We start from the raw sequence: 57671 nt of genomic DNA, 5'->3' as shown, positions 1-57671 counted from the left end.
GAGAATATAAGGAGAATCGGGGAAGTCTCCAAAATTTTTGTGGATAGCGGAATCGTTGTGTTGGCCACTTTCATTTCGCCTTATGCCAGTGACAGGGAGGAAGTAAGAAAAAAGGTACAACAAGATGAGTTTATTGAAATTTATGTAAAGTGTCCCGTCGAGGCCTGCGAAAAACGGGATCCAAAAGGATTGTACAAGAAAGCTAGAAATGGGGAAATCACTCACTTCACAGGCGTTTCGGATCCTTATGAAGAACCTGGAAATCCAGAGATTCTTATAGAAACCAATCATTACACCATTGAAGAATGCGTGCAGCAGGTCATGAAATATTTAAAGGATAATGGTCTTTAACATGTACATGTCCGAATTTGAAAAGGAGAATATGAAACAAACCAAACCAAATCTAATGATTGAGGAGTTATAAATGCAGGCACAAAGGAACATTATCGATCCACATGGCGGGAAATTGATTCAACGTGAATTATCAGCAACTGACCGTCAAGAGTATTTGGAAAAGTGTAAATCTTTATCGTCCCTGACCATCTCGAAATGGAATGTTTCCGATCTGGAAATGATTTCAAACGGCGGGTTCAGCCCGCTTGTGGGATTCATGGGAAAAGTGGATTACCGGAGCGTCATCAAAGATATGCATCTGGCAAATGGTTTACCATGGACGATACCGATCACTCTTCCTGTCACGAAGGAGGAGGCAAGTCGGCTGAACATTGGGGACGAAGTCGCTTTATACAGTGATGAAGGGGAACTTATTGGTATCATTCAGGTGGAAGAGAAGTTTGAATACGATAAGCAGGAGGAAGCCGAACTCGTATATAAAACAGCAGATCCCAACCATCCTGGGGTTAAAAAGCTGTTTGGACAAGGGGATATATATGTCGCAGGACCTATTTATTTAATAAATGGGGCATCACATGAGCCATTCGAAAAATTTCATTTGAACCCTTCCGAAACGAGAAAGATGTTCAAGGATTTAGGTTGGAATACTGTTGTTGGGTTTCAAACGAGGAACCCTGTACACCGGGCCCATGAATACCTGCAAAAAACAGCATTGGAAACTGTTGATGGACTATTATTGCATCCTCTTGTCGGTGAAACGAAAAAAGATGATATACCTGCCGATGTTCGGATGGAAAGTTATCAAGCTTTACTAAAAGGATACTACCCATTGGATAGGGTATTGCTTGCCATATACCCAGCGGCAATGCGCTATGCAGGGCCAAGGGAAGCAGTATTTCATGCAATTGTTCGTAAGAATTATGGGTGCACACATTTTATTGTCGGCCGAGATCATGCAGGTGTAGGCGACTATTATGGCACATATGATGCCCAAGAAATCTTTAGCCAGTTTGACCCCCTGAAAATAGGCATAAAACCCCTGTTCTTTGAACATAGCTTTTTCTGCAAAAAATGCTTGAACATGGCTTCCATGAAAACCTGTCCCCATAAAGATGAAGACAGGTTTATATTAAGTGGGACCAAAGTCAGGGAAATGCTTCGAAAGGGACTTATCCCGCCACTTGAGTTTACGCGTCCTGAGGTGGCTGAGGTACTTATTAGAGGCATGAAGAGAAATGAAGCTGAGTAAGCTATTATAAACGCCTTTAGAGATTATACAATAGTTACTCGCTTCTTGGATAGGATCCGGAATAAGGCAATGAAAGTGCAAAGCATACCATTCCATTATTCCTGTTAACATCATTCCTATAAAAATGGCTCTCACTTCAGTTTGGATTGCCAAAATTTAGGGTTTGGGTTATTCTTTATTAAAATAACGGAGCAGGATGGTTTAAGAACAGTTTTTGACGATTCGTAGGTATTAAGTGAATATATCGAATTGGAGGAGGGTAAATGAAAGCAATTGTATACACAAAGTATGGTCCCCCCCACGTTCTTCAACTGAAAGAGGTAGAAAAACCTACTCCTAAAGATAATGAAATACTGGTAAAAGTAAAAGCGACAACGGTAACAATGGGGGATATTCGGTCACGTAGCTTTAAAGTTCCTCTCTCTGTTTGGCTACCTGCTCGGATCATAATTGGTTTAAGACGTCCAAAAAAATCCATATTAGGCTTGGAGTTATCTGGGGAAGTTGAGTCAGTAGGTAAGGATGTCAAGCTGTTTAAAGCAGGTGACCATGTATTTGCAGCTTCCCAAGTGGGTTTTGGTGCTTATGCCGAGTATAAGTGTCTGCCTGAAGACGGATCAGTAGCCATTAAGCCCAATAATTTATCATTTGAGGAAGCCGCAGCCATTCCAATAGGGGCACGTACAGCATTGTTTTATCTTAGAAAAGCTAACATAGAGAGTGGTCAAAAGGTTCTTGTTTATGGTGCTTCAGGAAGTGTCGGAAGTTATGCAGTTCAGATTGCCAAGTATCTCGGAGCAAGAGTTACAGGGGTTTGCAGTACCACAAATTTAGAATTGGTAAAATCTCTGGGAGCAGATAAAGTAATCGACTACACTAAAGAAGATTTATCCAGAATGGATGAGACCTATGATGTTATATTTGAAGCGGTAGATAAGAGTTCGTTTTCAGCTTGTATGAAATCGCTGAAAAAGGACGGAACTTATCTAAATGTCACTGTACCGTTACCAGGTGTTCGAATGCTATGGACTAAATTGACAAGCGGCAAGAAGCTAATATTGAGTCAGAATTCACCTGAAACCCCCGAAGCTCTAAACTTACTTAAAGAACTTGTTGAAGCGGGGAAGTTAAAAGTGGTCATTGACAGATATTATGCGTTTGAAGAGATAGTTGAAGCCCATAGATATGTCGAGAAAGGACACAAGAAGGGAAATGTCGTAATAACTGTGGAACATAACAGCAAATCCTAATTATGGCAGAGGATATTCAATTACTGTATTCATTGAATGTCTATATATCATGTAATCTGGATTGGGAAACTATGTCAAGCCCTCATAAAGCTAAAGGGTGCGTTCTTATTATAGGGTTAGCCGGTTTTTATACTGGATGACCTTTTTTTTGAATGGAAGTCTGATATTTCAGTAGCTAGGGTAGTACGTACGGGTGTTGTGCTACAAATTTATGGAGGCCTAAAGGTGGTTGATCGAAATTAATGGGCCATGAAAAAAATGGGGATGCACAAAAATTCATGCATATCTAAGTGAGGAAATGCGGAGGGACGTGTATAGAAAGTAATTTCAAGGGCCTGGGGCGGTTATTTATATAAATGTTCATAAACAAATAAAGATGGTTTTTCTCAAGGATTTATCCAAGTTTAAACTAATTTGAATGGCTAAGAGGAATCTAGTTTTAAGGAGTGGAGAAATGTTTCCTATATTAAGAACTGAACGGTTGGTCTTGAGAGAATTGGTTGAAGGTGATGCATGGGATATATTAAAATGTTTTTCCAATCAAGATGTACTACGGTATTATGGTCAAACTCCATTAACAAATACAGAACAGGTGAAGCAAATTATTAGGAATTTTTCAAAGAACTTCGATGAAAAACGTGGGATTAAATGGGGAATTGAATTGAAAGGGAAGGATGGCATTATTGGAACAATTGGATTTCAAGAGTGGTCTCATGAACATAAGAGAGCAGAACTGAGCTATGCACTTTTCCCAAGTGATTGGGGTAACGGTTATGCAACAGAAGCTGCCAGTGAGGTGATTTCTTATGGTTTTAAAGAGCTTGACCTAACGCGTATTGGAGCAATTGTTTTTATTGAAAATAAAGCATCCAATAAGTTGTTGGCAAATTTAGGTTTCAAAAAGGAAGGGATATTGAGAAATTATATGTACCAAAATGATGTTTCATTTGATACTAATCTATACTCTTTAATAACAGTAAAACCTTAATGAAATAACAAATTCCTATTAAACTAACGCATCCGTTAACTAAAAATCGGAGCTGTCTTAAGGCACCTTTTTCTTTATGGACAAACGGGACTGGCTAATTGAATATGACTAAAGATTCGTTTGCCTTAAATTAAAGAAAATGTTATTAAAGGGAAATGCACAAATTGTTCACGAATAATAAAGTTTTTTTAAAAATAATATAGTCATTTAAAAATAAAAAAGTCGTTTAAATAGATGGTATGAAATGAAAGTTTCATATGTCGTAAAGTATAATGAAAATAAGAATATTTTGATATTCATATAGTTAAGAAATGGGCAGAATAGGAGTGGATAAAGATATTGGATAAATTGAAAAATGCATTTCTATCTAAGGAATTAACTTGTACTAATTGTGGTAGAAAAATCAAAGAAGGTGAACGTTTTACTGCTATTGTAACAATGCCTTCTGAAAAAGATATGTTAGTATCACGATTAGATAATGCAATCGCAAGAACTGCTGATAGTGTATTGTGTGAAGAATGTAAATAAGGGCGCAATTTTAAAAGATTTGTTCTCCGAAAATTAAACAAGTTTATTATTTCTTAAAATCAAAGATCTATAGAAATATTCACTTTTTAAATAGCTTTAATAACTATCTATCAGCGTAATGGATAGATGGTTTTTGTATTTCTAAGAATAGAATTGAACAACTTTATTATCAATACACACAAATGTATATTTCTTGCAAAATAAAAATGGGGATTTTGCATTAATAGCAAAATCCCTTTCTTAATATAGGAATAGAATTTGTAGTTCAAGATTTTTACGCGTTAAACTGTTCCACAGATGTTTCTAAGTCATTAGCGAGCTTTACCATCGAAGAGGTTGAGAAGGAGATGTCCTCCATGGATTTTGCTTGTTGATCTGTTGATTGTGCCACTTGTTTTGAAGCCACTGCAGTTTCCCTTGTTAACTCTGCAAAATCTTCTATCGAAGCATTGATTTCTTGAGAACTTGCTGCCATTTGTTCTATAATGGCGGATATTTCCTGTATTTGATCACTTACATGCTCAAAAGAGCTCATCGTCTGTTTAAAAGTTTCTCTTGTATTCAGGACAAATCTTGTCCCTTCCTCTACCTCTTTAGTTCCAGTTTCCATCATTTTCACTGATTCATTTATGATGGATTTAAAATTAAGTAGGGACTCTTGTATATTGATAGCAGATTCCTTGGTGCCTACTGCCAATTTCCGTACCTCGTTCGATACGACCGCAAACCCTTTACCCTGTTCACCGGCTCTAGCAGCTTCAATAGCCGCATTTAGTGATAGCAGGTTTGTTTGCTCTGCTATTCCAGTAATTAAATGTACAATATTCACAATCTCGTTTGCTTGTTCGTCCAACTTTTTTATTTCTGAACTTGTTTGCAGCATCACATCTTTTACTAGTAGAATTTGATTTGAAAGTTCATTTATATCTTTATTTCCAATGGACATTCTAGTCGAAACATGATTTGTTTGTTCGCTGACTTCTGACGAAGCTTCGGCAATTCTTTGTATTCCTATGGTCATTTCCTCGATGATTCTTCACTTCTGTGCAATTGTACTTCTGCAGCTCCTGCAACTTGTTGAATGCCTTTAACGATATTTTGTGTGGAAGTATCCATTTCTTTGATTTTGTGTTCGATATCACTTGATGACTCCAATAGCTGGAATGATGAGCTTTTCATGGAGTTGACGATCATACATGTATTGGTAATCATTTCTTCAAAGCATTTCACTAAAATCTTGATTTCGTCGTTTCCCTTTACCCTAGTGTTGCTAATCAGTGTATTGGCTGTTAATAAATTTCCTTTGCAGCCATACTGACTTTGAGAAGGGGGCTTAACTTTCTATTCAAGAACCATATTAAGGCACCCACTACGATTGCCATTAAGATTACATTGTTTTATATATCGGTAATATATTTAATGAGACCTTTTTAAAATCTTCGGGTGTCCTTTAGTCTTTAACCTGTTGGTAAGAGAGGTTCATTATGAAAAGATCTCAATATTAATAATGAATGGTAATTTTTCAAAAGAGAAAGTAAGAAATAAACCTTTAAAAATGGAATATATCTTTTGAAGGTAGTGGACGGGTTAATAAACTTAATAACAAGGAAAAAAATTAAACAGTCAATACCACTTTGATAAAGCTCAAGTTCAAATAAGAAAAATAAATTCTTATAGACAGATTTTTCATCAGGAAATACAAAATTCCCGACTAAAAGTTAATTTAAAAGAGTAAGGGAATGTATTTTTAAGAAAACCTGGTTTTGTATAATTTTCGATCCTATAAATATCCTAGTATAAAAAAATTTTTTTCTTTTCCGTTCTCATTCTATAAATCTTGACTGGAAGAATGAAATTATTACATGTTGTACCTCTAAATATTAATATGTGAAATAGAGGATTTGTTAAATTGTTATAAAATTCAAAAAATGGTTTGACATTAGTGAAAATGGAAGCTTATAATCAACGTAAGATTTCAAATTCAAAAACCGGGTTTTATATTATAGAACAAATTAACCCTTCATTTTATTAAAAGTAATCGTTTAACGTCATGAATCAACTTGAAAACCGTAATTAGAGGTAAAGTGTTTTCCTTACTCCGGATAAAACAAAAACGGAGTTTTATAATATAAAACGATTTAATTTTGCTTATACAAGGGTGAGGAGAAGTTATTAACATCAGCCATAAATGATAACGCTTACAAAAAACTTTGGGGAGGGTTTTTATTGAAAAAAAGAAAGCTTTTTGCATTCTCCACAAGCTTAACTCTAGCTATGGCATTCCTTTTATCAGGATGTGGTGGAGGCGAGGGAGAAAAAACCAGTGGATCTGGAGTTGAAAAGAAAACGATTAAAGTGGCACATTATTTTGCCGAAAATCATCCTCAAAATATTGCCTTGAAAGAAAAATTCAAAAAAATGGTTGAAAAGGAGAGTAATGGTGAACTAGAGGTTCGGATTTATGCGAACAGTACATTAGGTGCAGAAAAAGAATTTTATGACGGAGTCAGAAATGGAACGATCGAAATGGGTGTTCCAGGACTAATTATGCAGTCGGACATTCCTAAAATGGGTGTTCCGGAATGGCCCTTCCTATTTAGGGATTACGATCATGTAAAGAAGGTATTGAATGGACCTATCGGAGAGGAACTGACAGAAGAGCTTGATCCAAAACATGGAGTGACACCGCTTGCTTGGAGTGCAAACGGATTTAGGATGTTTTCGAGTAATCGTCCAATTAAGAGCATGAAAGATTTTGACGGGCTCCGACTGAGAATGCCGAACATCCCGAATTACATAAAATTAGGTGAATCATTGGGAGCGAACGTTAGCCCATTACCCATTTCAGAAGTTTTTACCGCACTTGAACAAAAGGTGGTTGATGCTCAAGATAATCCCATTGCCACGCTGAGATCCTCGGGGTGGAATGAAGTTCAAAGTGATGTATTAGAATCCAAGCATATGTTCAGCCCCAATATTTACATTATCAATAGCAAATTCTATAAAGGGCTAACAAAGGAGCAACAAAAAATCATTCAAAAAGCAGCAAAAGAGTCGGCAGCATATGAGTTTGAATTGATGGAAAAAAGTTATGAAGATGACAAAGCATATCTTAAGGATAATGGAATCAAATTCACTACGCCTGACGAAGACTTTTCAGAAAAAATGTTAAAAGCATCCCAACCTGTTTATGATGACGTCTTTAAGGAAAATGACTGGGCGGAGGAGCTCGTCGGAAAAATAAAAGCAGAATGAAGCAGGCGCTCTAGATTAGGAAGGGGGAGATGTATAGGTGAATAAAATATCCAAAATATTGGAAAATTCGTTGAACATTATAATGGCATCTGCTTTAGCAATAATGGTCGTACTCGTGTTTGGTAATGTAGTTCTTCGTTATTTCTTTAATTCAGGAATTACTTGGTCAGAAGAAATGTCAAGGTATCTCTTTATATGGTTGACGTTCCTCGGCGCCATCGGAGCTTTCAAAAACAAAGAACACTTAGGTGTCGACATGGTCATTAAACGGCTTCCGAATAAAATGAAAAAAGTGGTACTTGTTATTAGTGATTTGATGATGTTATTCGTTCTTCTCTTAATCCTGGATGGAAGCTGGAAAATGACTATGATAAACATTGATAGTGCTGCACCGGCCACTGGAATGCCACTGGCTTTTGTATATGGGACAGGTATTCTTGTAAGTATTTCAATGGGCAGTATGATCATTTTCAATTTGTTTCGGATTTTCTTCAATAAAATTAAAGACGAAGAATTGGTGATGATAAGTGAGTCAGAAGAGCTAATTTCCCTCCATGCTGATGAATTTGAGTCAGATATTAGGATAGTTAAGGAGGAGAAGCAGGGATGATAGGTGTATTTGTCGGATCTTTACTGGGAGCAATGGGACTTGGAATACCTATTGCATTTGCCTTACTTGTTAGTAGCGTAGTCCTTATGTTCTTTCTTGGTATTTTTGATAGTCAAATTATTGCACAAAACCTAATCAGTGGTGCGGATAACTTCCCTCTAATGGCCATACCATTCTTTATGCTGGCAGGAGAGGCGATGAATCGGGGCGGTTTATCACGGCGTATCGTTGAGATGGCAATGAAATTGGTGGGTCATATCAAGGGAGGCCTTGGTTATGTTGCGATCATTGCCAGTGTGTTGTTTGCGAGTTTATCAGGATCTGCTGTTGCCGATACGGCAGCGCTTGGGGCTATATTAATTCCAATGATGGTGAAGTCCGGTTATGATGTGAACCGGTCAAGTGGGTTGATTGCATCAGGTGGTATCATTGCCCCGATTATTCCGCCAAGTATTGGTTTTATCATTTTCGGGGTCGCAAGCGGTGTGTCCATTACAAAGCTGTTCATGGCAGGAATCGTTCCAGGTATTTTACTGGCGGTTGGACTTACCGTTACCTGGGCCATTGTTGCACGAAAAGATAAAGTCGCCGTTAACCCCCGAGCTTCAGCAAAAGAAATACTTACTTCTCTTCGCCAAGGCATTTGGGCTCTATTCCTGCCCGTCATTATCATTGGTGGATTGAAATTCGGTTTATTTACACCGACTGAAGCAGCAGTGGTGGCTGCAGTCTATGCAATATTTGTTGGTCTTGTAATCTATCGCGAAATGAAAGTGAAAGATTTGTATGAGGTTCTTGTTCATGCAGGAAAAATGACGAGTGTTGTCATGTTTCTGGTTGCTGCAGCACTCGTGTCATCCTGGCTGATAACCGTAGCCGATTTACCTGGTCAGGTAATTGGATTGCTGGAGCCATTTATGGATCATCCATTGCTTCTATTAATAATGATAAACCTATTGGTTATCGTAGTTGGAACTGCTATGGATATGACGCCGACAATCCTTATTCTAACACCTGTCTTGATGCCATTGGTGGTCGCTGCAGGTATTGATCCAGTTTACTTTGGTGTCCTGTTTATCCTGAATAACGCCATCGGTTTACTTACACCACCTGTCGGAACCGTTTTAAATGTCATGTGCGGCATAAGTAAGATCAGTATGGAAGAAATCATGAAGGGGATTTGGCCTTTCTTGATCGTTGAAGTGATTGTATTGATCTTATTGTTACTGTTTCCTTCATTGGTGCTGGTTCCTCTAGGATGGTTTACCTCCTAACGGAATTAAACTGCTACTTCGGTTTGTATGCTGATATTCATCTTATTTTATAGGAGGAAAATGATAATGAATAATTTGTTTAAACGTTTGGCGGTCGGAGTTTTACTGCCAGCAGTACTGTTATTAAGTGCTTGCGGAAGCGGACAAAATGAAAGCGCTTCAGCTGACGGTATCCAGAAAAGAACAATCAAAGCAGGGATCGGAAATAGTAAAATGCATCCACAAGGAAAAGGAATGGAGAAATTTAAAGAACTGGTTGAAGAAAAAAGCGGGGGGAAAATGAAAGTCCAAAACTTTTTTGATGCCACCCTCGGAGATGATCAGAAAATGACTGAAGCTCTTCAAGGTGGCTTACAGGAAGTAACTGTTCCTTCAACCTCACCACTTGTTGGTATGATTAAGGAATTTGGAATTTATGATTTCCCATTTGTCTTTAATAATGAAGAAGAAGCTTATACAGTACTTGATGGTGCAGTAGGCAAAAAACTTTTGGATAAATTACCGGAACATGATTTAGTAGGTTTGGGATACTGGGAAAATGGTTTCCGAAACATAACCAACAGCAAACACCCTGTTAAAACGGCTGACGATTTCAAAGGGCTTAAACTTCGTACCATGCAAAATGAAGTGCATTTAGATGCATTTTCAAAGTTAGGGGCGAATCCATCGCCGATGGCTTTCTCAGAAGTATTTACTGCACTGGAAACAGGCACTGTTGATGGGCAGGAGAACCCTCTCGCAACCATTCAAACGCAAAAATATAATGAAGTGCAAGAATACTTAAGTCTTACAAATCATGTTTATACACCATTTGTATTCCTTGTAAGCAAAAAGTTCTGGGATGACCTATCAGAACAAGAGCAAAAAATCATGAGTGAAGCTGCACAAGAGGCTGGAAAGTACCAACGGGAAGTTAACCAAAAAGAAAATGAAAAAGCACTTAAGTATCTAAAAAAAGAAGGAATGAAAATCAATGAAGTAGAGCCGGAAGAAAAGGAAAAAATGAAGAAAATCATCCAACCAGTGACGGACGAATATGCTCAAAAATTCGGGCCGGATCTTGTAGAGGAAATGATGAGCGAAGTTGAAAAAGTACGCGGTAAATAATCCAGACTGTTTGGAGGATTGAAAATGGATATTATCTCTGAACTTTTACGTGAAATCCAATTACCGAAAATGGTCAAAGTGAGGCAGAAATTTCGTACACCTCAAATCGCTGATGTAGCTGGTGAGGTGAAGAAGGCGATAAAAGAAGCAGGTGTCTTATCAAGAATAAATGAAGATGACAGGGTGGCGATTGCAGTAGGAAGCAGAGGGGTAGCGGATCTTCTTACTCTAGTAAGAGAAACGGTGGCTGCCGTTAAGGAGGCTGGCGGCAATCCTTTTATAGTCCCTGCAATGGGAAGCCATGGGGGTGCTACAGCGGAGGGACAAATCGATGTATTGCTTCAGCTGGGTATTTCAGAAGAATCGGTTGGAGCGCCAATAATGTCATCGATGGAAGTTATTCAACTGGATGAATTGCCAAATGGGCTCCCTGTCTATATTGATAAGCTTGCATATGAATCAGATAAAATCATAGTCATTAATCGGATAAAACCACATACGGCATTTCGTGGACCGGTTGAAAGCGGACTAATGAAAATGATTACAATCGGTTTAGGCAAGCAAAAAGGAGCCGAGGCTGCACATGCATACAGCTTTAAGTATATGGCGGAACATGTCCCTGAAATGGCGAAAATTTCCTTAGCGAAAGCTCCTATCATATTTGGTCTTGCGACTATTGAAAATGCCTATGATAAACCAGCGAAAATCGTCGCAGTCCCAGCGGAGGAACTGGAGGAAGTGGAACCGGGACTATTGCTTGAAGCAAAATCATTGATGCCAAAAATCCATTTCGATTCGATCGACGTACTTATTGTAAATGAACTCGGAAAGGATATTTCGGGAGATGGAATGGATCCGAATATCACGGGTAACTTCGCCACTCCATATGCTACCGGGGGGCCAGAGGTTAAACGGACCGTTGTACTGGGACTTACTGAAAAAACTCACGGTAATGCAAACGGCATCGGCATGGCTGATATGACGACGAAGGCCGTCATGAATGAAATTGAATGGGAAAAAGGCTATGCCAATGCACTCACAAGCACAGTGACAGATGTAGTAAAGCTCCCGATGTTTTTAGATACGCAGGAATTGGCTGTTAAAGCTGCTATCAAAACGTGCAATGCCTTCGATTTGAATAAAGTGAGAGTGGTAAGAATAAAAAATACGCTTGAAATCGGTGAAATTTGGATTTCTGAAAGCATGATGGAAGAAGCTTTAAAAAATAAAAATATCGAGCTCCTTTCAGAACCAGAGGAATTGGCACTAGACTAAAAACCTTCGTTAATATTTTAAGAGAATGGAAGAATTCATTTGAAATCAGAAAAGGAGTGCTGATATGACACACCTATATTCACTTATTGATAACGAAATAAACCCTTACCGCGATAATGTACAGGGAAAAGCAAATGAACCCATTACGGTTGCGGGTTTGTTGGACCGTTCGAAGCTGACGCTTGGCTCCACATATGAAGGGGGGAAGCCTGATTGGACGCTTGAAGAAATTTATTTGCGGCTCGAGAGGAATGCCCCGCGTATCGCAATTATCGGTGGTTCGTCCGATCATCCGGCCCACATAATGGATTACCAAACGTCGGCACGGGCAGCAATACGCATCTGGCAAAACGGCGGCGTGCCGTTTCATTTCTCGACACCGGTAATGTGTGATGGAACTGCGCAAAACAATCAAGGAATGAGTTACTCTCTCCAGAGCCGAAACGCGGTTGCACAAATGGTTGTCAACCAGCTAGAAGCTCACAGTTATCATGGTGCATTCGTCATTCAAGGGTGTGATAAGCAGCCTCTTGGTGTTGTAAGTGCACTCGCACATGTTGATCGTATTCGCCGAAACCGTGGTGAAGCCCCCTTTTTCGCAACATTCGCACCTGCTCACGTATTAGAAGGCGGCTCGATTCCAGCTGACGTGATCGAGGAATTGGAAACTCTTGCGAAAAAAGCGGAAAGTAAAGGAGCTAATGATGTAGCCGTTGATTTACGAGATACGATGGCATATATATTGCAATGTTCATCGAATACTGCATTTCAGGGCGTGTTTGAAAGGGCGTATGAAAGAGGAATATTGACGAAGGAACAGCATAAATATTTTGAAATGAGACTTGCTGTCGCAACATGTGACGGGCAGGGCGGTGTATGTGCATTCAATGGTACGGGGAATAGTTCACGTCACTTAGTGGCAGGCATGGGTCTCGTTCACCCAGCCGTGGAGCTGTTAACCGATCCACCAACACAACGCCAGATTAACTGGGTGCTTGATAGCTTCGCCGGCATGATAAACGAAGAGCGCTATGGTGTGGCCAACATTGTCGCTGCGAACATAAAAAATGCAATCCGTATTCACAGCGCTTCGGGCGGTTCTACTAACTTAATGATGCATATTGTCGCAGGCATGCTTTATGCAGGATTCAAATTCAGCTTATGGGACCTTGACCGCATTCATCATTCACATCCAATTCCTGACTTATTTGATTACAGTTTGACAGAAGGAAGGGACATTTATTCACTTGCGATGCAGTGTTGCAGCGGGACAAGCAGAGGAATGGAAACACTTTTTTATGAACTTATCGGGAATGGTGTACCAATGGATCAGGATGCGCCGACCGTCGCAGCAAAAACCTGGAAAGAACGCCTTGCGATTACAAGTAGCCTAAAAGCGGTTAATGTAAAGAAAAATCAGGTTATTTTATCCAATCCACGCCGTGGATTCAGCGGTGTTGATGTTTTAAAAGGAAACTTCTTTGAAAGCGCCGTTGTAAAAATCAGCGGAATGCCGACACCACAGCTTGACCATTTCGATGATAAGCTTGCATTTGTCCTTTATTACGAAAATGAAGATGATGCAAATAAAAGCCTGCTCGATTCAAATCTGCTTTCAAAAATAAAAGAGCAAAGGCTTTTCGAACATAAGCTATTGCTAGAATCTCTTAAATACAACAATGAGCCGGAATGGTCTCTTCTAAAAACTGCTACATATGGGGAGTTATTTGACAGGATGGTTGAAGAAGGCACATTGAAAATTGCGGTCATTATCTCAGGGCAGGGGCCAGTAGCATTCGGAATGCCGGAAATGTTTACACCAATGCAACACATCAATGCAAATCGTGTTATGAAAAAAATCGCTACAATCATTAGTGACGGCCGCTATTCAGGAGTCACATATGGTGCTGCTATAGGACATATGACACCGGAATCGTATGAGGGCGGCGGCATTGGTTTACTTAAATCAGGGGATGTAATTCACCTTCAGCTTCGTCATCGCCGGATTGATTTTGTGAATGCTACTCAACTTCATTCAGGAAAGGTTGTTCATGAATTTGAGGATCATTTTAAAGAAGAAAGACAATCATTGGCAGCTGAACGCAAGCAGCGGATGAAAGTTAGACAAAAAATGGTTGCGGCCAGCAACCGGATGTTTGGACATACAGATGCAGCAAATGGTGTTGTCCCTATCGCTGTAATTGAGGATGCGGTACTCGATTATGAACGGGATATTTTACTTCAAGGAAAAAAAGTAGAAATAAAGTGAGGAATGCTCGTCATAAATCCGATAATATAAAGGTAGACAGAATAAAAGGAGTGAGGAACGATGCCTATCATCCAATCGGTGGAGCGTGCCTTGAAAATATTGGATTTATTTGATGAGCGTGAGCGCGCACTAACTATCACAGAGATAAGCAAGCGAATGAATTTACATAAAAGTACGGTTCATTCACTATTAAAAACCTTACAGGAGCATAACTATATTTCACAAGGCGAAGAAAATGGAAAATACTCGCTAGGGTTAAAGCTTTTGGAGAGGGGAAACGTTGTTGTGACCCATCTCGATTTGCGCAACGTAGCAAGAAAACATCTTGAATGGCTGTCAGCAACAACGAATTTAACGCTGCACCTTGTCATATTAGACGGTCAGGAAGGTGTCTATGTCGATAAAGTGGAGGGCACAGGGGTAACGGTCCTCTATTCCCGTATTGGCCGGCGAGTTCCGATTCATACGAGTGCTGTTGGCAAATCTCTTGTTGCAACCAAAACGGATAGTGAACTGGATTTGCTCTTGGCCGGCTATGATTATACGGGTCCGACCGAAAGATCGATTCGATCCAAGGAGCAGTTTTTAGCGGAAATCGAAAAAGTACGCATTAATGGCTATTCAATGGATAATGAAGAAAACGAACCGGGCATTTACTGTCTTGCTGTACCGATAAAAGATTATTCAGGAAAGGTAATCGCTGCAATGAGTGTATCGATGCCTGCTTCGAAAGTAAATGAAGAAACACATGAGTATTATGTACGTCTCTTAAAGGAATGCAGCAGTAAAATTTCGCAGGAGCTCGGTTATGAATATCAAAAAATATAAATGAGGCCTGCCATGTAGGAGGAACTAGAAAATGAGAATTATTCGCTATGTAAAGGAAAATAAGAAACAACTTGCTGCCGTGACAAACGAAAACAATGTGGTGGACCTTCCCTTTACGGATTTTATGTCGTTGATTACAGCGGCACGCCATGATAACAAAACGGCGTTTGACATTGTAAAACAAATTGTAGCCGAAGGGGAAAAGCGGCCATTGCAAGGTCTTCAATTAACAACGCCTATCGATGCACCGGAAGTATGGGCATCTGGCGTTACGTATAAGAAAAGCAAGGAAGCACGTAACTACGAAGCAACACAAGGAAAGCTGGACCGCCAAACTTTCTATGACAAAGTTTATGATGCTGTGCGTCCTGAGATTTTCTTTAAATCGACTGCAGCAAGAACCGTGGGCCCGAATGATCCGGTATACTTGCGTTCTGATTCAAAATGGCAAATCCCGGAGCCGGAGCTTGGTCTTGTCATCGATAAAGAGGGAGCGGTACTCGGATATATCGCAGGTAATGACATGAGCTGCCGTGATATTGAAGGTGAAAATCCGCTTTATCTTCCACAGGCAAAAGTATGGAAAAACTCTTGCTCCATTGGACCGGCCATCTTGTTAAAAGAGGCTGTTCCGGATCCATATGAGCTTAAAATCATGTGCCGTATTTATCGAAATGAAGAAAAAGTATTTGAAGGTGAAGCGAAAGTAAACCAACTGAAACGAAAATTGGAAGAGCTTGTCGACTATTTAGTCTTAGATAACACTATTTTTGACGGATCAGTGTTACTTACAGGTACATGCGTGGTTCCGCCAAATGAATTTACATTGAAAGGCGATGACCGAATCGAAATCGAAATACCAGGGATTGGCGTATTAAACAACCCGGTTATCCAAAGTAAAGCAGTTCAAACAATTTAAGGGGTGACAAAATGGGCGAGTACAAAACACTTTACTTAAGTACGAAAGATAGTGTAGCTGTCGCTTTATCCGAAATCCCTGCAAACACATCGGTAGTTGTGAAGACAGACCTTGAAGAACTTGTCGTACCCATTCTTGAACCGATTCGTTTTGGACATAAGTTCGCAGTCAAAGCCATCGAACAAGGAGCAGATATATTTAAATATGGGGAAGTCATTGGGGCAGCCTCAGCTTTTATTCCCGCTGGTGCACATGTTCATGTACACAATTTAGAAGGTAAAAGAGGAAGGGGTGACAAAATTGCTGAATGAAAAAATGCAGTTTTGGGGCTACCGCCGTCAGGATGGCCGCGTCGGAGTCCGGAATCATGTACTGATTTTGCCAACGATAACATGCGCAACCCAAACTGCACAGCGCGTCACAGAATTGGTGAGCGGAACCGTCACATTCATTCATCAGCATGGCTGTGCGCAAGTGGGCTCTGATTTTGATCAAACAGCCAGAACCTATGCGGGAATGGGGATGAATCCAAATGTATATGGTGTCATAGTACTCGGCCTTGGCTGTGAAACACATCAGGCGCACCGTATTGGAGATGAAATTGCTAAATGCGGTAAACCAGTGGAAACTGTATCGATTCAGGAACATGCCGGCACTCTTCAAACCATCGCCGAAGTAGCTAAAATTGCGGTCAAAATGGTCCAGGATGCCTCAATGGTGCAACGGGAATTATGTGATTTTAGCGAGCTGATTGTCGGCACAGAATGCGGTGGGTCTGATGCATGCTCCGGCTTATCGGCTAACCCGGCAGTCGGACGTACAAGCGATTTGGTTGTTCAACAGGGGGGAACCGCAATATTAGCGGAAACGACTGAACTTATCGGTGCAGAGCATTTGATCGCTAACCGGGCTGCAAACGACCAGGTAGCCAAAAAAGCTTATGCGGTTATTAAAATGATGGAAGACCGCTCGATTCAAATGGGCGTAGACATCCGCACCGGAAATCCGAGTCCGGGAAACATTGAGGGAGGTCTCAGCTCAATCGAAGAAAAATCACTGGGGGCAGCGACAAAATCAGGCACAACCAGGCTGGAAGAAGTCATTGATTATGCCCAGGTGCCCACAAAAAAAGGGCTCGTATGGATGGATACGCCTGGCCACGACATTGAGCAATTGACGGGTATGGTCGCAGGCGGGGCCCAAATCGTCCTCTTTACAAGTGGAAGAGGGACGCCAACAGGTTCTCCTATAACACCTGTCATAAAAATCTCAACTAATACACCAATGTTTGACAGGATGAATGAAAATATGGATTTAAATGCAGGTACGATTGTTGATGGTTTAGAAACCGTTGATGAGGTGGGAAGTCGCATCATGGAAGAAATCCAACATGTTTCAAACGGAAAACTAACAAAAGCGGAAATCTTAAAGCAGCATGACTTTGGTATTTGGAGAATTGGACCGACATTCTAAAACGAAAAAGGGGCTAAAGTTTATGATATCAACTACATTTGCAACGAAGACATATAAAAACTTCATTAATAATGAGTGGGTGGATGCATCTTCTGGAAATACAATCGAAAGCATTAATCCTGCGGACAAAGAACCGGTTGGCTACGTTCAAAGCTCAACCGGAGATGACTTAAACAAGGCTGCAGCTTCTGCGCATGAGGCAAAGAGGGATTGGCGCAGGCTCGGGCAGTCTGCACGTGGGCAAATCCTTTTCAAAACGGCCAATATATTGGAAGAAAATCTAGATGAAATTGCCGAAACCATGACTCGCGAAATGGGTAAAACGTTACCTGAAGCAAAAGGGGAAACGGCACGAGGTGTTGCGATCCTCCGTTACTATGCTGGTGAAGGGATGCGGAAAGACGGCGATGTTATACCGTCATCCGATAAAGATGCCCTCATGTTTACAAAACGCTCCCCACTTGGTGTTGTCGGGATAATCACACCATGGAACTTCCCGGTTGCAATTCCTATCTGGAAAATGGCTCCAGCTCTTGTATATGGCAATACAATCGTATGGAAACCCGCTACGGAAGGGGCCGTTACAGCAGCGAAAGTCATGGAATGCTTTACCAAAGCAGGCTTCCCTGAGGGTGTTGTGAATTTTATTACCGGTAAAGGATCAATTATTGGCCAGGGGCTCATCAATCATCCGCTTTTAAATGCAATCACATTTACCGGTTCTGAAAGTGTCGGTCAGAGCGTCGCAAAATCAGCTTCCGCCCGCGGCATAAAATATCAGCTTGAAATGGGAGGCAAGAATCCAGTCATCGTGACGAAAGATGCAAACATCGAACAAGCAGTCGAGGCGGTCATCAACGGTGGATTTCGTTCCTCCGGCCAAAAATGCACAGCTTCTAGCCGTGTTGTTGTTGAATCATCGGTCTATGATGTATTTAAACAAAAACTAGTTGAAGCAGCTGCGAAAATAACGGTTGGCAACGGCCTTCAAGAGGGAATTTGGATGGGTCCCTGTGCAAGCGAAAGCCAGTTCAATACGGTGAAAGAGTACATTGAAAAAGGCAAGCAGGAGGGCGCAAAACTTATACATGGCGGGGAGATATTAACTGGCGGAGACTATGATGGAGGCTTTTTCATTACACCAGCGATTTTTGAAGAAGTGACGACGGATATGGTGATTGCGCAGGCAGAAATTTTTGGACCAGTTATCGCGCTTATGAAAGCTAGCGATCTAGTCGAAGCGATAGACATGGCAAATAATACGAAATACGGATTGAGTGCTTCAATCTTCACATCAAATATTAGCTCGATTCTGGAATTCATCGATGAAATTGAGGTAGGGCTTGTCCGTATTAACGCAGAAAGTGCGGGCGTAGAGTTGCAAGCCCCATTCGGAGGCATGAAAGCATCGAGCACGGGTTCGCGAGAGCAAGGTGAAGCGGCGAAAGAATTTTATACAGCCATAAAAACGGTTTTTATTAAAGGTTCTTAATAAGAGTAAGAGAGGTTTCCATGTTTGAAACTCTCTCTTTCTTCCAAAAAAAACAATGCGAGGTGCTTGATGAAAATCATAAAAATTTCTTTATACAAAGTTCCACCCCGCTGGCTGTTTTTAAAAATCGATACGGATGAAGGCATTTCCGGCTGGGGAGAGCCTGTCGTGGAAGGGCGTGCTGAAACGGTTAAAGCAGCAGTTAACGAATTGACCGATTATTTGATCGGGAGAAATCCGAACGACATTGAAGACATCTGGCAAACACTTTATCGAGGTGGATTTTACCGTGGGGGGCCAATTTTAATGAGTGCCATTTCTGGCATTGAGCAGGCACTATGGGATATAAAAGGAAAATACTTCAATATTCCTGTATACCAAATGCTCGGCGGTAAAGCTCGCCAAAAAGTTAAAGTGTACTCATGGGTCGGAGGAGATCGACCAGTGGATGTTGTGGCAGCTGCAATCGAAAAACAGAAAGAGGGCTTCCTTGCTGTCAAAATGAACGCATCAGAAGAAATGAATTACATAGATAGCTTTTCGAAAGTAGAGGCGGTCATCGAACGCGTTGCTTCAATTAGGGAAGCGGTTGGCAAAGACTTTGGCATTGGGGTGGATTTTCATGGAAGGATTCATAAAACGATGGCAAAGGCGATTGTAAAAGAACTTGAACCATACCATCCAATGTTCATTGAAGAGCCAGTGCTACCGGAAAATAATGAAGCACTTCGTGAGATTGCCTGGCATACTACGTGCCCGATTGCAACGGGTGAAAGGATGTATACACGCTGGGGCTTTAAGCAGCTTCTTCAAGATGGCTATGTCGATATTATTCAGCCGGATCTATCCCACACAGGTGGTATTTTAGAAGGGAAAAAAATTGCCGCGATGGCAGAAGCCTATGATGTAGCGATCGCTCCGCACTGCCCGCTCGGTCCGATGACTCTCGCTTCATCAATTCATTTGGACGCAACGACACCGAATTTCATTATTCAAGAGCAAAGCCTTGGTATTCATTACAACGATGGCATGGACATTCTCGATTATATGAAAAATCCAGAATTATTCGACTATGAAAATGGTTATGTGAACATTCCGGATAAACCGGGTCTTGGGGTGGAAATCGATGAGGAAAAAGTGAAGCTGGCAGCAGAAACTGGTCATGATTGGAAAAACCCCATTTGGCGTAATGAAGACGGGAGCATCGCTGAATGGTAATAAAAGGAGGAAAAACAATGGACTTTCATGGCATCATTCCACCGGTAGTCACCTTATTTGATGAAACGGGGAACTTAGATATGGCGCTGAACAGAAGCTATATCGACCTATTAATCTCACGGAATATAGACGGTATTTTATTGATGGGAAGTTCAGGTGAGTTCTCATCGCTTACAACAGAAGAAAGAAAATTATATGTACGCGAAATGATAAAGCATATTAACAACCGAGTGCCTGTTATGGTCGGGGTCGGGCATACCGCATTAAAAGAGGTGCAAGAACTGACTTCTTATGCAGAAGAGCATGGAGCCGACGGCGTTCTAGTAGTCAACCCATATTACTGGAAGCTGTCTGACGAGCAGTTATACCGACATTTTTCCAGTGTAGCGAATCATACTAATCTGCAGGTTTTCATTTATAATATACCGCTCCTGACAGGTCAAAATTTATCAATCGAATTGATTAAAAAATTAGCTGAAGATCATTCAAACATTACAGGTATTAAAGAGACGGTTAGTGATTTCGGGCATCTTCGTCAAGTGCTGGCGGAAGTGAAGAAAGTTCGCAGTGATTTTCGCGTCTTCTCTGCTTTTGACGAGCACTTGCTTCCGGCTCAAATGATTGGTGCAGCGGGAAGCATTAATGGAAGCGCTGTCTTTGCGCCGGAAATTTCCGTTGATTTATATCAATCGTATCATAAAGGTGACCTTGCTGAAGCACAGAAAAAGCATCAAGTGATTTCAAAACTGATGGATGTGTACAATTACGGTCCGACATTTTTTACTGCCATGAAAGAAGCAGTTCATCAGCGCTGGTTTGACGTTGCGGCTGGACACCGTGCACCATGCGACGTATACCCTGCTGATTTGAGTGACAAAGTAGCTGCTCTTTTAAAAAATATAAATATGAAAGAAGGCGTCCAAAAATGAAAGAATCACGAGACTTGCTTGAACAATTAGGCTACCCATCAACTGATCTTAAAGAACTTCCTACATCAACGAAAACATTTCCAGACGGTGCTCAATACCGCATTGAACTCCCAAGCGTAGAAGGTCCAATAGCACTAAAAGAAACATTGAAAGAAATTGACCGACTCGGTCTGACTATTCACCGAATATCGCAAGGCAGCGGTATCATGCTTCAAACGGATGAAGAAATTATAGAAATGTGTAAAATGACAGCAGAGCGAGGCATGGAACTGAGTTTGTTTGTCGGTCCCAGGGGTTCATGGGATGTCAGTGCTGGACCGCTTACGCCAGGAGGCAAATCTCAGGGAATCCGCCATGAGGGCTCCGATCAGCTTGTTTATGCCATGGAAGACCTGAAAAGAGGGGCTGCACTAGGTCTTCGCGGTGCGTTAGTTGCGGATGAAGGACTCCTTCTTTTAACGAAAGAAATGAAAAAATACGGACAGCTTCCGGAAGACTTTGTTGTTAAAGTATCGGTTCAAATGGGTTCAGCCAATCCAGTATCCGTCAAATTAATGGAAGACATCGGTGCGGATACCTACAACGTGCCACCTGCATTAACGCTGTCTAAACTTGCAGCGATCCGACAATCAATAGACATTCCAATTGATTTATACGTTGAAGTTCCGGATACCTTCGGAGGCTTTCTTCGCTATTATGAAATACCGGAAATAATCCGTGTATTGGCGCCTGTTTACATCAAATTCGGTCTTCGTAATCACCCAGATGTATACCCCTCAGGGAAACAATGGGAAAGTACGAACATCTCACTCACAAAGGAACGTGTACGCCGTTCCGCAATTGGTATTCAAATGATCGAACGATACTATCCAGAAGCAAAAACATCGAAACTCGGTGCAAAAGGACTCGGAATTGCGAAAATTGAAAAGGCAGCAGCGAAATAGTGATATTAACGTGAGGGATCCCCTCTGATATTTACGTATTTGTTACTAAAAAGGAGTTGAGCACAAATGTCCTATAAAATATTATTAACGGATTACGAATTTGAACATTTGAAATATGAAGAAGAGATTTTTCAAGAAAGCGGTCTTGAAATCGAATTCATCAAAGCGCAATGCAAAACTGAAGAAGAAGTAATGGAGCAGGCAAAAGAAGTGGATGCAATTTTAAATCAATATGCTCCTATCTCACGCCGAGTTATTGAATCGCTTGAAAATACGAAAATCATTTCCCGTTACGGTGTTGGCGTCAATACAATTGATCTCAATGCGGCTAAGGAAAAGGGGATTACTGTCGCCAATGTACCAGATTATGGCATGGAAGAAGTATCGAATCATGCATTGGCACTTTTACTTTCTTCGGCGCGTAAAGTAACACTGTTAAACAAGGAAGTGAAAAAGGGTAACTGGGACTTTAAGGTGTGTGTCCCGATTCATCGCTTTAATGAGCAAACTGTTGGGGTTCTGGGATTTGGCCGGATTCCGCGCCGTTTCATTGAAAAGGTGAAACCGCTCGGCTTTAAAACTGCTGCTTACGATCCTTTCGTTTCGGCAGCAGCCATGGCTGCGGTAGGGGTTCAAAAAATGGATCTCGACGAAATTATAGCAGAAGCCGATTATTTGTCGATCCATGTGCCCTTAATTGATGATACATACCATCTGATCAATGAGGAGCGCCTTAAACAAATGAAGAGAAATGCGGTTATCATTAACACGGCACGTGGACCGATAATCGATGAAAAAGCACTTTCTGATGCACTTGAAAAAGGGGTAATTGCAGGTGCAGCACTTGATGTGACAGAGAATGAGCCGGTCAGCACCGATAGCCCGCTGCTAACAATGGACAATGTCATCATTACACCGCACAGCGCCTGGTATTCAGAGGAAGCAATGGTTGAACTTCGTCAAAAGGCAGCGAGAAATATCGTTCAGGTGCTAAACGGAGAATTAACACCATACGCTTTGACTTAGGAAAGGGGAAAAATATGAAAATAGCGGCTTTTTCCGTACAAAACGAACAACACATCGGTCTTGTTAAAAATGATCAAATTATTAGTTTAACGGCTCTCGGTCCAGAAGAATTTCCAGCTTGCATGAAAAAATTCATAGAACGAAGCAGCGAGTTAAGTACACGTGCTGAACAGTTAATTGAGCAACGGGTTAATGACGATGCAATATTCAATCTGTCAGAAGTAAAAATCCTGCCGCCAATCGCAAAGCCGGATAAAATCATTTGCGTAGGACTTAACTATTTTGATCATTGCAAGGAAACGGGGATGGAGCCTCCTGAATCACCGGTCATTTTTTCAAAATATGCAAATGCCATTGCCGGCCATAATGATGCGATTGAAATTCCAATTAATTCAACCGCGGTCGACTTTGAAGCAGAGCTTGCGTTTGTCATTGGAAGAGAAGCGAAACATGTATCAGAAGAAGAGGCAAATGACTACATCTTTGGCTATACAATTATGAATGATATTAGCGCCCGAGACTTGCAATTTCAGGATGGCCAGTGGTCGAGAGGCAAAACGGCGGACACATTTGCTCCATTTGGTCCTGTTATCGTGACACAAGATGAAGTGGGTGACCCCCACAATCTAGCGATTTCGCTTGAATTAAACGGTGAAATTATGCAGGATTCAAATACAAGCAACCTAATTTTTACGGTTCCGAAAATCATCTCATTTTTATCACAGTCCATGACACTAATGCCAGGTGATTTGATTGCAACTGGCACGCCACCAGGCGTTGGAATGGGAAGGAATCCGGAAATCTGGTTGAAAAACGGTGACCGGATGAACATCAGCATTGAGAAGATCGGTACGCTTTCTAATCACGTAATAGCATGACAGAAAGAAGGTGATGACATGGATGTTGTATCCATCGGAGAAACAATGACAGTGTTTACCCCGAATGAAGAAGGTCCACTTCGCCACGCCCGATCTTTTTCAATGAAGTTTGGCGGAGCGGAATCCAATGTCGCGATCGGGTTAAGCCGACTCGGTCATAGGTCACGCTGGATAAGCCGTCTCGGAGAGGATGAATTTGGCGATGCCATGCAATCGTTCATTCGCGGAGAAGGCGTTGATGTCTCTTATGTAACAAGAGACCCTGTTGCGCCTACCGGAGTCTTTTTTAAAGAATTCAGAAGGCTGAATGATACTAGAGTTTATTATTACCGGAAAGATTCGGCAGCTAGCAAAATGACGGCGGATTTACTAACTGATCTTGCCATCCAAGACGCAGCTTATCTCCATATTACCGGAATTACCCCTGCACTAGGGAATTCGTGTCAGTCGCTCTTGGATAAAGCGATCCGCATTGCTAAAGAAAACGGAACAAAAATCGTCTTCGATCCGAATATTCGCTTGAAAATTTGGCCTGATGAAAATGAAGCACGACACATCATAACAAAGTACGCCTCGAAAAGTGATATCGTCATGCCTGGGGTGGCCGAAGCCGAATTTTTATTCGGCTCCTATACACCGGAGATGTTTGCCGATCATTTTCATGAACTCGGTGTCGAAACCGTTTTACTTAAATTGGGCAAAGAGGGCTGTTTAATTTCAGCCCCGTCTGTACCGAAAACATACGTTCCTGGATTCTATGTGGAACGGGTCGTGGATCCAATCGGGGCTGGTGATGCTTTTGCATCCGGTGTACTTTCCGGCCTGCTTGATGGACTGCCGCTAGATGAAGCTGCAAGGCGTGGAAATGCCATGGGAGCAATGGCAACGATGGTAAATGGCGATGTTGAGGGTTTGCCGGTCCGGGCCGACCTCGCTTTGTTCATGAGTGGCGGCTCTGATGATGTGACGAGGTAGAAAGGTGGAAAAAATGACTAAACTTGAAGAGCTTAAACAGGGGAAGCTGGTCGCCGTCATTCGCGGTGCACGCCCAGATCAAATTATACCAATCGCCCGGGCCCTGAAAGAGGGCGGCATCCGAACGCTAGAAATAACAGTGGAAACTCCCAAAGTGTGCCATTTAATTGAAAGAGTGAAAGAGGAGTTCGGTGATGATATCATAGCGGGTGCCGGTACAGTATTGGATCCTGAAACGGCCCGTACGGTCATCATGGCAGGGGCAGAATTCATCTTTTCTCCAACCGTCAATGTCAAAACGATTAAAATGGCGAAGCGCTATGGCGTTATTAGTATCCCTGGTGCGCTTACACCAACCGAAATATTGACAGCTTATGAGCATGGAGCTGACATTATCAAAGTTTTCCCGGCAGATACACTGGGTGTTAGCTACTTTAAAAATCTTAGAGGACCGCTTCCTCACATTCCCCTTATGCCAACTGGCGGTGTAAACCTTGACAACCTTGCATCTTTTTTTAAGGCAGGGGCCATCGCGGCGGGACTTGGTGGTTCCTTGATCAATCCTACGAAATTGATTACAGGTGAAGATTACACCAGGCTGACAGGAATGGCAAAAAATTTTTCAGCTATCGTACAAAAAGGCTAAAGCAATCCGCCGCTTATATGAATTTCGGTCCAATAGGCGCTGGGAATGAAAGTATGACTGTGTTTATTTCCTCCTTTCTTACCAATTTGATGTATCTCTTTCAATCTTTTAGTAGTCCATCAAGGGTGGACAGTAGATAAATTCAGACAAACCAGAAAGGGGAAAAATGCTATGTTACTAGAAAAGTATAGAAATCTGCAGGGGATTCTCCAAAAAATGGAGTCGGTTGTGGTCGCTTTTTCAGGAGGGGTGGACAGCACTTTTTTGCTAAATGTTGCTATTGATACTTTGGGATATGATAATGTGTTAGCCATTACAGCAGATTCGGAAACCTATCCGTCGAGTGAGTTGAAAGAAGCCATTATGCTATCAAAATGGATTGGTGCCAACCATCGAGTCATTCAGACATCGGAGTTGGCCATTCCTGGTTATTCAGAAAATAATCAGAATCGCTGTTACTTTTGTAAAAGTAGTTTATTTGACCAACTGCTTCCTATTCTTGAAGTATATGAATTTAATAATATAATTTATGGAGTCATCGCTGATGATGCTAACGAATTTCGTCCAGGCATGAAAGCAGCTAAAGAAAAAGGAATCAGGGGACCTCTTCTAGAAGCCGGTTTATTCAAAGAAGAAATAAGAGAATTGTCCAAGCAAGCCGGTTTGCCAACCTGGGATAAACCATCATTCGCTTGCCTATCTTCACGCATTGCATATGGCGATATCATTACGAAGGAAAAATTGATGAAAGTGGATAAATCAGAAGCTTACTTAAAATCATTGGATATTCATCAGGTAAGAGTCAGGACGCATGAGGATACTGCCCGAATTGAAGTTGAACCCGTTGATATGCCGCGAGTTCTCCAATACCATGTGGCGATCACGAAACGACTGAAGCAATTTGGTTATAAGTATGTATCAATGGATCTCACGGGCTATACAAGCGGAAGTATGAATATAGGACTTAAAAAGGAAGAAAAGTTATGATTGATGATATTTTAGAGCAGGTTCAAAATGGTTCATTGACAGCAGTTGAAGCAAAGGAAAAACTTGCATCATATGAAAATTTAGGGTTTGTAAAAATTGATCATCATCGTAAAAGGAGACAAGGCTTTCCCGAAATTGTGTTTGGAGAAGGGAAAACAGCTGAGCAAATTTTAGCGATTGTACAATCACTGCGGACAAGGAATGATTCTGTGCTTGTGACTCGAATTTCCCGGGAAAAAGCAGTATTTGTACAAAAAGAATGCAGTGAATTTGAGTATAACGATATGGCACGGACACTTGCTTGGGTTAAAGAAAAGCCCAAATCCGTAGGTTCATATATTGCAATTGTGTGCGCCGGGACATCAGATTTGTCCGTTGCTGAAGAAGCTGCCGTGACGGCCGAAACACTAGGTATTCCAGTCAGGCGTATATACGATGTTGGGGTTGCTGGGCTGCACCGCCTCCTTGATAATATAGACGAGATACGAGGGGCTACCGTATCAGTTTGTGTAGCGGGGATGGAAGGGGCACTCCCAAGTGTGTTAGGAGGCCTTGTTGCGAATCCAATTATTGCTGTTCCGACAAGTATCGGTTACGGTGCCAATTTTAACGGTTTATCTGCACTTTTATCAATGCTTAATACATGCGCATCGGGTGTAAGTGTGGTGAACATCGATAATGGATTTGGTGCAGCCTACAATGCAGCGATTATATACAAACTTGTACATAAAAAGGAGATCAATGATGATGAGGACATTATATTTTGACTGCTTTTCCGGCATAAGCGGAGATATGGTTATTGGTGCGTTGATTGATGCAGGTGCAGACCCTTTACAAATGGAAGAAGAGTTAAAAAAGCTGAATATAGATGAAGAATATAATCTGTCATGGGGGAAAGTCGTCAAAAATGGCATTACGAGTACTAAATTTGATGTCATTCTTACCAGTAAATCAGAGCAACCACATGAACACAGCCACACTCATGGACATGAACACAGCCACAGTCATGAAACAGAACCCAACCATAGCCATGCACCTCACAATCATCATGGTAGCCGCACCTACAAACAAATTGTAGAAGCCATCAATGAGGCAAACCTAAATGAATCGGTAACAAACATGTCACTCGCCATATTTAAGAAGATTGGTGAAGCGGAAGGGCACATACACGGGCTTCCGCTTGATAAAGTTCACTTTCATGAGGTAGGAGCTGTAGATTCAATAATAGATATAATCGGGGCTGCAATTTTAATCGATCAGCTAGGTATTGAATCAGTTCAGTCATCAGCCATTCCAACGGGATCTGGACATATACATATTGATCACGGTGTATACCCGGTTCCTGCACCTGCTACACTTGAAATATTAAAGGGGGTACCGATTGCCTCAAACGTTATTCGTTCCGAATTAGCAACGCCGACCGGTGCTGCCATCGCTACGGTTTTAGCTGAAAAATTCGGCACGCTTCCAGCCATGACTGTCGAATCGATTGGCTATGGTGCGGGGACAAAAACATTTGAAAATCACCCGAACGTCCTTCGCATTATTATAGGGAAGATTCAATGAAGCGCCCACCTGATCATGAGCATCTTGATGGACAAATGGTAAAAATGGAAGTGAATCTAGATGATATTTCCGGTGAATGGCTTGGTCATGTAATGGATTTGTTGTTTGAATCAGGAGCAAATGATGTATTTTATACCCCAATCTTCATGAAAAAAAATCGACCGGGGGTGTTATTGCAACTTCTCTGTTCACAGCAGCAGATTTCGAAAATCAAGAAGATATTATTTGCTGAAACGACGACTCTTGGTATACGCTACTATCCTCTTACCGTGCACAGGCTCGAACGATCTTTTTTACATGTAGACACACAATGGGGGCAAGTGACGATAAAAAGAGGGTACCATGAAGGCCAACCCATACAGCAGGCACCTGAATATGAAGATTGCCGTAAAATTGCCGTTCAGAACAATATACCTCTTAAAAGGGTGTATGAAGAAGTATGGAAGTGTCTCGGGGAGGTGGTAGAGAAATGAGCTTGGTGTCGATTCTTACATTAGGATTCCTATTGGGGATAAAGCATTCGTTAGAGCCGGATCATGTTATTGCAGTAGCAACCACGGCAGGAAAAACGAAAAAATTATCACGGTCCACTCTAACCGGGGTGTATTGGGGAATAGGGCATACATGTACGCTGTTTCTTATAGGTATGCTATTCATTTGGATGAAAGGGGAAATTCCAGAGTCGTTAAGCATGACGCTGGAATTCGGCGTTGGTATTATGCTTGTTATTCTAGGGGCGAAAAGTTTATTTAAAGCTCGCCATGATATCACGAACGACAAAGATAGATTTCGTCCTTTTTTGGTGTCTGCTTTAATTGGGTTCGTCCATGGTCTCGCGGGCAGTGCCGCAATGGTCATTCTAACTATGTCGACCGTAAACGGTATAGGCGAAGGATCCATCTATATCATTATATTTGGCGCTGGGACGATAATTGGTATGCTGTGCTTTACAACTTTACTAGGCATACCGTTTGCTTTGAATGGAAAGGATATCGTTTTAAACCGAATCTTCATCAAACTGGCGGGAGCATTAAGTTTTGCATTCGGACTTTATTATATATACAAATTGGGTGTAACAGAAGGCTTGTTTGCAATCTGGGCTAATTGATTTACTTTATAAGCATGACTGGAATCTCAGGCTGTCCGTGACCCATAGACAGTCTCTTTTATATTTTTTAATATATTAAAACCAATAGTAAGTAAACAATATGTCTTCAACGAGGTTTCTAAGAAAGAAAAGGGCCACAGCTGACAAAAAGGCTTGTCATAATGAACATATTTCTATGGAAATGTCCATGTGAATTTAGGGGTGTTTTGTAACGGATATGTATCTCCAATTATTATTCTGAAAGAATGTTTAAAGGGTTTATAATCATCTGGTAGATGGAGGAGAGGGTGGACAAGATAAGACCCTATGACACTGCTAGGCCATTTAAGATGGTAGTGTCATAGGGGCTCTTATTCTAGTACGAAGAAAAAAGTTACTTAATCTAGGTGATGCCGTTACCTCTAGGCAGATATACGTTTATTTTTCCTTTGTAGAATCCATATTTCAATTGCACCGGAGCCAAGCAATACCCCCGAAACAATGAAGATCAGTCCAATGAAATGTGCAGGCACAATGGCTTCATTGAGGAAAAATGCTGCCCCTAACAAAGAGAATAGGGTGTTTAAGTTAAGAAAAATGGATGATTCGGCTGCGCCAACCTTACCAATGGCATAATTATAGCTCATGTGCCCGAGGGCAGTGGCAAAAATGGCGGAGAAAATAAAAGCTCCCCATATGGAGTTTGGTGCAGCTGCCAGTGAAGATAAGCCCTCGGGTTCCTTCCATAAGCTGATGGCAAAAAGAATAAAAGACCCGATCAGCATCATGTAGCCGGTTAGTAATCGTGGATCCATTGTTTTTGAGGCTTTATTGATAAGTATGAAACTTAATGCCTGTGAAAGTATGGAAAGTAAAATATCCACATCTCCCAGATTAATAGAATGAAGTCCTCCACTTCCTGCCATAACGGTAAAACTCACACCTAGGGCACCGCATATAAAGCCAAAAAGCCTGATTAAAGTGGGCTTTTTACGAAAGAATATCATGGTCAAGATGACAGTCAGAATTGGCCCCATGCCCAAAATCAGTCCAGCATTCGATGCAGAAGTCTTCGTCAATCCCTCAGCTAAAAAATAATGATGAAAAACGACACTCAAAAGTGCTCCTCCAAAAACGTAAAAAAGTTCACTTTTTTTTGGAAGGCGTATTAGTCCAAGAATGATAAGAATAAGAATGACTACAAGGGAAGCTGTAAAAATTCTCAAAGAAGTGATTGTTACGGGCTGTGTATTCGCAACTAAAATTTTAATAACTGAGACATTTAACCCCCATGTTATCATTATTCCTGTAAGTAAGATGTAAATTTTCAAAAAACTCATTCCAAAAAACAACCTTTCATACTTATTTAACAATTGATATATTATACAACTTTCTCCAAATTAATAGCAAAGAGTTAAATTTGATTGAAAGCTCATGGATGAAAATCAGAAACTCTTAATCATTAAAAAAAGAGGGAAGGAATAAGTCCTTCCACTTACCGTAATATGGTGTTTTTATCATAAATTTGGCTGAAAAATAATATTAAATAAAAATAAAATTATGAATTATCAAACTTTTCTATTGTTTTTGGTAGGGTTTTCATTTACAATTTCCTTATGATTTACCAAACCGGTTTAGTATATTACTAAATCGATTTAGCTAAGAAATGTAATGAAAGTGATATGATCAAATATTTTTGTTTTTATTTGTGATTGTTCGAAAGAAGGAGGTACTGTATTGTCATCAAAATATGGTGTTTTAACGCTCGGCGACGCCATGATTACGCTAAATCCGGAAGAGACAGGACCTTTAAGATTCGTTAACCGTTTTGAGCGAAAAGTAGGAGGCGCTGAACTGAATTTTGCGATTGGCTGTGCAAGGCTTGGCATGAGGGCAAAATGGATAAGCCGCTTAGGCAAGGATGAATTCGGTAAAGTTATATATAATTTCGCTCGTGGGGAAGGCGTGGACATGAGTGATGTTGCCTATGTAAATGGATATCCAACATCTCTTAACTTTAAAGAAATCCGGGAAGATGGTTCCGGAAAGACATTTTATTACCGTTATCAATCTCCCATTTTAACTTTAAAGCCGGGAGATATAACAGAGAAGATGTTTGAAGAGATTGATATAGTCCACCTTACTGGAGTATTTTTGGCTATAGATCCCAAAAATGTGGATATTGCCAAGAGGGTAATGGATATTGCAAAACAAAAAAATATACCTGTTTCATTTGATCCGAATATTCGCCTAAAGCTATGGTCCATCGAGGAAGCAAAATCAGTATATTATGATATTTTTCCATATGTTGATATGTTGCTTACAGGTTTGGATGAAATAAGATTGATCATCGGAACTGACTCTAAAGAATCTTTGGCGGAATTCGCAAAGGTGAATAATATTGATCAGCTTGTCATTAAGGACGGGAAACATGGTTCAAAACTATATACCAAAAATGATTGGCATGAAAAAGAAGCCTTCCCTGTTACACCTGTTGATACTGTTGGTGCGGGAGATGGTTATGATGCCGGTTATATTTACGGATATCTTCATGGCTTATCGATTGAAGAAAGGTTGACATTCGCAAATGGTGTAGGAGCTCTTGTCACCACTGTTGCAGGGGACAATGAAGGATTACCATATTTGGATGAAGTAATGCCTTTCATACAGAATGAGGCTGTTATAGAAAGATAGATGACTGAAAGAAATGAGGGGGAAAAATGGCAACAGTAACGATACAAGCCGAGGAAGCAAAACGATTAGTCATACAACAGCTGACCAAAGTGGGTTTAAATGAAGAAAATGCCGGGAAAATCGCGGAAGTATTGGTTCATGCCGATCTTAGAAATGTCAATTCCCATGGTGTCTTGCGAACAGAGCATTATGTGAACCGTTTACTGGCAGGGGGAATAAATCCCGATGCCCAGATTTCCTTCCAAAAGACAGGGCCCGTCACCGGTGTAGTTGATGGAGATGATGGATTTGGGCATGTGATTAGTGACGTGGCCATGGACCATGCAATCGAAATGGCTAGAGATTATGGCGTGGGCATGGTGACTGTTCATAATAGCAGCCATTGCGGGGCACTAAGCTATTTTGTTCAAAAAGCCGCTGATGCAAAGTTGATTGGCATTGCGATGTCACACACCGATAAAATTGTGGTCCCGTTCGGAGGAAAAACATCATTTCTTGGTACCAACCCAATCGCTTACGGAGTACCTGCCAAAACGAAGAAACCCTTTATTCTTGATATGGCAACATCCAATGTTGCGCTGGGGAAAATCCTCCAGGCACGCGAAGAAGGAAAGGAAATCCCTGAAGGATGGGGAGTGGATGAAAATGGAGCTAATGTCACAGACCCGAATAAAGTCGCTTCCCTTTCCACTTTCGGAGGCCCGAAAGGCTATGGTCTATCCGTAATTGTAGATGTGTTTTCTGGATTATTGGCCGGTGCGGCATTTGGCCCGCACATTGGAAAAATGTATGACGACCTTGATAAGAAACGGAAGCTTGGACATTATTTTTGTGTAATTAATCCTTCGTTCTTTACGGATACTGATATATTTTTAGAGCAAATGGATCAAATGATCGAAGAGCTGCAACAGGTTGAACCTGCTCCAGGGTTCGATCGCGTATATGTACCGGGTGAGATTGAACAAATCAATGAAGAAAAAAACCTGAAACAAGGTATTACGATAGCATCAAGTGTTTATGAATTTCTTACAAAGTAGGTGGAGAAATGAAAGCGGTTCAAGTACGGAAAGCTCATGAACTGATCATTCAAGAAGTGGAAAAACCTCGGATTTCAAACTCGACGGATGTCCTTGTAAAAGTAAAAAGAGTCGGGATTTGCGGATCGGATATGCATATTTACCATGGTACGAATCCTCTTGCTACGCTGCCGCGTGTCGTTGGGCATGAAGTAGCGGGAGAAGTTGTGGAGATAGGTCAAGGTGTCGCGGGCATAAAAGTGGGGGACCATGTTGTTATTGAGCCCATCAGTTACTGCGGGGAGTGTTACGCCTGCCGAAAAGGCCGCCAAAATGTTTGTGAAAAACTTTCCGTTTTTGGGGTACATGAAGATGGTGGGATGAGGGAATGGTTCGTCCTTCCGGAGAAACAATTACATGTTGTGGATTCCGCTTTAGCTTGGGAAGAAATAGTATTGGCTGAGCCATACACAATCGGCGCACAGGCCGTTTGGAGAGGTGAAGTGGAGGAAGGGGAAACAGTGCTTATCCAGGGAGCCGGGCCTATTGGAATTTGCATATTAAAGATGGCAAAGCTTCAAGGAGCATCAGTGATGATCACGGATTTAAGTGAAGAGCGTTTGGAATTCGCTAAAGAAAGCGGCGCCGATATCACCATCCATGCTGGAAAAGAAGATGTTCAAAAACGAGTGGAAGAATGGACGAAAGGCGAAGGGGCCAACGTTGTCATTGATGCAGTATGCTTACCGATGACATTCGAATTGTCTTTCGATGTCGTGTCAACGGCGGGGCGGATTGTCGTACTCGGTTTTGATGAACGTCCTTCATCGGTTTCCCAGCTACCAATCACAAAAAAGGAAGTATCGGTGAAAGGATCTAGATTGCAAACCAATCAGTTCCCAAAAGTGGTGAAACTTTTAAATGAAGGAAAACTCAGACATGAAGGTTTAGTTACCCATACATTTTCGCTCGATGATATCCAGGAAGCATTTAATTTTGTTGAAAATCATCCCGAACAAGTTCGAAAAGCGATCATCGTTTTTAATTAAGGGGGTAGGAGTTATGGATAAACATTCAATCATACATCGAATAACGGAAACGAAAGTTGTAGCTGTTATCCGGGGACAGGATGCAAAGGAGGCGGCACAACTTTCTAAAGCAGCTGTGGAAGGCGGTATTCAGGCAATCGAATTGACGTATACAACACCGGGAATTGAAGAAGCTTTCAAAGATCTGCAAAATACGGATGCACTAATAGGAGCAGGCTCGGTACTTGATTCTGAAACGGCTCGGCATGCGATTTTAGCTGGCGCCAATTTTATCGTCAGCCCCTATTTTGTCAATGGCGTAGCCGAACTTTGTAATCGATACGGCATTCCCTATTTGCCTGGATGCATGACAATTAGAGAAATGGCTACATCATTGGAAGCAGGTTGTGATGTTTTGAAGTTATTTCCGGCAAATCATTTTGAACCTTCTTTCATCAAGTCGGTTAATGGTCCACTGCCCAATGTAAGGATCATGCCAACCGGCGGAATCAATTTGGATAACATGAAGGACTGGCTGAATGCAGGCGCGGTAGCAATCGGGATCGGCAGTGACTTGAACAAAGCATATCAAAATGGCGGATATGAAGCCGCAGTGGAATTAAGCCGAAAATACATGCAAAAAATTGCGGAATAATGGAGGTGCATGATGAACATTACATTTAGATGGTACGGGAAAGACAATGATACCGTTACACTGGAGCACATTAAACAGATTCCTGGAGTGAAAGGTATTGTCTGGGCACTTCACCAAAAACCTGTTGGTGAGGTATGGGAAAAAGAAGAAATTCAAGAAGAAATTGAGTATATCCAATCATTTGGTTTTCACACGGATGTCGTAGAAAGTGTAAATGTCCATGAATCGATTAAATTGGGTAATGAAGACCGCATGATATATATAGAGAAATACAAAGAGACGATCAGGAATCTTTCGGAAGCTGGAGTGAAGGTCATTTGTTATAACTTCATGCCGATCTTTGATTGGACTCGGACGGAAATGTTCCATCCTTTGGAAGATGGCTCAACTGCCCTATTTTATGAAAAAGCGAAAGTGGATACGTTAGATCCTCAAGATTTAATTCGTACTGTAATGGAAGCTTCAGATTTAACTTTACCAGGTTGGGAACCAGAAAAGATGGATAGAATCTCTGAATTATTCGAAGCTTACAAAACTGTAGACGAAGAGCAGCTATGGGCGAATCTTGAAATATTCCTAAAAGAAATATTACCTGTTGCAGAGGCCTGCGGTATAAAAATGGCAATACACCCGGATGATCCGCCATGGTCCATTTTTGGCTTGCCAAGAATCATCACCGGTGAGTCGAGTTATGAAAAACTGATCTCGATTTCGGATTCACCATCGAATGCGTTTACCTTGTGTACAGGATCTATGGGGGCAAACCCTGAAAATGATATGGTCCAGGTGGCTAAAAAATATGCAGACCGTTCACCTTTCTCGCATATACGCAATGTGAAGATTTATGAAAATGGTGACTTTGTGGAAACATCCCATCATACCCAGGATGGATCGATCAATATACAGGGCGTCGTGGAAGAATTGAATAAGCAAAATTATACTGGTTATGTCAGACCGGATCATGGCCGCCATATATGGGGTGAAGTTTGCCGCCCAGGTTACGGTTTATATGACCGAGCATTGGGAATCATGTATTTGCTCGGATTATGGGATGCATATGAAGCTACTAAATTAGGTGAAAAATCATGATTCCCATTCATGAAAACTTATCGAACAGGGTGGCAGTTATCACTGGAGGCAGCGGTGTCTTATGTTCCAAAATGGCGGTGGAATTGGCCCGTCATGGTGTCAAGATAGCTATATTGAACAGAACGGCGGAAAAAGGGCAAGAAGTGGTCGAACACATTGAACAAACTGGGGGGACTGCGATTTCCATCGCGGCAAACGTTTTGGATAGAACCTCATTGGAAAATGCAAAAGGGAAAATAATAGAATCGTTCGGAAGAGTGGATCTATTAATAAATGGTGCGGGAGGCAATCACCCTGATGCCATTACAGCTCCAGAGAAATATGGGGAAGAAGCAGAAGGAAAATCCTTTTTTGATTTGGATGAAAATGGATTCTCTCAGGTTTTTGCCAGTAATTTCACCGGTACATTTTTGGCCAGTCAGGTTTTTGGGAAAGAGTTATTGCAAGTGGAAGCACCTGTTATCGTGAATGTATCTTCCATGAGCGCCTACGCTCCAATGACTAAAGTACCAGCATATAGCGCTGCCAAAGCTTCGATAAATAATTTTACCATGTGGATGGCTGTTCATTTTGCCGAAGAAGGTTTACGGGTGAATGCCATTGCTCCAGGATTCTTTTTGACGAAGCAAAATCGGGATCTTCTGCTTAATGAAGATGGCAGTCTGACGGCAAGATCTAATAAAATCATTACTTCAACACCCATGAAGCGCTTTGGGCAGCCTGAAGATTTACTTGGTACCTTGCTTTGGCTAGTTGATGAATCCTATTCGGGCTTTGTCACGGGAATTACGGTACCAGTCGATGGGGGCTTCATGGCATACTCCGGCGTGTGAATTCAGCTCCTATATATAGGCAAACAAGTGACCGTAAGTAAATTAGTTCCACTGTATGGGAAATTGACTTTTTTACTGCATCAGAAGGTGATTGTAAAGCTTTCCTTATTATAATAGAATATTCCTTATATATCGAAATCACACGACAGGGATGAATGAAATGAAAACCATTACAATTACTGATGTCGCCAATCACGCGAAAGTATCAAAAAGCACAGTTTCCCAATACCTGAATAAACGTTACGAATATATGAGTGAAAAAACCAGGAAAAAGATTGAAGAAACAATAGAAGAGTTAAACTATCAGCCTAATATAATAGCACGCAGTTTAAAACAAAAATCCACTTTTACCGTTGGGGTGGTGGTTGCCAATATCCTTCACACGTTTTCAACTCAGGTTATTAGAGCTATAGAAAACTACTTTTATGAACAAGGGTTCCATATTATCGTATGCAATGCAGATGACAATCCTGAAAAGGAAAAGAATTATATTGAAATGCTAAGAGCTAAACAAGTGGATGGGATCATCATATTCCCCACAGGGGACAACCTTGATTTATATCAACGTATGAAGAGTGATCATTTCCCGATTGTTTTCATGGATAGGACGATCGAAGAATTGGATATTGCAACAGTCATGCTCGATAATCACCTTGCTTCCAAGTTAGCGATCGACAGGTTTATTGAAAAGGGTTATAAAACCATTGCAATCATAACCACTTCAATAATACGCGATATCAGTCCTCGTATCGAACGAATCCAAGGGTACAAGGATTCACTTGCGACACATGGGATACCATTCAATTCTGAATATATTAAAACAGTGAACGCAGATGAAATTCCGGTTGCACTTTCAGAATTTTTCGAATTGGAAAAGCCGCCTCAAGCCATTTTGGCAGGAAATGATATCGTACTTAATGAAGTGTTGCGTTATATGAAACAGCACGAAATCAATATACCTGATGACATAGCGGTCATAGGGATTGATGATGTGTCCTATGCCAGTTTCTATACACCGACCATCACAACGGTAAATCAGCCAGCCATTGAAATGGCCAACTTGGCAGCAGAGTTACTGCTTAGTCAAATCAATAAAATAGGAATAGAGGATACAAGCGTGCATCGCTTGAAACCGACTTTGCTTTCAAGGAATTCTTGCTAGAACCGGATGTAAGAATTCCTGTGAAAAAGAAAGCGCTTTTTTACGGGAATTCTAAACCGATTTAGTTAAAGTTCATATAGGCTTTACTCTTGGTTATTAAATGGAAACGTTTCCAAAAATGCTGCTGCATTTATTGAAACGTATAGGGGGGTACTTTATGTTTTCAAATGGTAGAGGAATGGTCATCGTTTTCTTGTTCTTGGCAGGTGTAATAAATTATCTGGACCGATCTGCACTGTCCATTGCAGCTCCGTTCATCCAAGATGATTTATCCTTAACAGCAACACAGATGGGGATTATTTTTAGCAGCTTTTCAGTTGGTTATGCCATATTTAATTTCCTTGGAGGAATGGCGTCCGATAAATGGGGTGCAAAGATCACGCTCTTCGTGGCGATGATCGTTTGGTCTTTATTCAGTGGTGCACTTGTACTTGCTGTCGGTTTTGCAAGTATGATAATCATCCGCATACTGTTTGGGATGGGCGAAGGCCCTCTTTCTTCAACCATCAATAAAATGGTGAATAACTGGTTCCCAGCGAATCAGCGGGCATCTGTCGTTGGTTTGACGAATAGCGGGACGCCGCTTGGTGGCGCGATTGCAGGTCCTATAGTTGGATTTATTGCCATCTCATATGGATGGAGGGTTTCTTTCATTGCCATTATGGTGATTGGCCTGATATGGGCGATTTGCTGGTGGAAGTTCGTTAAAGAAAAACCAGAAGAGTCAAAAGAACAGAAACATACTGGGAAATCTTATGTAGCGGCAACATCGGAAGGAAAGGTGAAATTCACCTTTTATTTAAAACAAAAAACGGTTTTATTTACTGCTCTAGCCTTTTTTTCTTACAATTATATTCTCTTCTTTTTCTTAACTTGGTTCCCAAGCTATTTGGTAGATGCACGCGGCCTAAGTGTAGAAAATATGAGCATCATTACAGTGATTCCTTGGATTTTTGGATTCATCGGACTTGCTTTGGGTGGATTCGTGTCGGATTTCTTCTCTAAAAAATTCGCTCAACAAGGTGTTTTATTCTCGCGTAAGCTCGTGCTTGTAACATGTTTGTTCTTATCGGCGGTATGTATCGGTTTTGCCGGACTTGTATCCACAACGGTCAGTGCGGTAACGCTTGTCGCACTTTCCGTCTTCTTCCTATATTTGACTGGTGCCATTTACTGGGCAATCGTCAACGATGTTGTCGACCCTGGCAATGTTGGATCTGTTGGAGGTTTTATGCATTTCTTGGCAAATACAGCAGGTATCATCGGACCGACGTTAACGGGGTATATTGTCGATACCTCAGGCACATACACAGTTGCATTCTTGCTTGCAGGAGGATTGGCCATCGTTGCATCGCTTGCAGTCATCCGTTTTGTAAGACCGATAGTAAAGCCTGTGTAATAGATTGTTAGAATGGAAGTGTCTCCCAAAGGAAATATCAAGGGAAGACACTTCCATTTTTCATGTTTACTAGGCATGCTTAGCGCATCCGATTTTCTTTTCGAAATGTTGCAGGTGTTTTTTCATTGTATTTTTTAAAGGTGCGAAAAAATTGGGGCATGCTTTCAAAACCACACCTCTCAGCAATATGGGCAATGGTGTGATTCGTTTCCAGCAAAAGTTCCTTTGCCTTGATGATTCTTTTCATATTTAAATATACTATTAATCCAATTCCAGTCGTTTCCTTAAAAACTCTGCTGAAATGAGCGGGACTGACCAAAGCTTTTTGTGCAAGTGTCGTCAAAGTCAATGCTTCATCGATATGTTCATTAATATAAATTAAAATATCTTTGATCCATTCTGAACGATAGCTATTGCCCTCTGGTATATCCACTTTGCCATTTATCCGGGTACGGTATAAATCAAGTATGATTTGATGAACAGTCAGCAAACAAGCATGCCTCGAGCCCATTGATTGGCTAGTGGTTTCTTGCAGGATGAGTTGTAGCTGTTCCTCCATCTTTTCTTGTTTATTTTTCGGCAATGATATTTTATAATTCTTACTCTTTTTTGTCAGGTCAAACAAATGTAAATATGAAAAAGAATCATCAACCATATCTTTATATATCAATGTGGGGCTGAAAAAGATAATGGTGGAGGTAACAGGGTCGTCCATATTGGGTAAAGCCCTATGAATTGTACTATTAGGGATCAGGAATACATCCCCTTGCTGCATATCATAAAACACATCACCAATAAAAAAGGTCCCCTTACCGTTATAAACATAAACAATTTCATAATAGTCATGCATATGATCGGACAATTCATTCTGGGGACTTTTCGTATCCTGATAGACAAAAGAAAATGGGAAGAGTAAATCATGATTTAATATATTATGAATTTTTTTCATTTCGTTCATCTCCTGAAAGTATAATACAACAAGAATGAGTATATTTATAGCAAAATATGCAATTTATATTTCAAAAATTGATGTTAAAATTAAAATGGATTTAAAAATTAAAAAAGTTCAAGCGAAAATGAAAGGGCTTTCGGAATGGATTGGCGTTTGGTTTTGAACGTCTTCACTCATGAAAAGGAGGGGACAAAATGAATAAATTTGTTCAATTGCATTCAAATGATGATGTTGTTATTTCCTTGGAGGAGATTCATAAAGGACAGAGCCTCCATATTGAAACGGAAGACAGGGGAATGATCCATATCAAGGCAAGTGATGACATTCCTAAAGGGCATAAAATGTTAGTGAAACCGATAAAACGAGGGGAGGACGTAATCAAATTCGGCTACTCGATCGGAAAAGCTAAAGAAGATATCTCAATTGGCGATTGGGTTCACACCCATAATCTAGCATCCGGTTTGCATGGTATATTGGATTATTCCTATCAACCTAGCAGTCAACATACAAAAGAGCCAAGTCAAGATCATACCTTCCAAGGATATATCCGTGAAAATGGGGAAGTGGGTATCCGGAATGAAATCTGGATCATCAACACGGTTGGTTGCATCAATAAAACATGCGAAATTCTCGCTAAAATGGGAAATGAGCAGTTTAAGGATCGACAAATCGATGGGATTCATCACTTTTCCCATCCATACGGCTGTTCTCAATTGGGAGATGATTTGACACATACACAGAAACTATTGGCTGCCTTGGCTCAACATCCAAATGCAGCAGGGGTTTTAGTTGTAGGGTTAGGATGTGAGAACAATCAAATCGAAGCATTTAATGAGGTCATAGGCGAATTTCCTCCAAATCGCATAAAATTTTTAAAAGCCCAGGAGGTTCAAGATGAATTAGAGAGCGGCTTACGTTTAATGGGAGAATTAGTGGAATATGCCGAAGGATTCGTACGCAAGCCCGTACCGGTTTCAAAGCTGAAAATAGGCCTGAAATGCGGGGGTTCCGATGGTTTTTCAGGCATTACCGCTAATCCATTGGTTGGTGCGGTTTCCGACCTTATTGTAGAAAATGGCGGGACCACGATATTGACAGAGGTTCCTGAGATGTTTGGAGCGGAAACGATATTGATGAACAGGGCAAGAGATGAAGAAACCTTCAATAAAATCGTTGACCTTATTAATGATTTCAAACAGTATTTCATTCGCCATGATCAGGAAATTTATGAAAACCCTTCACCTGGAAACAAGGAAGGCGGCATTAGTACGCTGGAGGAAAAATCACTTGGGTGCACGCAAAAAGGCGGCCATGCCACTGTAGTGGATGTTAGCCCATATGGTGAAAGGGTAATGAAGCATGGTTTGAATTTAATCAATTCTCCTGGAAATGATTTGATTTCGGTGACGGCTTTGGCAGCAGCAGGTGCACATATCGTTCTGTTCACTACGGGAAGGGGAACACCATTTGGCGGACCGGTGCCAACCGTGAAAATAGCAACGAATTCAGATTTAGCCGATCGTAAAAAACACTGGATTGATTATAATGCAGGGCAGTTGATTGAAGGTCAAAAGATCGAGGAATTAAAAGACGGTTTATTCCAATACATTCTTGAACTTTCATCAGGTAAAAAGAAAACGAATAATGAAAAATTCGGTTATAGGGAGATAAGCATCTTTAAAGAAGGCGTCATTCTCTAACAGGTGTACATATCTATTAAGATACTAAAAAGGAGTGTTATTCAGTGAAAAGTATTGTTTGTGAACAACCTTTTGAATTTAAGATGATCGAGACGAAAAAACCGGTACCAAACTCAGGCGAAGCTTTGGTTCGTGTGCGGCGAATAGGAATTTGCGGTACGGATATTCATGCCTATGGTGGTAATCAACCCTTTTTTAGCTATCCTCGAATACTTGGACATGAATTATCCGGTTATATTGAATCCATACCGGAGAATGAATCAGGGCTGAATGTAGGTGATCAAGTATCGATCATCCCCTATATGGAATGTGGAAAATGCCTGGCTTGCAGAAGTGGGAAAACGAACTGCTGTACGGATATGAAAGTTTTGGGTGTACATGCTGAAGGCGGCATGAGTGAGTGGATGACGGTTCCTTATAATCATTTGGTGAGAACAGAGGGTCTTACACTTGACCAATCCGCAATGATTGAGCCCTTAAGTATAGGGGCTCACGCAGTTAGGCGCGCTGCTATTCAAATAGGGGAATTTGCACTGGTAATTGGAGCTGGTCCAATTGGCTTGGGAGTCATGGCATTCGCTAAAGAACAGGGTGCGAAGGTGATCGCAATGGATGTAAATGATGAACGCCTTGCGTTTGCTGGCCAATGGGCAAATGTCGATTATACGTTGAACGTTTTGGAGAATCCAATGGAGGAATTAGCCCAATTGACAAATGGAGATATGCCAAGCGTGGTATTTGATGCGACAGGTAATGCTAAGTCAATGATGGATTCATTTAAATATCCTGCTCACGGCGGAAGGTTGATTTATGTTGGGTTAGTTAAAGCGGATATTTCCTTTAATGATCCTGAATTCCACAGTAAAGAGCTTACATTAATGGGAAGCCGTAATGCAACAAGGGATGACTTTGATTATGTCGTGAAAACGCTGAAGAATGAAAAGCTGGATATGGGCCAGTATATTACACACCGCACACATTTGGATGAAATGATCAATCAGTTTGAAGGGTGGTTAACTCCTGAAGCCAAAGTGATCAAGGCTATCGTCGAAATTTAAGCATTACGTATGCTGTCATAAGGGCAACCTCTTAAATCGCACTCCGAATTGGATATTTCAATAAGAAAGGTGTTCTTTGATCATGAACATAAATAAATGTCAGCTAAAGAATCTGAGTAAAGCTACAAAAGGTGTCAAATATTCACATATGATGGATTTTCCCATAAAAGTATTGCAGATTGGGGAGGGGAATTTTCTTCGAGGCTTCTTTGATTGGATGATTCATGAATGTAATAAACAAGGTCATTTCATGGGAAGTATTGCAGTTACCCAGCCTCGCCGTGCCGGAAAAGGGAAAATAGAGGAAATGAAGCGGCAAGATGGCCTGTATACATTAATGTTACGTGGTTTTCACCAAGGGGAGAAAATGGAACATTCAGAGATCATTTCCGTTTTTTCGAAGGTAATTGATCCATATGAAGATTGGGTGGAATTTTTAGCGTTATCGGAAAATCCTGAATTGGAATTTGTAGTTTCCAACACGACTGAAGCAGGGCTCAAATACCAGCTGATTCCTTTGGAAGAAGGAAAACCAATTGAATCCTTTCCAGGAAAACTGACTGCTTTTTTGTATCATCGTTATCTGCATTTCAACGGAGATGCGAAAAAAGGACTGATCATGCTGCCTTGCGAGCTTTTAGAGAGAAATGGTGATTCATTGAAGCAATGCGTTCTTAAGCATTGCAGGGATTGGGATTTACCAAAGCCATTCATGAAGTGGGTGGACCGGGACAACCTATTCCTAAACTCGCTTGTAGACCGTATCGTTACAGGTTTCCCAGCCAGTGAGTCGGAAAAACTATTTACGGAATGGGGATATAAGGATACTCTGCTAAATACGGCAGAACCCTACCATTTATGGGCTATTGAAGGTGACCCTTGTATTGAACAACGTCTTCCTTTACAACAAGCAGGCTTAAATGTACGTTGGGTAAAAGATTTAACACCTTATCAAATGCGGAAGGTACGGATTCTTAATGGTTCTCATACCTTGATGGCTCCTTTAGGCATTTTATCTGGAATGGAAGAAGTAAAACAGGCATTCGATCATCCGGAATTCAACCAATTTCTGAGCAATGCCATCGAAAAGGAAATAATTCCATCATTACCTTTTGATCAAAGTGAGATGATGTTATATGGGGAAAGTGTTCTTGAGCGATTTAAGAATCCTTTTGTACATCATCTCCTGGCCGATATTTCGCTGAATAGCATTTCGAAGTTCAAGGTCCGTCTCCTGCCTGCCTTAGAGGAATATCATAAGGCGCGTGGCAGGCTGCCTGACTGTATCGTACGAGGTTTTTCAGGCTTGATCCGATTTTATAAGGTTCACGAAGTGAAGGGGAGTTATATTGGTAAAAGCTTTGCGGGTAAAGTCTACGTCGTTAAAGATGATATAAAGACAATTGAATTTTTCAAGGAACAATGGCTTCGGTATGATAAGGGGGAAATCCCACTTAGACAATTGATAGAGGCTACCTTAAGTAATCAATATCTATGGGGGAAGGATTTGAGCGATATCACGAACCTAGGAAACGAATTATGTCGATATTTGGAAGGGATGATGGACTGAAATTATCGGTTGTTGGTTAGGTAAAGTTCATGAATAACCTTCCAATCTCTTATATTATAGCCCGTCAGCGGTGAATGTTTGCACTTGAAAGATCAGAAAAGTGAAATGAACATATGTTTTCCACAATGAATGTGCACTAACATTCCGTTATTTTTTACTTTATTTTATTTGTATTTTTGGTATAATTGATTAGTGATAAATTTTCTTGGTAGTTTCCTAATGGAAAGATATCAAAAGAATTACATATTCTTTATTCCCGTGAAGGGGAGTAGCGTCAGGGATAACCTGAAATAAAGTCGTCATTACGTGGGAATTCCACCGGCTTTATTGGCCTAATTCATTTAGTGCTTAGCGAGACCTTTGCCATTTATGGCAGAGGTCTCTTTATTTTTGTATAAAGGAGGAAAATGTATTGGATTTTTTATCAGGTGAATTTATTTCAGGACTTTTAGCGATCATTATGATAGATTTGGTTCTTGCTGGTGATAATGCGATCCTTATTGGATTGGCTGCAAGAAAGCTTCCAAAAGATCAGCAAAAAAAGGTGATAATATGGGGAGCGGTCGGGGCAATCGTGATAAGGATCATTGCAACGCTGCTGGTTGTCGTAATCTTAAAGGTGCCTGGACTGCATTTAATAGGGGGATTACTTCTGGTATGGATCGCTTATAAGCTCCTTATCGATGAAGAAGAACACGATTTGAAGCCTGCAGACTCCATGTGGGCTGCCATAAAAACCATTATTATTGCAGATGCTTTGATGGGATTGGATAATGTCCTAGCGGTTGCAGGAGCTTCTCATGGTAATTTCACTTTAGTGGTAATCGGTTTACTTGTATCCATTCCAGTAGTGATGTATGGAAGTACTTTGATCTTGAAACTGATTGAACGGTTCCCATTCATCATAATAATTGGTGCTGGAATTCTAGGCTGGACAGCTTCTAAAATGATTGTAGCTGAACCGTTCATGCACGACTACTTTGTCAATCCCTTCATCAAATATGGATTTGAAGCAATTGTCGTGATTGGAATCCTGGTTGCTGGAACTTCAAGACAGCAAAAGATAGAAAAAGAGAAAGCAAACAGCGATAAAATGCAAATTGAACGTAATGGATAATGGGGACCAAGAGACCTTTCGCAAATGAAAGGTCTCATCTTTTTGTCTAAGCCCGAATTGATATAAGTTACCAAAACAAGGAAAGGGTGTACCAAAGTACTGACTTTGGTACACCCTTTTGCAACTATTTAAGGAAACGATGATATCTTAATGCATGAAAAGAATATGATTAATCTTAAAAATTCCAGCTGCATTCCGATCACTATATCTATCTGGGCCAATCGATCCCTGTTTGATAAAGTGCGTATTTATTAGTTTAAGTTAATCCATACACTTTTAACTTCCGTATAATTATCCAATGCATAACTGCCCATTTCCCGACCGATTCCACTTTGTTTATAACCGCCAAATGGAGATGCTGCATCAAAGGCATTATAGCAGTTTACCCATACTGTACCTGCTTTTAATTCATTGGCCACATAATGGGCTTTTTTTACATCTTGTGTCCATAAACCAGCAGCCAATCCATATTCAGAGTTATTTGCACGGTTTATCACATCGTCCAAATCGTCAAAAGGCATGGCAGCTACAACAGGACCGAAAATTTCTTCTTTAGCGATTGTCATTTCATCTTCAACACCAGCAAATATTGTAGGTGCTACAAAATAACCCTCTCCTTGTCCGTAATTGCCCCCTGTAACCACTTCAGCTCCTTCAGATTTCCCTTTTTCGATATAACTGCCCACTCTTTCCAATTGTTCACTGGATACCAAAGGCCCTATCTGGGTAGATGGATCAAGACCGGCCCCTTGTTTAATATTTTTTGCGTGGGACACTAAGTCAGCTACTACGTTATCATAGGATTTCTTCTGAATGTACAGGCGGGAACCGGCACAGCAAACTTGTCCTTGATTAAACATGATGCCCATTAAAGCACCAGGAATGGCTTTACTCATATCTGCATCCGGTAATATGATATTAGGTGATTTCCCGCCTAATTCCAACGAGATTTTTTTCACGGTACCCGATGCTTGGCGCATGATCATTTTCCCTACTGAGGTTGAACCTGTAAACGCAATTTTATCGACATCAGGATGGTCTACAAGCGGTGATCCTGCTGTTTCACCAAATCCAGGTATCACATTAAGTACGCCAGGAGGAAAACCTGCTTCAAGCGCCAATTGCCCTAAATATAATGCTGAAAGCGGCGTTTGCTCCGCTGGTTTTAAAACGATCGTACATCCGGTTGCGAGGGCTGCACCTAATTTCCATGCTGCCATAAGTAGAGGGAAATTCCAAGGGATGATCTGTCCTACCACTCCAACTGCTTCATGACGGGTATAATTAAAGTAATTCCCTGCAACAGGTATTGTTTGACCTACTATTTTAGTGGTCCATCCAGCGTAATAACGGAAGTGTTCGATTGCAAGTGGGACGTCTGCATTTGTGGTTTCGCCAATTGGCTTACCATTATCCAGGGTATCTAATTGTGCCAATGCCTCTTTATGATCCTCCATAAGATCAGCTAATTTATAAATGAGGCGACTGCGTTCCGCTGCACTCATTTTTTTCCAAGGACCGTTGTCGAAAGCCTTACGGGCTGCTTTGACTGCTTTATCTACATCTTCCGGACCTGCTTCACTCACGACCGCTAAAACCTTGCCGTTTGAAGGATCGAGGGTCTCAAAGGTTTTTCCTGAAGCAGCTTCCACCAATTCCCCATTAATCAAAAGCTTTTTAGTGCCCTTCAAGAATTCTTGCACTCGCGGATTAAGTTTAATAGTTTGTTCCATGTATAATACCCCTTTTCAAAGTAAAGTTTGATCATGTAAATCTGTTCGGAAATGGCGTTGTCTAAGTAAAATGTTTATGTCTTCAATTTATCTTTGGCTAGTCTGTGGCATGCATGAATTTCTTTAGTCATTGGAATCTAAGGCTCTTATTTTTGGAATTATTTCCCTCCTTATCAAAAAGGAATCAATTTCTTGTCATGTAATTATGCAAGTCATATGCCAATAACAAAAAAACAATGAAATCAATTGAAGTGGAGCGAAGGAAGGTATATAACTGTTCCAATATGGAACAGTTATGTGTTCCAAAATGGAACAAAAAAGTATAATATTTGGCATAACTCAGTTTTCGTTTTGGTTAATATCTGAATTTTCTGTTATGATTAAATTATATGGATGAACCTTTAATGCTCTGAAACTGAAGAGTGCTTATAGTGACCTTAATGAAAAATTGAATCAAAATAACCGTTGCCGTTTATTGAATTTTACATATGGGAGGACTTATTCAATGTCTGTTAATATTAACGCAGGTAAAGAAACCATTCCGGCATTTATTCAAGAATCTTGGAAGCGGTGCCATTCAAAAGGTCTTCAGCCAAGCATGATGGATAAGGAAGATATGCTTGGCGAATTTGAGTTGGCTGAATATCACGATCAATACGCAGAACTCTTGTACCACTCTTCCCCCCTTTTAGAAGAAGTCTATAGTTCGATCAATGGCCTGGAGTCGATTTTATTACTTGCTGCTCCTGAAGGATATATCATCGAAACAGTTGGCGATCCAGCCTTCATACGGCATGCAGATAACGTTTCCCTCAGAAAAGGGGCCAATTGGCTAGAGGAAACAAAAGGGACAAATGCAATCGGAACGGCCATAGTAGAGAAAAAACCTGTATTGATTCACGGCAATCAACACTTTCATCAGGATAACCATTTCCTTACTTGTGCCGCTTCCCCCATTTATCACCCTGATGGGCATCTACTAGGTGTTTTGAACTTAAGCAGTCATCAACAGAATTATCATCCTTTTTCCATTAGTTTAGTTCAGAGGGTGGCTGATAGTATCAAACAGGCACTCCAATTGTCCCATACTCAGAAAAGGGAGAAAAACCTTTATTTTATATATGATCAATACCCTGATCCTCTAATTACCATCGATAAAGAGGGCAAAGTTACAAATCTCAATATTGCGGCGTCAAATATTATTGGCACATTGAAAAAACCGATATCGAATATAATATCAGGATTAGACCCACTTGTTTTAGGAAAAAGGATTTCAATAAAAGACCAGGAATTCGCAGTTCAAACCCTTGGTGAAAACATGGAACATCAATCCTCCGTGATCCTACGGTTAAAAAAACAAAAATTGAATAATGGTTTAACTAATCGATATCAATTTACCGATATGATCAGTAATGATCCACAAATGAATCAAACCATATCCATTGCTAAAAGAGCTGCAATGCTTGATATCAGCATACTAATTACTGGAGAAAGTGGAACGGGAAAAGAGCTGTTCGCTCAATCCATTCATGGGGCTAGCTTAAGAAGTGATAAACCGTTCATCGCGATCAACTGCAGCGCAATACCCGAAAACTTATTGGAAAGTGAGTTATTCGGGTATGAAAAGGGTGCCTATACTGGCGCAAAAAGCGGCGGACATAAGGGGAAATTCGAAGCTGCTGATGGCGGAACCCTGTTTTTGGATGAAATCGGGGACATGCCGCTTTCAGCTCAAGCGACTCTGCTTCGCGTGCTTCAGGAACGATGTGTGACGCGTGTCGGCGGACATGCTTCCATTCCAATCGATGTAAGGATCATTGCCGCCACCAACAAAGACTTACAAAAAGAAATGGAAGCGGGAGAATTCCGTGCCGATCTGTTTTTCCGACTGTGTGGATTATCATTAAAACTTCCAAATTTAAGGAGTCGTAAAGATTTATTACTGTTAGCAGAATACATTTTAGCTGAAATACCTTATAAGAATGAAAATACCGAACTAACGGACGATGCTAAATCATTCATTTTGGAATATTCTTGGCCAGGAAATTTCCGCGAATTACAAAACGTGCTCGGCCAGGCTGTATTCCTAGCTGATAATGGTCCGATTACAAGGGGCACGCTCAGGGCACTTTGCCCTGTTTCAACTACACTGGAAAAAAGGGCAGATGCCGATCGGGAACCAAGAAACTTTCAAGAACATGAAACCCAACTTATTAGAAAAGCGTTGGAAAGAACAAATGGAAATATTAGTACCGCCGCAAAACAACTTGACATCGGCCGAAATACACTTTATAGAAAAATGGGAAAGTACGGAATTGCCTTTCAAAAGTAAGAGTTTCATAGGATTATAAAAAGCGGGAATAAAGTGGTTCCCTTTTATTGCCATTTCCTGCTCCCGCCTGATTTGTGGTTCTTTGTTATTGCAAGCACTACCAAAACAAGTTACATTTCAACCTCAAAAACAATAATTTATGAAGTGCAGAAAATCAAAATCTCATATAGAATGATGTTATTGATATAGTATCTAAAATTCCGCAAGGGGATGTGGTGGTCAAAAGTATGGAATTGTCATTTGAACATATGAAGTATAAAAATGTATTGATTCAATATCTGGAAGAAAATGAATCTTTGTTTTTAAATGAATGGAACAAGACCATTAAAATCGATGAAATAGACCCCTACAAAGAAAGAATTAAAGAAAATGGATATGGCATGTACTCGCTGGTCATCCAAACGTTTAAGGAGGCATTGTTTGAAGATGTGTTGATTAAATTAGCTTACCAGGTTGCGAAAGAACGCCTTGAAGCCAATATCAACATCGGGGACTTTCTATATAATATTAATTTAGGGCGAAATATCATAATCAGGAATGTTTTTGGTGCCAATATCCCCATTTATTATATGCAGAAATTCATTAATGAAATCAATTTGCACTTTGATACGTTCAGCTATCATGCCGTAACGAGATATACGAATCTTACAAATGAAGTGATTGAGGAAAAAAAGTCTTATATCAGTGAAAACCATAAAGATAAATTAGCGGTACTGGGACAGATATCATCAAGCTTTGTACATGAGTTCCGAAACCCGCTTACAGCTATCATGGGGTTCAATAAATTATTGAAGAGGGAGAATCCAGGCTTAAAGTATTTGGATATCATTGATTATGAATTAAATCAGTTGAATTTCAGGATAACCCAATTCCTGCACACCTCTAAATCTGATTTTAATGAGGAACAACGAGAAGAAATTTCCGTGTTAAAGTTAATTGAAGAAATACAAGAACTGACATACGCGAATATTGTGGATGCCAGCGTAAATGTGGAATTAGATATTTATCCAAACTTAGTCATGACAGCGAACAAGGATGGGTTGAAACAAGTGTTCTTGAATCTTTTTATAAATTCCATTGATGCATTAAAGGATAAGGAACACCCTAGAATTTTGAAGATAGACTCTTTAATTGAGGCGAATGAGAAAATAATTCGAATTTCCAATAATGGACCGGCCATTGCCAGTGAATTGATCGAATCAATTTTTGAGCCCTTTGTCACAACAAAAGAGTTAGGAACGGGAATTGGATTATATGTATGTAAAAAGATCATTGAAAGGAATGATGGGTATATGAATTGTGTCTCTAATGAAAATTTAACCACATTCAGCATCCATTTCCCAGATTTGTCATAATTCAATAGTGTTTGATTATGTTTTTATTTTTTTCATATATACATTTACCTGCAATAAGTTTTTTTGAACTTGTGATTGGTGTAACGACCGAACGTTTACACGTTCCGGATGAGTACTGGAAAATACTTATATGGTACTTAATTCGAAACACAAATGCCCTTATCTAATTACTTTTAATAATAAGGTTCTTCTATTTCTATTATTTTTTAATACATAATCTATAATTATATCGTTAAATACGAAAAGAGCTGTAATCACCAATTATGAAAATATCATTATAAATTAAGTGGAAAATGCCTACATTCTCTAAACTTTGAGTGTAGGCTTCTTTTTTTCTAGATATCATTAATTATTAGAAATTTTTAATTTTTTTAGGAAAAAATATGTGATTCGTTTGTGAATTAAAAAGTAAGAATAATTAATAAATGATTCGTTTTTTTTCTTTTCGATTCAGTAATGAATCGAATCTATGGATATGAACAATCCAAATCCTTATAAACTAATAAACATTTTTTGGCATGGATATTGCTACTATAAATATGATTACAAATTTTTAGTAAGAGGGGATGTTTATTGAGAAAGAGAGTCAGGTATAGATGAATTTGGTGGAATCAGATACATAACCAATTATTCTTTAAAGTCAGCAATTTCATGTGAAATGTCCATAAGTTCTATACATATCGACCAAATGTTTTTTTATTACTTCTTTGATAAAGGTTCTCAAGTTTTTGTTTTGTTCTGCAGTCTTTCAAGAAAGGGATGGATCACCATTAAAGAAACTAAAAGTCTAAATAAAGTTCTTTCTAAGGTAGATATATTATTTTTGGCATTCGGGGCCATGATTGGTTGGGGTTGGGTAGTATTATCAGGTACTTGGATTGAATCAGCAGGTACACTTGGAGCGATGATAGCATTTTTAATAGGTGGAGTATTGGTCACTTTTGTAGGACTGACCTATGCAGAATTAGCTTCAGCCATGCCCGCTGCTGGAGGTGCCCTATCTTATGTATTAAGGGGCGTCGGTCCTAAAGCTGCATTTGTAGCATCATGGGCCCTCGCATTAGGTTATATATCTGTGGTTGCTTTTGAAGCGGTTGCTTTGCCAACTGTCATTGAATATGTATTTCCAAATTATAAGGTAGGACTCATGTATTCTATTACTGGATATGATGTGTATTTAACATGGGTGCTTGTTGGGGTAATAGGTTCCATATTAGTTACACTGATTAATTATTTTGGTGTGAAATCGGCAGCCATTCTCCAAATGGTTTTAACCATCGTAATAGGTCTCATTGGTTTAATGTTAATCTTTGGAGCTGGATTCACTAGTGATTTGGGAGATGCGAAACCACTATTTTTGGATGGCACAGTAGGAATCATAACTGTACTGATCATGACTCCATTCATGTTTGTGGGTTTTGATGTAATACCTCAAACAGCTGAAGAAATGAATGTTGAGCCGAAGTTAATTGGGAAAATTCTTATATTTTCAGTAAGTCTTGCCGTTATCTGGTATATTGCCATTATATACGCGGTAGGAGTATCTTTAGATAAAAGTATATTAGCAATTTCCGTTTTACCAACGGCAGATGCAATGGCCAAAGTCTATGGATCGAGCATTTTTGCAACCATCTTGATTATAGGTGGTGTTGCAGGTATTTTGACGAGCTGGAATGCATTTATCATTGGCGGCAGCCGAGTTCTCTATTCAATGGCGGAAAAAAAGATGATTCCAGCTTGGTTTGGTAAATTACATCCGAAAACAAATACGCCTACTAATGCTGTTTTGTTTATAGGTGCTTTATCCATGATTAGTCCATTATTAGGGAGACCTATGTTAGTTTGGTTGGTGGATGCTGGCGGACTGGCTATTGTATTGGCATATTTATTCGTAGCTATCGCATTTGTTCAATTGAGAAAAAATGCTCCTGAGATGGTAAGACCTTTCCGTGCTGGAAAATCAAATATTGTGGGCTGGATCGCGTTGATTCTTAGCATAGGATTTATTGCCTTATACTTACCAGGTATGCCAGCGGCTTTAATTTGGCCTTATGAATGGCTGATTTTTGCAGGCTGGTGGGCAATTGGTTTTCTCCTCATGTTTAAAATGAGAAAAAATTATAGTTCTGGAGAAATGAAGTACAACGCAGCCCATTTGCCAATGGATGAGGTAAAAGAAGGGTGAAAGGAAAGAATTGATCTGAGCCACTTTTGGCGAACCATATGCCATAAAGATGGATTATTCTTATTAAAGGGCTGCTCTTAGTGAGCAGCCTTTTTCGCTAGGTCCAAAAGGATGGTAATTATACCGAAGAAAAACTTGTTGGAAATTTGGATATAAACGGTTTTCTATCACTTCATTTCTGGCTGATTTTCAGTGCAGACGGTGATTATGATACTCATTCATTTGCAACTTTGAAATCCTTTGCTAGAATATAATCTATAGAAAAGATTAGGAGTGGTTACTGTGGCTGAAACTCCAGCTGAAGATTTGATTCATTATATCGCACCAAAAGGAGAGTATATCCCTTTTTTAGATGATACAGACTATATCGCTAAAGGATTGGAATGGAAATTATTCACTGCCCGTTCGGTAAAAAGGGAACTATTATATAAAAGCGGTAGCTTTCAAGGAAAAGTCAAATTAGCAGGGTATGAACAATATGGCAACGGTCTTGACACGGTAGTCGTTGAATTTGAAAATGGTAAGCTTAGTTGCATTCACCCTTCCTATTTAAAGGAAATGCAAAGTTCCAGTTTCGGAAAAGAGTTGTTGAGTGGACCGGTTTCCGAAACATCCGCAGTACCAAGTGAAAAGGAACAGGTGATAGATGCTCCAATAACGGAAACTTCCGATCAGCTAAGTGAAGAACCAAAAAAGGCAAAAACCAAAAGTAAAAGGACGACAGCAAAACCTAAATTGGAGTTACCTGGAGAAAAAGTTCATTTCACTGCAACCGTCAAGGAGTTCACGGCGAAAATGAACCATTTCACTGGTGAAGAAGATGAAGTCATACTCTTGGAGAATGTCAAAGTGACAACGGAACCCGAACTTACAATCGGTGATGCATGGTGTGGATATAGCAAGACATTAAAAAAAGCTGAGCTCGAAGAAGGGGACGAAATCGAATTTGATGGAAAAGTGGTCGATAAAAAATACAATAAAGAAATACGATATAAAGTAAATAATCCATCAAAGTTAGTGAAAAAGGGGATGGACGCTTAAAATGCATGAAGTTATACAAAAAAGGGAGTAAGCCGCTGCTGACTCCCTTTTTTGTATGCATATCTCATTGCATTATCAGTTTCAAATAGGTTTTTGTGTTCTGGAATATATTCGTGTGTGGTAGGTACAACATGTAAACACCAAAGTGATGCCAGATCATTCTCCATTCGTATCGTTCGGGGTTTTTCCCTTTTGTGGTTTCATATATTCCAGTGTTGGGGATAATACATTAAGATAATTGAAAAGATGGGGGGCATTTATTTGAAAGAGTTATTTCAGTTATTAAAACAGGGTAATAAATCGGCGTTCATTGCTGCCTGTGTGAATAGTATCGTCGCTGTACTTAAGGGGATTGCTTATTTCATGACAGGGAATGTAGCTATGTTTGCTGAAACATTACATACTTTGGGTGATGCTGCGAATCAGTTTTTCGTCTTCATTGGTTCAGCACTAAGTAAAAAGTCACCAACTGATAGATTCCCCGATGGCTTTGGGCGTTTAGTAAACCTCGTATTATTAGGTGCGGTATTGGTTGTAGGGATCATGTCTTATGAAACGATTAAAGAAGGGTTTCATCACATATTCCACCCTGTAGAATCAACTGGAATCATTATTAATTTGTCCATCCTTTCCTTAGCGGTTGTGTTGGAATCATATGTTTTATTTAAAGCTATGAAAGAAGTGTTGCATGAGACCGGAATTGAAGCAAAAGGAGCAGCCGTCATCTTTAAGAGTTTTAATGGTTTAAAACGGGCAAAACCAGCTACGAAATTAGTATTCATGGAAGATATGGTGGCAACTGGGGGTGGGGTGCTTGCGATAATTGCCATTTTATTGGCAAACTTCACGCCCTTCATTCAAGCGGAAGGTGTCGCTTCTGTCATGATTGGTCTCGGTATGTTCTATGTAGTTGGAAGGGTGTTCCTTGACAATGCTGCGGGTGCTCTTGGGGAAGCGGATATAGAAATGCGTCAAAAGATTGGAACTTTGGTAATGGATGACCCAGATGTAAGAGATATACAGAAACTGGCAGTATTAAAAGAAGGGGAAGACTTTCATGTAGAACTTGAAGTGGAACTTGATCCCAATATTTCAATTGCCCAGGCTGATGACATTAAAGACCGGCTGTTTGATGAGATATTCAAGGAAAGAGGTGTAACGGATGTCATTATAGAATTTGATGAAAATGATGGTGTCCCAAAATGGGAAGGTCAGATTGAAAAGGAATCGAATGAAATGGAAAAAGAAAAGGAAAGGGAGTAGCAGGTGATTGACTGGTAAAATATAAAGTGTCGGATTAGGATATATATGATTGATTAGTATCAGTGGAACCTGATGAAAAAGGTCACAAAAATTTTTGTGACCTTTTTCAAATCCAAAAACATCAAGGTTTGATATCTCAATTTGAAAATGGAGAAATCACAACCTTCCTTCAAAGGAATCTCTGTTCAATTCTTCACGTTCTTTCCTTACGTAAGCAAAATAAGCTATCATGGACTTAGATACATAAAGAAGGATTAAGAAAGGGTGAATGAGAATGAAGAAACCAGATATTAAATTAGTTGCACTTGACATGGATGGCACGCTTCTGAATATCGCAGGAGCGATTTCTGAAGAAAACCGGAGAGCGATTAAAGAAGCTGAAAATCAAGGGGTTTTTGTTGTATTGAGCACAGGAAGATCCTATGCGACATGCAGTGATTTCGCAAAGTCAATGGAACTCCGCTCATACCTCATAACGGTAAACGGAAGTGAAATTTACGATAATCAAGGAAAACTGGTGGAAAGGAATACCGTTGATAGTGAGTCCATACAATGGATGTGGGAATTAAGCCAAAAACATGGCACACATTTTTGGGCAATAAGTTGCGATAATATTTATAGGGCTGAAATGCCTGAAAAAATCCATGATTCGCAATGGCTTAAATTCGGTTTTGATACAAATGATGAAGCCACCCGCCAAATCATCATGGATGAACTGATATCAAAAGGAAACTTTGAAATAAGCAATTCAAGTCCAACGAATATTGAAGTGAATGCCATGGGCGTCAATAAAGCGAAAGCTATAGAGCTTGTTTGTTCATTGCTCGATATTACTATGAATAATGTTATGGCGGTAGGAGACAGCCTTAATGACCTTGCCATGATTTCTGAAGCAAAAGTGGGAGTTGCAATGGGTAATGCCCAAGAAATTGTGAAAGAAAAAGCAGATTGGGTTACAGCAACAAATGAAGAAGACGGTGTGGCCAAAGCCATTCGTAAATGGGTGCTTTAAACTAATCGAAACGGTATATGGGACGTTTTTGAACTGCCCCGTAAATGTTAGACACAAACTAACATTTACGGGGTGTTTTTTATTGAAATGGCCTGAACGATATGAAAATTAGCTCTGAATTAATTTCTTGAAAATTGTGTATTTTAGAAGTAAGATAATCTAGTAGTGTTATATTTTGGTAATGTATTAAAAATGGGAGGTTTCATAGATGAGAAGAAGTTTGCCTGAACATTGGTGGAATCAATTATCTTTACCAGTTATCTCAGCACCCATGTTTTTAATATCTGGTCCTGAGTTAGTGAAAGAATGCTGTTTAAATGGGGTGATTGGCTCATTTCCAGCGCCAAATGCGCGGCCGATAGAGGTACTGGATCAATGGATGGGTGACATAAACGACACACTGATTGCTGCAAGGGCTAAAAAACCAGACAGCAAGATTGCTCCATGGGCAATGAATATGGTTGTCCACCGTACATATAGCCGTCTTGAAGAAGAGCTGGAACTGGTCAAAAAGCATCAGCCTCCCGTCATCATTACATCATTAGGTTCACCAAAACACGTAGTGGATGTCGTACATAGTTATGGTGGTTTGGTCTTTTCAGATGTAAGCAGTGTGGAATTTGCAAAAAAAGCAGCTGAGTCAGGTGTGGACGGATTGATCTTAGTTGCTTCTGGAGCCGGTGGTCATGCGGGTGAGATAAATAGTTTTGCTTTCGTTGACAGCGTAAGGACATTCTGGGACGGAATCATTTTGCTTGCCGGGTCCATTAGTACTGGTCACAGTATCTTGGCAGCTCAGGCTGCGGGAGCAGATCTTGCTTATATGGGTACACGTTTTATCGTGGCAAAAGAGAGCAGGGCAAATGATGAATATCGTGAAATGCTTGTCGATTCTGATCATGATGACATCATCTTGACTGATGCATTTTCCGGCGTTAATTGTAATATGCTGAAACCGAGCATAAGAAAGGAAGGCATGGACCCAGATCAATTAGCAAAAAAAGATAAGGTCGATTTTGACAGCATGTCCAAGTCATCTGAGTCTAAAGCGTGGCGGGATATTTGGTCGGCAGGTCATGGTGTAGGGGCAATAAAAAAAATAGATACCGCTGCCGGCATCATCAAACAATTAGAAAGAGAGTATCATGAATCTTTAGAGACTTTGACCGGGCAGGCGGAAAAATTAAAAGGCATTATATCCAAATGATATGAAAGCGCTTCAATAATTATGCAAATATAGTTTATTTTCACGTAAAAAAGGGTATCCATAAGGGGAGGGCACTGAAAAAGTCCCTTCCGGGCCAATAGAGGTAGATTTTCTCAGTTTATTCTGAGGAAATCTACCTTTTT

General features: G+C 40.5%; 52 protein-coding genes (1 of these 52 running past the window's edge). 47 read left to right on the top strand and 5 right to left on the bottom strand.

All coding sequences use genetic code 11. The features are described 5' to 3' along the window. The 5 genes from cysC to SB775_RS17795 all read left to right on the top strand — a co-directional run. Positions 1–351, top strand: the 3' portion of a protein-coding gene (gene cysC / locus SB775_RS17815; protein WP_410862548.1) for an adenylyl-sulfate kinase. Its footprint begins 246 nt before the window's first position; the window shows 351 of its 597 coding nt (coding positions 247–597); its start codon lies beyond the left edge, outside the window; the stop codon is at positions 349–351. A 73-nt stretch (positions 352–424) separates the two neighbouring features. Next, positions 425–1603 carry a sulfate adenylyltransferase gene (sat, locus tag SB775_RS17810; protein WP_410862547.1) on the top strand — a complete coding sequence of 393 codons (1179 nt, stop codon included), beginning with the start codon at positions 425–427 and terminating at the stop codon, positions 1601–1603. A 263-nt stretch (positions 1604–1866) separates the two neighbouring features. After that, a complete protein-coding gene (locus tag SB775_RS17805) occupies positions 1867–2853 on the top strand; it encodes an NAD(P)-dependent alcohol dehydrogenase (RefSeq protein ID WP_061463440.1) in 987 nt (328 codons plus the stop codon). A 454-nt stretch (positions 2854–3307) separates the two neighbouring features. Further along, positions 3308–3841, top strand: coding sequence for a GNAT family N-acetyltransferase (locus SB775_RS17800; RefSeq protein WP_410862545.1), 534 nt, complete (start codon positions 3308–3310; stop codon positions 3839–3841). A gap of 339 nt (positions 3842–4180) precedes the next feature. Further along, positions 4181–4369, top strand: a complete 189-nt coding sequence (locus SB775_RS17795; protein WP_089363363.1) for a hypothetical protein — start codon at positions 4181–4183, stop codon at positions 4367–4369. Between the two features lie 274 nt (positions 4370–4643). Here SB775_RS17795 and SB775_RS17790 read toward each other — a convergent pair whose 3' ends face one another. Together SB775_RS17790 and SB775_RS17785 are read right to left on the bottom strand one after the other, a co-directional pair. After that, positions 4644–5390, bottom strand: a complete 747-nt coding sequence (locus tag SB775_RS17790; protein WP_410862543.1) for a methyl-accepting chemotaxis protein — start codon at positions 5388–5390, stop codon at positions 4644–4646. Next, positions 5387–5581, bottom strand: coding sequence for a hypothetical protein (locus SB775_RS17785; protein ID WP_410862541.1), 195 nt, complete (start codon positions 5579–5581; stop codon positions 5387–5389). Before SB775_RS17785 ends, SB775_RS17790 begins: the two co-directional genes overlap by 4 nt. Positions 5582–6595: 1014 nt before the next feature. Between SB775_RS17785 and SB775_RS17780 the strand changes: the two genes are divergently transcribed. From SB775_RS17780 to SB775_RS17670, 23 genes are all read left to right on the top strand, one after another. After that, positions 6596–7624, top strand: a complete 1029-nt coding sequence (locus SB775_RS17780; protein ID WP_410862540.1) for a TRAP transporter substrate-binding protein — start codon at positions 6596–6598, stop codon at positions 7622–7624. Between the two features lie 37 nt (positions 7625–7661). After that, complete coding sequence (locus tag SB775_RS17775) at positions 7662–8234, top strand: TRAP transporter small permease (RefSeq protein ID WP_410862538.1); 573 nt, start codon at positions 7662–7664, stop codon at positions 8232–8234. After that, complete coding sequence (locus SB775_RS17770; protein WP_410862536.1) at positions 8231–9508, top strand: TRAP transporter large permease subunit; 1278 nt, start codon at positions 8231–8233, stop codon at positions 9506–9508. The genes SB775_RS17775 and SB775_RS17770 overlap by 4 nt, the downstream gene beginning before the upstream one ends. Before the next feature lie 60 nt (positions 9509–9568). Then, positions 9569–10615: a TRAP transporter substrate-binding protein gene (locus tag SB775_RS17765; RefSeq protein ID WP_410862535.1), complete on the top strand. Its 1047-nt coding sequence runs from the start codon at positions 9569–9571 to the stop codon at positions 10613–10615. A 24-nt stretch (positions 10616–10639) separates the two neighbouring features. Beyond that, positions 10640–11890 (top strand): nickel pincer cofactor-dependent isomerase, group 22, encoded by a 1251-nt coding sequence (locus SB775_RS17760; protein WP_410862534.1) that lies wholly within the window; start codon positions 10640–10642, stop codon positions 11888–11890. Positions 11891–11954: 64 nt separating this feature from the next. Next, positions 11955–14159 (top strand): dihydroxy-acid dehydratase domain-containing protein, encoded by a 2205-nt coding sequence (locus SB775_RS17755; RefSeq protein ID WP_410862532.1) that lies wholly within the window; start codon positions 11955–11957, stop codon positions 14157–14159. 60 nt (positions 14160–14219) lie between these two features. After that, positions 14220–14987, top strand: a complete 768-nt coding sequence (locus SB775_RS17750; RefSeq protein ID WP_410862531.1) for an IclR family transcriptional regulator — start codon at positions 14220–14222, stop codon at positions 14985–14987. 31 nt (positions 14988–15018) lie between these two features. After that, positions 15019–15906, top strand: coding sequence for a fumarylacetoacetate hydrolase family protein (locus tag SB775_RS17745; RefSeq protein WP_410862530.1), 888 nt, complete (start codon positions 15019–15021; stop codon positions 15904–15906). Between the two features lie 11 nt (positions 15907–15917). Then, positions 15918–16217 carry a UxaA family hydrolase gene (locus SB775_RS17740; RefSeq protein WP_214792231.1) on the top strand — a complete coding sequence of 100 codons (300 nt, stop codon included), beginning with the start codon at positions 15918–15920 and terminating at the stop codon, positions 16215–16217. Between the two features lie 4 nt (positions 16218–16221). Further along, positions 16222–17379 (top strand): UxaA family hydrolase, encoded by a 1158-nt coding sequence (locus tag SB775_RS17735; protein ID WP_410862567.1) that lies wholly within the window; start codon positions 16222–16224, stop codon positions 17377–17379. Positions 17380–17401: 22 nt separating this feature from the next. Continuing rightward, a complete protein-coding gene (gucD, locus tag SB775_RS17730) occupies positions 17402–18871 on the top strand; it encodes an alpha-ketoglutaric semialdehyde dehydrogenase GucD (protein WP_410862528.1) in 1470 nt (489 codons plus the stop codon). A gap of 69 nt (positions 18872–18940) precedes the next feature. Further along, positions 18941–20089: a galactonate dehydratase gene (gene dgoD / locus SB775_RS17725; protein WP_410862526.1), complete on the top strand. Its 1149-nt coding sequence runs from the start codon at positions 18941–18943 to the stop codon at positions 20087–20089. Positions 20090–20106: 17 nt separating this feature from the next. Next, positions 20107–21018, top strand: coding sequence for a dihydrodipicolinate synthase family protein (locus SB775_RS17720; protein ID WP_410862525.1), 912 nt, complete (start codon positions 20107–20109; stop codon positions 21016–21018). Continuing rightward, positions 21015–21962 (top strand): U32 family peptidase, encoded by a 948-nt coding sequence (locus SB775_RS17715; RefSeq protein ID WP_410862523.1) that lies wholly within the window; start codon positions 21015–21017, stop codon positions 21960–21962. Before SB775_RS17720 ends, SB775_RS17715 begins: the two co-directional genes overlap by 4 nt. Positions 21963–22028: 66 nt before the next feature. Continuing rightward, positions 22029–22988, top strand: a complete 960-nt coding sequence (locus tag SB775_RS17710) for a C-terminal binding protein (RefSeq protein WP_410862522.1) — start codon at positions 22029–22031, stop codon at positions 22986–22988. A gap of 14 nt (positions 22989–23002) precedes the next feature. Then, the gene (locus SB775_RS17705; RefSeq protein WP_410862521.1) at positions 23003–23866 is read left to right on the top strand and encodes a fumarylacetoacetate hydrolase family protein; all 864 of its coding nucleotides are present in this window, start codon (positions 23003–23005) and stop codon (positions 23864–23866) included. An 18-nt stretch (positions 23867–23884) separates the two neighbouring features. Beyond that, on the top strand, positions 23885–24841 hold the full coding sequence (locus tag SB775_RS17700) for a sugar kinase (protein ID WP_410862519.1): 957 nt from the start codon (positions 23885–23887) through the stop codon (positions 24839–24841). A 13-nt stretch (positions 24842–24854) separates the two neighbouring features. Next, entirely contained in the window at positions 24855–25487 is a 633-nt protein-coding gene (locus SB775_RS17695) for a bifunctional 4-hydroxy-2-oxoglutarate aldolase/2-dehydro-3-deoxy-phosphogluconate aldolase (RefSeq protein WP_410862518.1), read from the top strand. A 171-nt stretch (positions 25488–25658) separates the two neighbouring features. Further along, the gene (larE, locus tag SB775_RS17690; RefSeq protein WP_410862516.1) at positions 25659–26474 is read left to right on the top strand and encodes an ATP-dependent sacrificial sulfur transferase LarE; all 816 of its coding nucleotides are present in this window, start codon (positions 25659–25661) and stop codon (positions 26472–26474) included. Then, positions 26471–27241 (top strand): nickel pincer cofactor biosynthesis protein LarB, encoded by a 771-nt coding sequence (gene larB / locus SB775_RS17685; RefSeq protein WP_410862515.1) that lies wholly within the window; start codon positions 26471–26473, stop codon positions 27239–27241. Before larE ends, larB begins: the two co-directional genes overlap by 4 nt. After that, complete coding sequence (gene larC, locus SB775_RS17680) at positions 27222–28040, top strand: nickel pincer cofactor biosynthesis protein LarC (protein ID WP_410862565.1); 819 nt, start codon at positions 27222–27224, stop codon at positions 28038–28040. The genes larB and larC overlap by 20 nt, the downstream gene beginning before the upstream one ends. Then, positions 28037–28513, top strand: coding sequence for a nickel pincer cofactor biosynthesis protein LarC2 (gene larC2, locus SB775_RS17675; RefSeq protein ID WP_286140953.1), 477 nt, complete (start codon positions 28037–28039; stop codon positions 28511–28513). The genes larC and larC2 overlap by 4 nt, the downstream gene beginning before the upstream one ends. Beyond that, positions 28510–29148 carry an urease accessory protein UreH gene (locus tag SB775_RS17670; protein ID WP_410862513.1) on the top strand — a complete coding sequence of 213 codons (639 nt, stop codon included), beginning with the start codon at positions 28510–28512 and terminating at the stop codon, positions 29146–29148. The genes larC2 and SB775_RS17670 overlap by 4 nt, the downstream gene beginning before the upstream one ends. 401 nt (positions 29149–29549) lie before the next feature. On the opposite strand, the gene SB775_RS17665 is transcribed toward SB775_RS17670, so the two are convergent. Beyond that, positions 29550–30467: a DMT family transporter gene (locus SB775_RS17665; protein ID WP_410862512.1), complete on the bottom strand. Its 918-nt coding sequence runs from the start codon at positions 30465–30467 to the stop codon at positions 29550–29552. Positions 30468–30864: 397 nt separating this feature from the next. On the opposite strand from SB775_RS17665, the gene SB775_RS17660 reads away from it, so the two are divergent. The 8 genes from SB775_RS17660 to SB775_RS17625 all read left to right on the top strand — a co-directional run bounded on the left by SB775_RS17660 (position 30865) and on the right by SB775_RS17625 (position 39003). Beyond that, positions 30865–31821 carry a sugar kinase gene (locus tag SB775_RS17660; protein ID WP_410862511.1) on the top strand — a complete coding sequence of 319 codons (957 nt, stop codon included), beginning with the start codon at positions 30865–30867 and terminating at the stop codon, positions 31819–31821. A gap of 26 nt (positions 31822–31847) precedes the next feature. Next, the gene (gene allD / locus SB775_RS17655) at positions 31848–32858 is read left to right on the top strand and encodes an ureidoglycolate dehydrogenase (protein WP_410862509.1); all 1011 of its coding nucleotides are present in this window, start codon (positions 31848–31850) and stop codon (positions 32856–32858) included. A gap of 8 nt (positions 32859–32866) precedes the next feature. Next, complete coding sequence (locus tag SB775_RS17650) at positions 32867–33886, top strand: zinc-binding alcohol dehydrogenase family protein (protein ID WP_410862507.1); 1020 nt, start codon at positions 32867–32869, stop codon at positions 33884–33886. Positions 33887–33899: 13 nt separating this feature from the next. Further along, positions 33900–34520 (top strand): bifunctional 2-keto-4-hydroxyglutarate aldolase/2-keto-3-deoxy-6-phosphogluconate aldolase, encoded by a 621-nt coding sequence (locus SB775_RS17645; RefSeq protein WP_410862506.1) that lies wholly within the window; start codon positions 33900–33902, stop codon positions 34518–34520. 12 nt (positions 34521–34532) lie between these two features. Continuing rightward, positions 34533–35609 carry a mannonate dehydratase gene (uxuA, locus tag SB775_RS17640; RefSeq protein ID WP_089363389.1) on the top strand — a complete coding sequence of 359 codons (1077 nt, stop codon included), beginning with the start codon at positions 34533–34535 and terminating at the stop codon, positions 35607–35609. After that, complete coding sequence (locus tag SB775_RS17635; RefSeq protein ID WP_410862505.1) at positions 35606–36442, top strand: SDR family oxidoreductase; 837 nt, start codon at positions 35606–35608, stop codon at positions 36440–36442. Before uxuA ends, SB775_RS17635 begins: the two co-directional genes overlap by 4 nt. Before the next feature lie 160 nt (positions 36443–36602). Then, on the top strand, positions 36603–37604 hold the full coding sequence (locus SB775_RS17630; RefSeq protein WP_410862503.1) for a LacI family DNA-binding transcriptional regulator: 1002 nt from the start codon (positions 36603–36605) through the stop codon (positions 37602–37604). Between the two features lie 157 nt (positions 37605–37761). Continuing rightward, positions 37762–39003 carry an MFS transporter gene (locus SB775_RS17625; RefSeq protein ID WP_410862501.1) on the top strand — a complete coding sequence of 414 codons (1242 nt, stop codon included), beginning with the start codon at positions 37762–37764 and terminating at the stop codon, positions 39001–39003. A 79-nt stretch (positions 39004–39082) separates the two neighbouring features. Here SB775_RS17625 and SB775_RS17620 read toward each other — a convergent pair whose 3' ends face one another. Next, positions 39083–39952: a helix-turn-helix domain-containing protein gene (locus tag SB775_RS17620; protein WP_410862500.1), complete on the bottom strand. Its 870-nt coding sequence runs from the start codon at positions 39950–39952 to the stop codon at positions 39083–39085. A gap of 197 nt (positions 39953–40149) precedes the next feature. Here SB775_RS17620 and SB775_RS17615 point away from each other — a divergent pair, with 197 nt between their 5' ends. The 4 genes from SB775_RS17615 to SB775_RS17600 all read left to right on the top strand — a co-directional run bounded on the left by SB775_RS17615 (position 40150) and on the right by SB775_RS17600 (position 45400). Continuing rightward, positions 40150–41655, top strand: a complete 1506-nt coding sequence (locus SB775_RS17615; RefSeq protein WP_410862499.1) for a UxaA family hydrolase — start codon at positions 40150–40152, stop codon at positions 41653–41655. Between the two features lie 44 nt (positions 41656–41699). Continuing rightward, entirely contained in the window at positions 41700–42713 is a 1014-nt protein-coding gene (locus tag SB775_RS17610) for a zinc-binding alcohol dehydrogenase family protein (RefSeq protein ID WP_410862498.1), read from the top strand. A gap of 82 nt (positions 42714–42795) precedes the next feature. After that, positions 42796–44283, top strand: a complete 1488-nt coding sequence (locus tag SB775_RS17605; protein WP_410862496.1) for a tagaturonate reductase — start codon at positions 42796–42798, stop codon at positions 44281–44283. Positions 44284–44695: 412 nt separating this feature from the next. Beyond that, positions 44696–45400 carry a TerC family protein gene (locus tag SB775_RS17600; RefSeq protein WP_061463437.1) on the top strand — a complete coding sequence of 235 codons (705 nt, stop codon included), beginning with the start codon at positions 44696–44698 and terminating at the stop codon, positions 45398–45400. A 251-nt stretch (positions 45401–45651) separates the two neighbouring features. On the opposite strand, the gene SB775_RS17595 is transcribed toward SB775_RS17600, so the two are convergent. After that, positions 45652–47133: an aldehyde dehydrogenase family protein gene (locus SB775_RS17595; RefSeq protein ID WP_089363397.1), complete on the bottom strand. Its 1482-nt coding sequence runs from the start codon at positions 47131–47133 to the stop codon at positions 45652–45654. 505 nt (positions 47134–47638) lie between these two features. Here SB775_RS17595 and SB775_RS17590 point away from each other — a divergent pair. From SB775_RS17590 to SB775_RS17560, 7 genes are all read left to right on the top strand, one after another. Continuing rightward, positions 47639–49465 carry a sigma-54-dependent Fis family transcriptional regulator gene (locus tag SB775_RS17590; RefSeq protein ID WP_410862494.1) on the top strand — a complete coding sequence of 609 codons (1827 nt, stop codon included), beginning with the start codon at positions 47639–47641 and terminating at the stop codon, positions 49463–49465. A gap of 227 nt (positions 49466–49692) precedes the next feature. After that, positions 49693–50820 carry a histidine kinase N-terminal domain-containing protein gene (locus SB775_RS17585; protein WP_089363399.1) on the top strand — a complete coding sequence of 376 codons (1128 nt, stop codon included), beginning with the start codon at positions 49693–49695 and terminating at the stop codon, positions 50818–50820. Positions 50821–51583: 763 nt separating this feature from the next. Beyond that, complete coding sequence (locus tag SB775_RS17580) at positions 51584–53005, top strand: APC family permease (protein ID WP_410862564.1); 1422 nt, start codon at positions 51584–51586, stop codon at positions 53003–53005. Between the two features lie 282 nt (positions 53006–53287). After that, on the top strand, positions 53288–54046 hold the full coding sequence (locus SB775_RS17575) for a hypothetical protein (RefSeq protein WP_155727324.1): 759 nt from the start codon (positions 53288–53290) through the stop codon (positions 54044–54046). Positions 54047–54307: 261 nt separating this feature from the next. Then, positions 54308–55309, top strand: coding sequence for a cation diffusion facilitator family transporter (locus tag SB775_RS17570; protein ID WP_410862492.1), 1002 nt, complete (start codon positions 54308–54310; stop codon positions 55307–55309). A 268-nt stretch (positions 55310–55577) separates the two neighbouring features. Next, entirely contained in the window at positions 55578–56321 is a 744-nt protein-coding gene (locus tag SB775_RS17565; RefSeq protein ID WP_410862491.1) for a Cof-type HAD-IIB family hydrolase, read from the top strand. Between the two features lie 208 nt (positions 56322–56529). After that, positions 56530–57528 carry an NAD(P)H-dependent flavin oxidoreductase gene (locus tag SB775_RS17560; protein WP_089363404.1) on the top strand — a complete coding sequence of 333 codons (999 nt, stop codon included), beginning with the start codon at positions 56530–56532 and terminating at the stop codon, positions 57526–57528. Positions 57529–57671: the final 143 nt, after the last annotated feature.

The organism is Peribacillus sp. SIMBA_075 (assembly GCF_046534585.1).
The sequence above is the reverse complement of the archived record's forward strand: the minus strand, read 5'-3'. Positions and strand labels throughout refer to the sequence as shown.

Excerpts from the sequence above, each read along its gene's own strand:
- sat (WP_410862547.1), top strand. The coding sequence starts at position 425 with ATGCAGGCACAAAGGAACATTATCGATCCACATGGCGGGAAATTGATT.
- SB775_RS17805 (WP_061463440.1), top strand. The coding sequence starts at position 1,867 with ATGAAAGCAATTGTATACACAAAGTATGGTCCCCCCCACGTTCTTCAA.
- SB775_RS17800 (WP_410862545.1), top strand. The coding sequence starts at position 3,308 with ATGTTTCCTATATTAAGAACTGAACGGTTGGTCTTGAGAGAATTGGTT.
- SB775_RS17790 (WP_410862543.1), bottom strand. The coding sequence starts at position 5,390 with ATGACCATAGGAATACAAAGAATTGCCGAAGCTTCGTCAGAAGTCAGC.
- SB775_RS17785 (WP_410862541.1), bottom strand. The coding sequence starts at position 5,581 with ATGATTACCAATACATGTATGATCGTCAACTCCATGAAAAGCTCATCA.
- SB775_RS17770 (WP_410862536.1), top strand. The coding sequence starts at position 8,231 with ATGATAGGTGTATTTGTCGGATCTTTACTGGGAGCAATGGGACTTGGA.
- SB775_RS17765 (WP_410862535.1), top strand. The coding sequence starts at position 9,569 with ATGATAATGAATAATTTGTTTAAACGTTTGGCGGTCGGAGTTTTACTG.
- SB775_RS17760 (WP_410862534.1), top strand. The coding sequence starts at position 10,640 with ATGGATATTATCTCTGAACTTTTACGTGAAATCCAATTACCGAAAATG.
- SB775_RS17755 (WP_410862532.1), top strand. The coding sequence starts at position 11,955 with ATGACACACCTATATTCACTTATTGATAACGAAATAAACCCTTACCGC.
- SB775_RS17750 (WP_410862531.1), top strand. The coding sequence starts at position 14,220 with ATGCCTATCATCCAATCGGTGGAGCGTGCCTTGAAAATATTGGATTTA.
- SB775_RS17745 (WP_410862530.1), top strand. The coding sequence starts at position 15,019 with ATGAGAATTATTCGCTATGTAAAGGAAAATAAGAAACAACTTGCTGCC.
- SB775_RS17740 (WP_214792231.1), top strand. The coding sequence starts at position 15,918 with ATGGGCGAGTACAAAACACTTTACTTAAGTACGAAAGATAGTGTAGCT.
- SB775_RS17735 (WP_410862567.1), top strand. The coding sequence starts at position 16,222 with ATGCAGTTTTGGGGCTACCGCCGTCAGGATGGCCGCGTCGGAGTCCGG.
- gucD (WP_410862528.1), top strand. The coding sequence starts at position 17,402 with ATGATATCAACTACATTTGCAACGAAGACATATAAAAACTTCATTAAT.
- dgoD (WP_410862526.1), top strand. The coding sequence starts at position 18,941 with ATGAAAATCATAAAAATTTCTTTATACAAAGTTCCACCCCGCTGGCTG.
- SB775_RS17720 (WP_410862525.1), top strand. The coding sequence starts at position 20,107 with ATGGACTTTCATGGCATCATTCCACCGGTAGTCACCTTATTTGATGAA.
- SB775_RS17715 (WP_410862523.1), top strand. The coding sequence starts at position 21,015 with ATGAAAGAATCACGAGACTTGCTTGAACAATTAGGCTACCCATCAACT.
- SB775_RS17710 (WP_410862522.1), top strand. The coding sequence starts at position 22,029 with ATGTCCTATAAAATATTATTAACGGATTACGAATTTGAACATTTGAAA.
- SB775_RS17705 (WP_410862521.1), top strand. The coding sequence starts at position 23,003 with ATGAAAATAGCGGCTTTTTCCGTACAAAACGAACAACACATCGGTCTT.
- SB775_RS17700 (WP_410862519.1), top strand. The coding sequence starts at position 23,885 with ATGGATGTTGTATCCATCGGAGAAACAATGACAGTGTTTACCCCGAAT.
- SB775_RS17695 (WP_410862518.1), top strand. The coding sequence starts at position 24,855 with ATGACTAAACTTGAAGAGCTTAAACAGGGGAAGCTGGTCGCCGTCATT.
- larE (WP_410862516.1), top strand. The coding sequence starts at position 25,659 with ATGTTACTAGAAAAGTATAGAAATCTGCAGGGGATTCTCCAAAAAATG.
- larB (WP_410862515.1), top strand. The coding sequence starts at position 26,471 with ATGATTGATGATATTTTAGAGCAGGTTCAAAATGGTTCATTGACAGCA.
- larC (WP_410862565.1), top strand. The coding sequence starts at position 27,222 with ATGAGGACATTATATTTTGACTGCTTTTCCGGCATAAGCGGAGATATG.
- larC2 (WP_286140953.1), top strand. The coding sequence starts at position 28,037 with ATGAAGCGCCCACCTGATCATGAGCATCTTGATGGACAAATGGTAAAA.
- SB775_RS17670 (WP_410862513.1), top strand. The coding sequence starts at position 28,510 with ATGAGCTTGGTGTCGATTCTTACATTAGGATTCCTATTGGGGATAAAG.
- SB775_RS17665 (WP_410862512.1), bottom strand. The coding sequence starts at position 30,467 with ATGAGTTTTTTGAAAATTTACATCTTACTTACAGGAATAATGATAACA.
- allD (WP_410862509.1), top strand. The coding sequence starts at position 31,848 with ATGGCAACAGTAACGATACAAGCCGAGGAAGCAAAACGATTAGTCATA.
- SB775_RS17650 (WP_410862507.1), top strand. The coding sequence starts at position 32,867 with ATGAAAGCGGTTCAAGTACGGAAAGCTCATGAACTGATCATTCAAGAA.
- SB775_RS17645 (WP_410862506.1), top strand. The coding sequence starts at position 33,900 with ATGGATAAACATTCAATCATACATCGAATAACGGAAACGAAAGTTGTA.
- uxuA (WP_089363389.1), top strand. The coding sequence starts at position 34,533 with ATGAACATTACATTTAGATGGTACGGGAAAGACAATGATACCGTTACA.
- SB775_RS17635 (WP_410862505.1), top strand. The coding sequence starts at position 35,606 with ATGATTCCCATTCATGAAAACTTATCGAACAGGGTGGCAGTTATCACT.
- SB775_RS17630 (WP_410862503.1), top strand. The coding sequence starts at position 36,603 with ATGAAAACCATTACAATTACTGATGTCGCCAATCACGCGAAAGTATCA.
- SB775_RS17625 (WP_410862501.1), top strand. The coding sequence starts at position 37,762 with ATGTTTTCAAATGGTAGAGGAATGGTCATCGTTTTCTTGTTCTTGGCA.
- SB775_RS17620 (WP_410862500.1), bottom strand. The coding sequence starts at position 39,952 with ATGAAAAAAATTCATAATATATTAAATCATGATTTACTCTTCCCATTT.
- SB775_RS17615 (WP_410862499.1), top strand. The coding sequence starts at position 40,150 with ATGAATAAATTTGTTCAATTGCATTCAAATGATGATGTTGTTATTTCC.
- SB775_RS17605 (WP_410862496.1), top strand. The coding sequence starts at position 42,796 with ATGAACATAAATAAATGTCAGCTAAAGAATCTGAGTAAAGCTACAAAA.
- SB775_RS17595 (WP_089363397.1), bottom strand. The coding sequence starts at position 47,133 with ATGGAACAAACTATTAAACTTAATCCGCGAGTGCAAGAATTCTTGAAG.
- SB775_RS17590 (WP_410862494.1), top strand. The coding sequence starts at position 47,639 with ATGTCTGTTAATATTAACGCAGGTAAAGAAACCATTCCGGCATTTATT.
- SB775_RS17585 (WP_089363399.1), top strand. The coding sequence starts at position 49,693 with ATGGAATTGTCATTTGAACATATGAAGTATAAAAATGTATTGATTCAA.
- SB775_RS17565 (WP_410862491.1), top strand. The coding sequence starts at position 55,578 with ATGAGAATGAAGAAACCAGATATTAAATTAGTTGCACTTGACATGGAT.
- SB775_RS17560 (WP_089363404.1), top strand. The coding sequence starts at position 56,530 with ATGAGAAGAAGTTTGCCTGAACATTGGTGGAATCAATTATCTTTACCA.